General features: G+C 69.4%; 63 protein-coding genes (2 of these 63 only partly in view). 32 read left to right on the top strand and 31 right to left on the bottom strand.

Annotation, left to right across the window (positions count from 1 at the left end; translation table 11 throughout):
• A protein-coding gene (cysQ, locus tag ACSQ1L_RS06195) for a 3'(2'),5'-bisphosphate nucleotidase CysQ (RefSeq protein ID WP_435993018.1) crosses the window boundary here: on the top strand, positions 1 to 301 show its 3' portion. It extends 485 nt beyond the left edge of the window; only the last 301 of its 786 coding nucleotides appear in the window; its start codon lies beyond the left edge, outside the window; the stop codon is at positions 299 to 301.
• 5 nt (positions 302 to 306) lie between these two features.
• Here the strand turns inward: cysQ and ACSQ1L_RS06190 are convergent, their stop codons facing one another.
• The 6 genes from ACSQ1L_RS06190 to ACSQ1L_RS06165 all read right to left on the bottom strand — a co-directional run bounded on the left by ACSQ1L_RS06190 (position 307) and on the right by ACSQ1L_RS06165 (position 5,228).
• The gene (locus ACSQ1L_RS06190; RefSeq protein ID WP_435993016.1) at positions 307 to 1,299 is read right to left on the bottom strand and encodes a mitochondrial fission ELM1 family protein; all 993 of its coding nucleotides are present in this window, start codon (positions 1,297 to 1,299) and stop codon (positions 307 to 309) included.
• The gene (locus ACSQ1L_RS06185; RefSeq protein ID WP_435993014.1) at positions 1,296 to 1,715 is read right to left on the bottom strand and encodes a VOC family protein; all 420 of its coding nucleotides are present in this window, start codon (positions 1,713 to 1,715) and stop codon (positions 1,296 to 1,298) included. Before ACSQ1L_RS06185 ends, ACSQ1L_RS06190 begins: the two co-directional genes overlap by 4 nt.
• A 4-nt stretch (positions 1,716 to 1,719) precedes the next feature.
• Positions 1,720 to 2,193: a transcription elongation factor GreA gene (gene greA / locus ACSQ1L_RS06180; RefSeq protein ID WP_435993012.1), complete on the bottom strand. Its 474-nt coding sequence runs from the start codon at positions 2,191 to 2,193 to the stop codon at positions 1,720 to 1,722.
• Between the two features lie 136 nt (positions 2,194 to 2,329).
• The gene (locus ACSQ1L_RS06175) at positions 2,330 to 2,545 is read right to left on the bottom strand and encodes a hypothetical protein (protein WP_435993010.1); all 216 of its coding nucleotides are present in this window, start codon (positions 2,543 to 2,545) and stop codon (positions 2,330 to 2,332) included.
• Between the two features lie 91 nt (positions 2,546 to 2,636).
• Positions 2,637 to 3,302 carry a glutathione S-transferase family protein gene (locus ACSQ1L_RS06170; protein ID WP_435993008.1) on the bottom strand — a complete coding sequence of 222 codons (666 nt, stop codon included), beginning with the start codon at positions 3,300 to 3,302 and terminating at the stop codon, positions 2,637 to 2,639.
• A gap of 84 nt (positions 3,303 to 3,386) precedes the next feature.
• On the bottom strand, positions 3,387 to 5,228 hold the full coding sequence (locus ACSQ1L_RS06165; protein WP_435993006.1) for a family 43 glycosylhydrolase: 1,842 nt from the start codon (positions 5,226 to 5,228) through the stop codon (positions 3,387 to 3,389).
• Between the two features lie 64 nt (positions 5,229 to 5,292).
• Between ACSQ1L_RS06165 and selD the strand changes: the two genes are divergently transcribed.
• The 3 genes from selD (at position 5,293) to ACSQ1L_RS06150 (ending at position 8,748) form a co-directional block, all read left to right on the top strand.
• Positions 5,293 to 6,339, top strand: a complete 1,047-nt coding sequence (gene selD, locus ACSQ1L_RS06160) for a selenide, water dikinase SelD (RefSeq protein WP_435993004.1) — start codon at positions 5,293 to 5,295, stop codon at positions 6,337 to 6,339.
• A complete protein-coding gene (gene mnmH, locus ACSQ1L_RS06155) occupies positions 6,336 to 7,388 on the top strand; it encodes a tRNA 2-selenouridine(34) synthase MnmH (protein ID WP_435993002.1) in 1,053 nt (350 codons plus the stop codon). Before selD ends, mnmH begins: the two co-directional genes overlap by 4 nt.
• 64 nt (positions 7,389 to 7,452) lie before the next feature.
• Positions 7,453 to 8,748 (top strand): dicarboxylate/amino acid:cation symporter, encoded by a 1,296-nt coding sequence (locus ACSQ1L_RS06150; RefSeq protein WP_435993000.1) that lies wholly within the window; start codon positions 7,453 to 7,455, stop codon positions 8,746 to 8,748.
• A gap of 69 nt (positions 8,749 to 8,817) precedes the next feature.
• Here the strand turns inward: ACSQ1L_RS06150 and carB are convergent, their stop codons facing one another.
• The 3 genes from carB to ACSQ1L_RS06135 form a co-directional block, all read right to left on the bottom strand.
• Positions 8,818 to 12,117 (bottom strand): carbamoyl-phosphate synthase large subunit, encoded by a 3,300-nt coding sequence (carB, locus tag ACSQ1L_RS06145; protein ID WP_435992998.1) that lies wholly within the window; start codon positions 12,115 to 12,117, stop codon positions 8,818 to 8,820.
• A gap of 13 nt (positions 12,118 to 12,130) precedes the next feature.
• Positions 12,131 to 12,445, bottom strand: a complete 315-nt coding sequence (locus tag ACSQ1L_RS06140) for a hypothetical protein (protein WP_435992996.1) — start codon at positions 12,443 to 12,445, stop codon at positions 12,131 to 12,133.
• 115 nt (positions 12,446 to 12,560) lie between these two features.
• Complete coding sequence (locus ACSQ1L_RS06135) at positions 12,561 to 13,259, bottom strand: HAD family hydrolase (RefSeq protein ID WP_435992994.1); 699 nt, start codon at positions 13,257 to 13,259, stop codon at positions 12,561 to 12,563.
• A gap of 246 nt (positions 13,260 to 13,505) precedes the next feature.
• Between ACSQ1L_RS06135 and ACSQ1L_RS06130 the strand changes: the two genes are divergently transcribed.
• The 4 genes from ACSQ1L_RS06130 to carA are packed head-to-tail and all read left to right on the top strand — an operon-like array spanning position 13,506 to position 17,838.
• A complete protein-coding gene (locus ACSQ1L_RS06130) occupies positions 13,506 to 14,258 on the top strand; it encodes a hypothetical protein (protein WP_435992992.1) in 753 nt (250 codons plus the stop codon).
• A 40-nt stretch (positions 14,259 to 14,298) separates the two neighbouring features.
• On the top strand, positions 14,299 to 15,297 hold the full coding sequence (locus tag ACSQ1L_RS06125) for an aromatic ring-hydroxylating oxygenase subunit alpha (protein WP_435992990.1): 999 nt from the start codon (positions 14,299 to 14,301) through the stop codon (positions 15,295 to 15,297).
• A complete protein-coding gene (locus ACSQ1L_RS06120; RefSeq protein WP_435992988.1) occupies positions 15,294 to 16,631 on the top strand; it encodes an amino acid permease in 1,338 nt (445 codons plus the stop codon). Before ACSQ1L_RS06125 ends, ACSQ1L_RS06120 begins: the two co-directional genes overlap by 4 nt.
• A 46-nt stretch (positions 16,632 to 16,677) precedes the next feature.
• Positions 16,678 to 17,838, top strand: a complete 1,161-nt coding sequence (gene carA / locus ACSQ1L_RS06115; protein WP_435992986.1) for a glutamine-hydrolyzing carbamoyl-phosphate synthase small subunit — start codon at positions 16,678 to 16,680, stop codon at positions 17,836 to 17,838.
• A 62-nt stretch (positions 17,839 to 17,900) separates the two neighbouring features.
• Here carA and ACSQ1L_RS06110 read toward each other — a convergent pair whose 3' ends face one another.
• From ACSQ1L_RS06110 to ACSQ1L_RS06100, 3 genes are all read right to left on the bottom strand, one after another.
• On the bottom strand, positions 17,901 to 18,755 hold the full coding sequence (locus tag ACSQ1L_RS06110; protein ID WP_435992984.1) for an SIMPL domain-containing protein: 855 nt from the start codon (positions 18,753 to 18,755) through the stop codon (positions 17,901 to 17,903).
• A 55-nt stretch (positions 18,756 to 18,810) separates the two neighbouring features.
• Positions 18,811 to 19,278 (bottom strand): nuclear transport factor 2 family protein, encoded by a 468-nt coding sequence (locus ACSQ1L_RS06105; protein ID WP_435992982.1) that lies wholly within the window; start codon positions 19,276 to 19,278, stop codon positions 18,811 to 18,813.
• Between the two features lie 76 nt (positions 19,279 to 19,354).
• Positions 19,355 to 19,603, bottom strand: a complete 249-nt coding sequence (locus ACSQ1L_RS06100) for a hypothetical protein (RefSeq protein WP_435992980.1) — start codon at positions 19,601 to 19,603, stop codon at positions 19,355 to 19,357.
• A gap of 165 nt (positions 19,604 to 19,768) precedes the next feature.
• Between ACSQ1L_RS06100 and dnaG the strand changes: the two genes are divergently transcribed.
• The 5 genes from dnaG to ACSQ1L_RS06075 all read left to right on the top strand — a co-directional run bounded on the left by dnaG (position 19,769) and on the right by ACSQ1L_RS06075 (position 26,151).
• Positions 19,769 to 21,634 (top strand): DNA primase, encoded by a 1,866-nt coding sequence (dnaG, locus tag ACSQ1L_RS06095; protein ID WP_435992978.1) that lies wholly within the window; start codon positions 19,769 to 19,771, stop codon positions 21,632 to 21,634.
• A gap of 69 nt (positions 21,635 to 21,703) precedes the next feature.
• Entirely contained in the window at positions 21,704 to 23,647 is a 1,944-nt protein-coding gene (gene rpoD, locus ACSQ1L_RS06090) for an RNA polymerase sigma factor RpoD (RefSeq protein ID WP_435992976.1), read from the top strand.
• Positions 23,648 to 24,067: 420 nt separating this feature from the next.
• Entirely contained in the window at positions 24,068 to 24,490 is a 423-nt protein-coding gene (locus ACSQ1L_RS06085) for a GreA/GreB family elongation factor (protein ID WP_435992974.1), read from the top strand.
• A complete protein-coding gene (locus tag ACSQ1L_RS06080) occupies positions 24,465 to 25,070 on the top strand; it encodes a hypothetical protein (protein ID WP_435992972.1) in 606 nt (201 codons plus the stop codon). Before ACSQ1L_RS06085 ends, ACSQ1L_RS06080 begins: the two co-directional genes overlap by 26 nt.
• Positions 25,071 to 25,893: 823 nt before the next feature.
• Positions 25,894 to 26,151: a hypothetical protein gene (locus ACSQ1L_RS06075; RefSeq protein ID WP_435992970.1), complete on the top strand. Its 258-nt coding sequence runs from the start codon at positions 25,894 to 25,896 to the stop codon at positions 26,149 to 26,151.
• Positions 26,152 to 26,173: 22 nt separating this feature from the next.
• Here the strand turns inward: ACSQ1L_RS06075 and ACSQ1L_RS06070 are convergent, their stop codons facing one another.
• The 3 genes from ACSQ1L_RS06070 to ACSQ1L_RS06060 form a co-directional block, all read right to left on the bottom strand.
• On the bottom strand, positions 26,174 to 26,521 hold the full coding sequence (locus ACSQ1L_RS06070) for a DUF1428 domain-containing protein (RefSeq protein ID WP_435992968.1): 348 nt from the start codon (positions 26,519 to 26,521) through the stop codon (positions 26,174 to 26,176).
• 129 nt (positions 26,522 to 26,650) lie between these two features.
• Complete coding sequence (locus ACSQ1L_RS06065; RefSeq protein WP_435992966.1) at positions 26,651 to 27,001, bottom strand: DUF1428 domain-containing protein; 351 nt, start codon at positions 26,999 to 27,001, stop codon at positions 26,651 to 26,653.
• Positions 27,002 to 27,204: 203 nt separating this feature from the next.
• A complete protein-coding gene (locus ACSQ1L_RS06060; RefSeq protein WP_435992965.1) occupies positions 27,205 to 27,414 on the bottom strand; it encodes a flagellar hook protein FlgE in 210 nt (69 codons plus the stop codon).
• A gap of 160 nt (positions 27,415 to 27,574) precedes the next feature.
• Here ACSQ1L_RS06060 and ACSQ1L_RS06055 point away from each other — a divergent pair, with 160 nt between their 5' ends.
• Positions 27,575 to 28,105, top strand: coding sequence for a hypothetical protein (locus ACSQ1L_RS06055; protein ID WP_435992963.1), 531 nt, complete (start codon positions 27,575 to 27,577; stop codon positions 28,103 to 28,105).
• A 3-nt stretch (positions 28,106 to 28,108) separates the two neighbouring features.
• Here the strand turns inward: ACSQ1L_RS06055 and ACSQ1L_RS06050 are convergent, their stop codons facing one another.
• The gene (locus ACSQ1L_RS06050; protein WP_435992961.1) at positions 28,109 to 28,972 is read right to left on the bottom strand and encodes a glycoside hydrolase family 16 protein; all 864 of its coding nucleotides are present in this window, start codon (positions 28,970 to 28,972) and stop codon (positions 28,109 to 28,111) included.
• A gap of 18 nt (positions 28,973 to 28,990) precedes the next feature.
• Positions 28,991 to 29,707, bottom strand: coding sequence for a YbhB/YbcL family Raf kinase inhibitor-like protein (locus ACSQ1L_RS06045; RefSeq protein ID WP_435992959.1), 717 nt, complete (start codon positions 29,705 to 29,707; stop codon positions 28,991 to 28,993).
• A gap of 101 nt (positions 29,708 to 29,808) precedes the next feature.
• Between ACSQ1L_RS06045 and ACSQ1L_RS06040 the strand changes: the two genes are divergently transcribed.
• Positions 29,809 to 30,132, top strand: a complete 324-nt coding sequence (locus ACSQ1L_RS06040; RefSeq protein WP_435992957.1) for an Mpo1-like protein — start codon at positions 29,809 to 29,811, stop codon at positions 30,130 to 30,132.
• On the opposite strand, the gene ACSQ1L_RS06035 is transcribed toward ACSQ1L_RS06040, so the two are convergent.
• Positions 30,129 to 30,740 (bottom strand): 3D domain-containing protein, encoded by a 612-nt coding sequence (locus ACSQ1L_RS06035; protein ID WP_435992955.1) that lies wholly within the window; start codon positions 30,738 to 30,740, stop codon positions 30,129 to 30,131. The two genes, ACSQ1L_RS06040 and ACSQ1L_RS06035, sit on opposite strands and share 4 nt — an antisense overlap.
• A 218-nt stretch (positions 30,741 to 30,958) precedes the next feature.
• Between ACSQ1L_RS06035 and ACSQ1L_RS06030 the strand changes: the two genes are divergently transcribed.
• Positions 30,959 to 31,561: a glutathione S-transferase family protein gene (locus ACSQ1L_RS06030; RefSeq protein ID WP_435993661.1), complete on the top strand. Its 603-nt coding sequence runs from the start codon at positions 30,959 to 30,961 to the stop codon at positions 31,559 to 31,561.
• A 7-nt stretch (positions 31,562 to 31,568) separates the two neighbouring features.
• On the opposite strand, the gene ACSQ1L_RS06025 is transcribed toward ACSQ1L_RS06030, so the two are convergent.
• Positions 31,569 to 32,924 (bottom strand): M28 family metallopeptidase, encoded by a 1,356-nt coding sequence (locus ACSQ1L_RS06025; RefSeq protein WP_435992953.1) that lies wholly within the window; start codon positions 32,922 to 32,924, stop codon positions 31,569 to 31,571.
• Between the two features lie 135 nt (positions 32,925 to 33,059).
• On the opposite strand from ACSQ1L_RS06025, the gene ACSQ1L_RS06020 reads away from it, so the two are divergent.
• Genes ACSQ1L_RS06020 through ACSQ1L_RS06010 form a run of 3 tightly spaced genes read left to right on the top strand, consistent with a single transcriptional unit; the run spans position 33,060 to position 35,103 of the window.
• The gene (locus ACSQ1L_RS06020; protein WP_435992951.1) at positions 33,060 to 34,091 is read left to right on the top strand and encodes a S1/P1 Nuclease; all 1,032 of its coding nucleotides are present in this window, start codon (positions 33,060 to 33,062) and stop codon (positions 34,089 to 34,091) included.
• Positions 34,091 to 34,327, top strand: coding sequence for a hypothetical protein (locus tag ACSQ1L_RS06015; protein WP_435992949.1), 237 nt, complete (start codon positions 34,091 to 34,093; stop codon positions 34,325 to 34,327). Before ACSQ1L_RS06020 ends, ACSQ1L_RS06015 begins: the two co-directional genes overlap by 1 nt.
• Positions 34,327 to 35,103 carry an RNA methyltransferase gene (locus ACSQ1L_RS06010; protein WP_435992947.1) on the top strand — a complete coding sequence of 259 codons (777 nt, stop codon included), beginning with the start codon at positions 34,327 to 34,329 and terminating at the stop codon, positions 35,101 to 35,103. Before ACSQ1L_RS06015 ends, ACSQ1L_RS06010 begins: the two co-directional genes overlap by 1 nt.
• On the opposite strand, the gene ACSQ1L_RS06005 is transcribed toward ACSQ1L_RS06010, so the two are convergent.
• Complete coding sequence (locus ACSQ1L_RS06005) at positions 35,100 to 35,810, bottom strand: NAD-dependent deacylase (RefSeq protein ID WP_435992945.1); 711 nt, start codon at positions 35,808 to 35,810, stop codon at positions 35,100 to 35,102. The two genes, ACSQ1L_RS06010 and ACSQ1L_RS06005, sit on opposite strands and share 4 nt — an antisense overlap.
• Before the next feature lie 56 nt (positions 35,811 to 35,866).
• On the opposite strand from ACSQ1L_RS06005, the gene ACSQ1L_RS06000 reads away from it, so the two are divergent.
• From ACSQ1L_RS06000 to ACSQ1L_RS05950, 11 genes are all read left to right on the top strand, one after another.
• On the top strand, positions 35,867 to 36,109 hold the full coding sequence (locus tag ACSQ1L_RS06000; RefSeq protein WP_435992943.1) for a hypothetical protein: 243 nt from the start codon (positions 35,867 to 35,869) through the stop codon (positions 36,107 to 36,109).
• Positions 36,106 to 37,212 carry an S-(hydroxymethyl)glutathione dehydrogenase/class III alcohol dehydrogenase gene (locus ACSQ1L_RS05995; protein WP_435992941.1) on the top strand — a complete coding sequence of 369 codons (1,107 nt, stop codon included), beginning with the start codon at positions 36,106 to 36,108 and terminating at the stop codon, positions 37,210 to 37,212. The genes ACSQ1L_RS06000 and ACSQ1L_RS05995 overlap by 4 nt, the downstream gene beginning before the upstream one ends.
• 14 nt (positions 37,213 to 37,226) lie before the next feature.
• The gene (locus ACSQ1L_RS05990) at positions 37,227 to 37,760 is read left to right on the top strand and encodes a hypothetical protein (protein ID WP_435992939.1); all 534 of its coding nucleotides are present in this window, start codon (positions 37,227 to 37,229) and stop codon (positions 37,758 to 37,760) included.
• An 86-nt stretch (positions 37,761 to 37,846) separates the two neighbouring features.
• Positions 37,847 to 38,230, top strand: a complete 384-nt coding sequence (locus ACSQ1L_RS05985) for a VOC family protein (RefSeq protein ID WP_435992937.1) — start codon at positions 37,847 to 37,849, stop codon at positions 38,228 to 38,230.
• A gap of 32 nt (positions 38,231 to 38,262) precedes the next feature.
• Positions 38,263 to 39,096: an S-formylglutathione hydrolase gene (gene fghA / locus ACSQ1L_RS05980; RefSeq protein ID WP_435992935.1), complete on the top strand. Its 834-nt coding sequence runs from the start codon at positions 38,263 to 38,265 to the stop codon at positions 39,094 to 39,096.
• Between the two features lie 41 nt (positions 39,097 to 39,137).
• Complete coding sequence (locus ACSQ1L_RS05975) at positions 39,138 to 40,085, top strand: DUF4350 domain-containing protein (protein WP_435992933.1); 948 nt, start codon at positions 39,138 to 39,140, stop codon at positions 40,083 to 40,085.
• Between the two features lie 13 nt (positions 40,086 to 40,098).
• The gene (locus tag ACSQ1L_RS05970; RefSeq protein WP_435992931.1) at positions 40,099 to 40,329 is read left to right on the top strand and encodes a hypothetical protein; all 231 of its coding nucleotides are present in this window, start codon (positions 40,099 to 40,101) and stop codon (positions 40,327 to 40,329) included.
• Positions 40,330 to 40,418: 89 nt separating this feature from the next.
• Entirely contained in the window at positions 40,419 to 41,033 is a 615-nt protein-coding gene (locus ACSQ1L_RS05965) for a superoxide dismutase (protein WP_435992929.1), read from the top strand.
• A gap of 104 nt (positions 41,034 to 41,137) precedes the next feature.
• A complete protein-coding gene (locus ACSQ1L_RS05960; protein WP_435992927.1) occupies positions 41,138 to 42,088 on the top strand; it encodes an MBL fold metallo-hydrolase in 951 nt (316 codons plus the stop codon).
• 147 nt (positions 42,089 to 42,235) lie between these two features.
• Positions 42,236 to 42,853 carry a 30S ribosomal protein S4 gene (rpsD, locus tag ACSQ1L_RS05955; protein ID WP_435992925.1) on the top strand — a complete coding sequence of 206 codons (618 nt, stop codon included), beginning with the start codon at positions 42,236 to 42,238 and terminating at the stop codon, positions 42,851 to 42,853.
• Between the two features lie 153 nt (positions 42,854 to 43,006).
• A complete protein-coding gene (locus ACSQ1L_RS05950; RefSeq protein WP_435992923.1) occupies positions 43,007 to 43,405 on the top strand; it encodes a hypothetical protein in 399 nt (132 codons plus the stop codon).
• 4 nt (positions 43,406 to 43,409) lie between these two features.
• Here ACSQ1L_RS05950 and ACSQ1L_RS05945 read toward each other — a convergent pair whose 3' ends face one another.
• Both ACSQ1L_RS05945 and grxD read right to left on the bottom strand, forming a co-directional pair.
• Entirely contained in the window at positions 43,410 to 43,838 is a 429-nt protein-coding gene (locus tag ACSQ1L_RS05945; RefSeq protein ID WP_435992921.1) for an acyl-CoA thioesterase, read from the bottom strand.
• On the bottom strand, positions 43,838 to 44,191 hold the full coding sequence (grxD, locus tag ACSQ1L_RS05940; protein WP_435992919.1) for a Grx4 family monothiol glutaredoxin: 354 nt from the start codon (positions 44,189 to 44,191) through the stop codon (positions 43,838 to 43,840). Before grxD ends, ACSQ1L_RS05945 begins: the two co-directional genes overlap by 1 nt.
• A 137-nt stretch (positions 44,192 to 44,328) precedes the next feature.
• Between grxD and ACSQ1L_RS05935 the strand changes: the two genes are divergently transcribed.
• Positions 44,329 to 45,405: a flavodoxin family protein gene (locus tag ACSQ1L_RS05935; RefSeq protein ID WP_435992917.1), complete on the top strand. Its 1,077-nt coding sequence runs from the start codon at positions 44,329 to 44,331 to the stop codon at positions 45,403 to 45,405.
• A 5-nt stretch (positions 45,406 to 45,410) separates the two neighbouring features.
• Here ACSQ1L_RS05935 and ACSQ1L_RS05930 read toward each other — a convergent pair whose 3' ends face one another.
• From ACSQ1L_RS05930 to sfsA, 9 genes are all read right to left on the bottom strand, one after another.
• The gene (locus ACSQ1L_RS05930; protein ID WP_435992915.1) at positions 45,411 to 46,328 is read right to left on the bottom strand and encodes an aldo/keto reductase; all 918 of its coding nucleotides are present in this window, start codon (positions 46,326 to 46,328) and stop codon (positions 45,411 to 45,413) included.
• 2 nt (positions 46,329 to 46,330) lie between these two features.
• Positions 46,331 to 46,570 carry a BolA/IbaG family iron-sulfur metabolism protein gene (locus ACSQ1L_RS05925; protein WP_435992913.1) on the bottom strand — a complete coding sequence of 80 codons (240 nt, stop codon included), beginning with the start codon at positions 46,568 to 46,570 and terminating at the stop codon, positions 46,331 to 46,333.
• Between the two features lie 63 nt (positions 46,571 to 46,633).
• A complete protein-coding gene (locus ACSQ1L_RS05920) occupies positions 46,634 to 47,152 on the bottom strand; it encodes a GNAT family N-acetyltransferase (protein ID WP_435992910.1) in 519 nt (172 codons plus the stop codon).
• Positions 47,149 to 48,144 carry a N(4)-(beta-N-acetylglucosaminyl)-L-asparaginase gene (locus ACSQ1L_RS05915; RefSeq protein ID WP_435992908.1) on the bottom strand — a complete coding sequence of 332 codons (996 nt, stop codon included), beginning with the start codon at positions 48,142 to 48,144 and terminating at the stop codon, positions 47,149 to 47,151. The genes ACSQ1L_RS05920 and ACSQ1L_RS05915 overlap by 4 nt, the downstream gene beginning before the upstream one ends.
• A 40-nt stretch (positions 48,145 to 48,184) precedes the next feature.
• Positions 48,185 to 48,745: a hypothetical protein gene (locus ACSQ1L_RS05910; protein WP_435992906.1), complete on the bottom strand. Its 561-nt coding sequence runs from the start codon at positions 48,743 to 48,745 to the stop codon at positions 48,185 to 48,187.
• A 12-nt stretch (positions 48,746 to 48,757) separates the two neighbouring features.
• The gene (gene radC, locus ACSQ1L_RS05905; protein WP_435992904.1) at positions 48,758 to 49,480 is read right to left on the bottom strand and encodes a RadC family protein; all 723 of its coding nucleotides are present in this window, start codon (positions 49,478 to 49,480) and stop codon (positions 48,758 to 48,760) included.
• Entirely contained in the window at positions 49,477 to 49,887 is a 411-nt protein-coding gene (locus tag ACSQ1L_RS05900; RefSeq protein WP_435992902.1) for a hypothetical protein, read from the bottom strand. The genes radC and ACSQ1L_RS05900 overlap by 4 nt, the downstream gene beginning before the upstream one ends.
• 31 nt (positions 49,888 to 49,918) lie before the next feature.
• Complete coding sequence (map, locus tag ACSQ1L_RS05895) at positions 49,919 to 50,740, bottom strand: type I methionyl aminopeptidase (RefSeq protein ID WP_435992900.1); 822 nt, start codon at positions 50,738 to 50,740, stop codon at positions 49,919 to 49,921.
• 23 nt (positions 50,741 to 50,763) lie between these two features.
• Positions 50,764 to 51,486, bottom strand: coding sequence for a DNA/RNA nuclease SfsA (gene sfsA / locus ACSQ1L_RS05890; RefSeq protein ID WP_435992898.1), 723 nt, complete (start codon positions 51,484 to 51,486; stop codon positions 50,764 to 50,766).
• Between the two features lie 26 nt (positions 51,487 to 51,512).
• On the opposite strand from sfsA, the gene ACSQ1L_RS05885 reads away from it, so the two are divergent.
• A protein-coding gene (locus ACSQ1L_RS05885) for a competence/damage-inducible protein A (RefSeq protein WP_435992896.1) crosses the window boundary here: on the top strand, positions 51,513 to 51,864 show its beginning. Its footprint extends 401 nt past the window's final position; only the first 352 of its 753 coding nucleotides appear in the window; its start codon is at positions 51,513 to 51,515; its stop codon lies beyond the right edge, outside the window.

The following is a 51,864-nucleotide window of genomic DNA, read 5'->3' as shown; positions in this document are numbered from 1 at the left end:
CCCCGCCTCGCCCATGGCCGTGATGAGCCACTCGATGACCGACGTCGAGGCCGAACGCCTCGCCTCGCGCCACGGCTGCGTGCAATGGCAGGGCACCGATTCGTCGCTGAAATTCTGCCTGATCGCCGAGGGGCGGTTCGACGCCTATCCGCGCACCGGCCCGACGTCCGAGTGGGACACGGCGGCCGGGCAGGCGGTGCTCGAGGCCGCCGGCGGCCGGGTCATGGCCGAGGACGGCCAGCCGCTGCGCTACGGCAAGTCCTGTTTCGCCAACGGCGGCTTCGTGGCCCTCGGCGACTAGGCGCCTCAGTCGACTCCGGAACCGGCGAGCCTCTCCAGCACCGCCCGCGCCGCCCGCTCGCTCTCGTTCAGGGGCGCGTAGGTCCACGGCTCCAGCGTCCCGTCGAACGGCCGCGCCGCGCCCCGCTCGCGCAGGTCAGCGTGCAGGCGGGAGAACTTGCCGGCGGGCTTCAGCGCGATCATCGGCAGGACGTGCACCGGCTTGCCGGTCGAGGCCGCCTCGGCCGCCATGTTGGCGCTGTCCTCGGTGACCAGCACATGGTCGGCGAAATGCAGGAAGGCGAAATAGGGATTGGACCCGGTCCCGTCCCAGATCAGGCCGGGCAGGGCGGCCAGCCGCGCGGTCATCACCTGTTTCGCGGCCGCGGGCGTGCGGCGCGAGAAGGTCAGCATCAGCGATCCGCCGGCCTGAGCCACGGCGTCCGCGATCCGGTCGGCCAGCTCGGCGGCGTGGGCCTCGGTCAGGTCGAACGCCATCGAGCGCCCGCCGATCAGCACCGCCACGCGGGGCCGGGGCAGGGGCGACAGGACGGCCTCGAACGCCGCCGCCTCCTGGGCCAGCCGCGCCGCCGTCACCCGATGCGGCGAACCGGTGATCGACAGGACATTGGGTCCGGCCGCCTCGTCATGCGCCGGGGCCACGACCAGGTCGTAGGCGCCCGTCTTCCAGCGCGGGTCCTGGGTCTGGACCACGAAGGTCCGGCCGCCCGAGCGGCGCCGCACGGTCGCCGACAGCGGCAGGGTGGCGCGCCCGGTGGCGATCCACAGGTCCGGCCAGCCTTCGCCGGGCGCGGGCGCGGTCGCGTCGGACGACGGGTCCAGCATCCACGGCGCCTTGAGGGCGGACGGCAGCTTGTCGAAGGCCGTGCGCCAGCGGATGCGTTTGACGGTGATCGTGGCCGGCGTCAGCGGCTGGACGGCCTCGGCCAGGCCGAGGGCCTGGTTCTCGATGCCGGCCCGGCCGTCGGAGACGACCCAGATGGACAGGGGGCGGGTCACCCCGCGTCGGCGCGCGCGGTCCAGCACATCGCCTCGACCTTGTTGCCGTCCGGATCGCGCAGGAAGGCGGCATGATAGCCGGGCGCGTATTCGGGCCGTGGACCGGGCGCGCCGTCGTCCACGCCGCCCGCCGCCAGTCCGGCGGCGTGGAAGGCCGCGACGGCCGCCGCGTCGGGCGCGTTGAAACAGACATGGGCGCCATTGCCGGTGTCGGCCTGCCCGCCGTCGTGCGGGCGGGCGGCCCAGAACTCGGGGAAGGTCCGGCCATAGCCGATGCCCACCCCGTGCTCCATGATCCGGCGCGCGCCGAGCGTCGCCATCACGGCGTCGTAGAAGACGCCGGCCCGGTGCAGGTCCGTGACGCCGACCGAAACGTGCGAGACCAGAGGCGCGCGCGTTCCGGAAGGCTGGCTCACCGGCCTATTTCCACTCGACCTTGAGGATCTCGTAGGCCTTCACCCCGCCGGGGGTGTTGACCTCGACCACGTCGCCGACCTCCTTGGAGATCATGGCGCGCGCGATCGGCGAGGCGACGGAGATCTTGCCCGCCTTCACGTCGGCCTCGTGTTCGCCGACGATCTGGTAGCGGCCCTCTTCCTCGGTGTCCTCGTCCACCACGGTGACCGTGGCGCCGAACTTCACCTGGTCGCCGCTCAGCTTGGAGACGTCGATGACCTGGGCCCGGCTGATCCGGTCCTCGATCTCGGCGATCTGGCCCTCGATCCAGCCCTGCCGTTCCTTCGCCGCGTGATACTCGGCGTTTTCGGACAGGTCGCCGTGCTCGCGGGCCTCGGAAATGGCCGCGATGACGCTCGGCCTCTCGACCGACTTCAATTGCTTCAACTGATCGTCGAGGGCACGGTAGCCCTCGGCCGTCATCGGCACTTTTTCCATATGTCGTGAGTTTCTTGGCTAGCCCGACTGACAGACTTACTCGGCACGAAGGTCGCTGGGCGCACGCGACCGGCCCAAGAGGGTAGGGCGCCCTATCCCAAGGTTCAAGGGGGCACGGCGTCCGGCGGGGATGGCCCTATGCGGCGGGCTTTCGCCGACGCTCCCTGATCTGCTGGATATCGCCCCACAACTTCACCCGACGCACCAGGCTCCAGGCCAGCCAGGCCACGGCGGCGAGACCGATGGCCATGAACAGGCTGGAGACCAGCAACACGCCCGCCGCCATGAAGGCGAGGACGAAGGCGACGGCCGCGACCAGGGCGGCGATGACTTGGACGGTTTTCAGGCGCATGGCTCGTTAACGTTTCGCCTTGCCCGGGGTTGCCGTCCGGTTCCGGACACGGATCCGGTTTCGCCCGATTGCGTCCCGCGGGCCGACCGGGTCAGGCGTAGCTGTAGGGACCACCCCGTTCGAGCGCCCGCTGATAGGCGGGGCGGGCGTGGACGCGTTCCAGGAACGCCTTCAGGCGCGGCTTGTCGGCGCCGTAGCCGATTCGGCTGCCCGCGGCCTCGACCGGAAAGCTCATCATGATGTCGGCGGCCGAGAAGGCGTCCCCCGCGAACCATTCGGACCGGGCCAGTTCGGCCTCCCAGTACGCCGTATGCGCCGCCAGCTGAGGATCGATCATGCGTGCGTTCATGCCGCGGGTGATCACTTTGGCCACCGGTCGCACCAGCCAGGGGACCCGCTTCGGAATCTGGCTGAAGATCAGCTTGAGCAGCAGCGGCGTCATCGCCGAGCCTTCGGCGTAGTGCAGCCAGTAGGTGAAGCGCCGCCCCTCCGGCGTGCCCCGCGCCGGGCGCAGGGCCGAACCGCCGTGGCTCTCCAGCAGGTATTCGACCACGGCCCCCGTCTCCGCCACCCGTACGTCGCCGTCGTCGAGCACCGGCGACTTGCCCAGCGGATGGATCGCCTTCAGCTCGGCCGGCGCCAGCATGGTCTTCGCATCGCGCTGATAGCGTTTCACCTCGTACGGCAGCCCCAGTTCCTCGAGCAACCACAGCACCCGCTGCGAGCGGGAGTCGTTGAGGTGATGGACGGTGATCATGGCGACGGCTCCGCTTGAGGCGCGCAACTAGCCGGGTTTACGCGACGTCGGTCCAGAAGATTCAGGACCGGCGGCGGGCGTTCCTCAATCCCGAGCCGGAACCGCGACCACCCGGCTCAGCGGCGACACCCCGCCCGGCGAGAAGGCCTCGACCGCGAACCAGTAGTCGACGCCGGTGTTCAGGGCCCGCACCTCCAGCTGGTCGCCGAGGTCGCGCAGGTCGTCGGCGTAGATCTGGTAGGTCAGGAACAGCCGGTCCGGCGCCACGCCCCAGCGGACGTTGTAGCCCAGCGCCATCGACACCGGCGGGATATGGACCGTGGCGTTCCTCTGGTCCGCGCCGCGCTCGACCCGGACGCCGGCCGGCCGCTCCGGCGGCTGCCCGTCCGAGGTCCCGAACACCCGCAGGTCCGAGATGGCCAGATGGGCGGCGGCGACCTCGCCATGCTCGTAGCGGATGAAGCGGGCGTCGACCGGCCGCTCGCCCTCGACATAGGCGTTGGGCCGGTCGCGTTCGGAGTCGGACAGGTCGGCGAACACCCGCCAGTCAGCGCCGTCCCGCGACCAGAGGATGCGGAACCGCGTCCGGATGTCGGGGCGCTCCGCGTAGATGGCCGACTGGTAGTCGGCGTAGTTGACCTGCACCGCGTGCACCCGCTTGGTCGCGCCCAGGTCCAGGGTCAGCGTCTCGCCCGCGCGGTTCGACCCGGCGACCCAGAAGGTGCGCGGGTTCTCGTCGGTCGCGCGGTCGGCGGTGAACTCGCCCTCGGTCGACGAGGCCTCGGCGGGGGCCTTGTAGGACAGCGGGAACCAGCCGGTGAACAGGCTCTCCGGATCGTCCACCTTCCCCGTCGGCATGCGCTGCGGATAGTCGCCGAACCGGCTGGAGAAATGCATCTGCCCGTCGGGCGTGAAGCCGCCGGGGAACATCGCGATGCGCCGTTCGAAGGTCCAGTTGTGGCCGATCCACGGCGTGCCGGTGTTCCACCAGTTGCCGTGCCGGTCCTGGAAGGTCGAGCCGTGCCCGGTCCCCTCGACAAAGCCGCCCGGCTTGTAGCTGACAGGGTTGTAGTCAGCGTATTCGAACGGCCCCAGCGGATCGTCGCCCACATAAACCCCGTTGGCGTAGGCGTTGTACTCGGTGCCGGGCGCGCCGTACTGCAGGTAGTAGCGCCCGCCGTGCTTCGTCATCCACGCCCCCTCCATATAGGGGTTGATGGGCGTGCCGTCGGGCAGGCCGCCGGAATGATCCCGCCCGAACCGCTCCCAGCCGTGCTCGTCCGGATGCAGCACGTGGAGCGCCAGCGGCTCGCCGACGAACCGCACCGGCGGGGTCGGATCGATCTCCGATCCGTAGAGGGGATAGACGTTGGACGAGCCCCAGTAGAGGTACCATTTCCCGTCGTCGTCGATGAACAGCCCCGGGTCCCACGGTCCGGGCGGCAGCCTGCCCTCGGGGAGGCCGCCCTCGCCATACCGCCCTTCCTCGCCCCGGCTGACCGCGCCGGGGACCGGCGGCAGGATGCGGGTGTGCCAGTCCCACCGGCCCGTCTCCGGATGCTCGCTGACCAGCAGCGGCCGCGGCTCGAAGGCCGACTGCATCAGATAGAGCCGCTCGCCGTCCGAGACCGCCGCCGGCGCCACGTTCGACTCGAACGGCCATTTGTTCGGCTGCACATAGGTCCAGTCGAGCAGGTTCTCTGAGGTCCAGTAGCCGTCGGCCAGGGTCTGGAACAGGACATACCGGTCGCGGTGCAGCACGATGACCGGATCGGCCCCCGTCCGGTAGCTGATCCCCTGATGGGTCTGCTCGAAATTGTATTTGTAGTCCAGGTCGACCGGATTGGCCCAGGTCCGGGCCTCCTGCGCCGCGGCGGGCAGGGCGGTGAGCGCGGCGGCGAGGGCGATCAGCAGGGTCTGGCGCATGGCCGCAGGCTAGCACGCACGCCAGCCTGTTGAGTTCACGAGCGGTTTCGCCCAGACCTGCGCCATGACCCTCACCGAGCCCCGCCTGACCTCCCTCGCCCACGGCGGCGGCTGTGGCTGCAAGCTGGCCCCGGCGGTGCTGCAGGACATCCTCAGGGGCCTGCCCGCCGCGGCGCCGTTCGCGAACCTGATGGTCGGGACCGAGACCAGCGACGACGCCGCCGTCTGGCGCCTCAACGACCAGCAGGCGCTGGTGGCCACGACGGACTTCTTCATGCCGGTGGTCGACGATCCGTTCGACTTCGGCCGCATCGCCGCAACCAACGCCCTGTCGGACGTCTACGCCATGGGGGCGACGCCGATCTTCGCCCTGGCCATCGTCGGCATGCCGGTGAGCGCGCTGTCGACCGACACCATCGGCCGCATCCTGCAGGGCGGCGCCGCGGTCTGCGCCACCGCGGGCGCGCCCGTCGCCGGGGGCCACTCCATCGACAGTGTCGAGCCGATCTACGGCCTCGTCGCCCTCGGCCTCGTCCATCCCGACCACGTCCTGACCAACCGCGGCGCGCGGGCCGGCGACGTGCTGATCCTGACCAAGGGGCTCGGCGTCGGCGTGCTCAGCGCCGCCTTCAAGCAGGGCCGGCTCGACGAGGCGGGCTACGCCGCCCTGATCGGCTCGACGACGAAGCTCAACACCCTCGGCGCGAAGCTCGCCGGGCGCGAGAGCGTCCACGCGGTCACCGACGTCACCGGCTTCGGGTTGGTGGGCCACGCCCTCGAGATGGCGCGCGGCTCCGGCCTCACCGTCGAACTCACCGCGGCGCCACCCCTGCTGGACGGCGTCGAGGCGCTGGCCGCCGCCGGGGTGCGCACCGGCGCCTCGGGCCGCAACTGGGCCAGCTACGGCGGCGGCGTCGACCTGCCGGCGGATCTGCCCGCCGCCGTCCGGGACCTGCTCACCGACCCCCAGACCTCCGGCGGCCTGCTGATCGCCGTGGCCGAAAGCGAAGCGCCGGCCCTGCTCGACCTCGCCCGCGCCGACGGCTTCGACCGCGCCGCCGTCGTCGGCCGGGTCGTCGACGGCCCCGCCCGGGTCCGCGTCCTCGCATGATCCGGCGCACCGTCGACCTGTCGCCCGCGGCCCGCGACGGCTTCGACGCCCTGATCGACGTGCGCAGCCCGTCCGAGTTCGCCCTCGACCACGTCCCCGGCGCGATCAACCTGCCCGTCCTCGACGACGCCCAGCGCGCTGCGGTCGGGACCGAATACGTCCAGGGCTCCAAATTCCTCGCCCGCCGCACCGGTGCGGCGCTGGTCGCCCGCAACATCGCCGCCCATCTCGAGGGCGCGCTCGGCGACCGCGACGGCGCGTTCCGCCCGCTGGTCTACTGCTGGCGCGGCGGCCAACGGTCCGGGGCCATGGTCACGGTGATGGATCAGGTCGGCTGGCCGGTCACCGTGCTCGAGGGCGGCTACCAGACCTGGCGGCGGCAGGTGAAGGCCACGCTCTACGATGCGCCGTTGGAGCACCGGCTGATCCTGCTCGACGGCCCGACCGGCGCGGGCAAGACGGCCCTGCTCGGCGCCTTGGCGTCGCGCGGCGTCCAGACGCTGGACCTCGAGGCCCTCGCCGCCCACCGCGGCTCCCTGTTCGGGGCCCTGCCCGGCGGCCAGCCGTCGCAGAAGGCCTTCGAGACCCGCCTGCAGGACGCCCTGTCCCGCCTCGATCCGGCCCGCCCGGTCGTGGTCGAGGCCGAAAGCAGCAAGATCGGCGCCCGCGTCATCCCGCCCACGCTCTGGGCCGCCATGTCCGCCGCATCCGCGGTCCACCTCGAGTCCCCGGTCCCCGTCCGCGCCGCGCGCACCGTGCGCGACTACGCCCGGATCGCCGCCGACCCGGCGGCGATCGACACGGCCCTGACCCGCCTGCCGCGCCACATAAGCAAGGAAACGGTCGCCGCCTGGCGCGCCCTCGCCGCCGCCGGCGAGATGGAGGCCCTGGCGACCGAACTGATCGTCCATCACTACGACCCGGCCTACGGTCGGCAGGGGCAGGGGGGCGCCCGCCGGAAGCTGACCGTCGTCGGGATCGGCTCGCTCGCCGATACGGCGCTCGAACAGGCCGCCGATCAGGTCGCGGCCGCCGTGGACGCCTTCTGACGATCATTCACGACGCTGCACGCGACGGATGGTCAAACCGCCGCATCGTGCCTAGCTTCGCCGCATGACCCGCTCCCGCACCGCCGCGCTGATGTCGTCCCTGAGCCTGCGCGTGCTCGTCGCCCTGATCGCGGGCCTGCTCGCCGGCGCCGCCGCCCAGGCCTGGGGCATCCCCGGCGGCACGGGCACGGTGGCCCTCGTCGAGGGGCTCGGCCAGCTGTGGCTCAACGCCCTGCGCATGACCATCATCCCGCTGGTCTTCGCCCTGTTGGTCACCGGCATCGCCTCCATCGCCGACGCCGCCGCCACCGGACGGCTGGCCCTGAAGGCGGTGGTGGTCTTCGCCCTGCTGCTGGTCGGAGCCACCGTCTACGGCGTCCTCGCCTCCGAGGGGCTGCACGCCCTGTGGCCGATCGATCCCGAGGGCGGACGCCTGCTGCTCGCCGGGGCGGGCGACGACGCCGCGGTCCGCGCCAACGTCGACGGCGGCGGCCTGACCACCTTCCTGACCAGCCTGGCCCCGGCCAATCCGATCCGCGCCGCCGCCGACGACGCCATCCTGGGCATCGTGGTTTTCGCCATCGTCTTCGGCTTCGCGACCACCCGCCTGTCGACCCGCCTGCGCCAGCCGCTGACGGTCTTCTTCGAGGCGGTCGCCGAGACCATGATCGTCATCGTGCACTGGGTGCTGCTGGTCGCCCCGGTCGGCGTCTTCGCCCTGTCGCTCGGCGTCGGCCTGCGCGCCGGCCTCGGCGCCGCCGGGGTGCTGGGCCATTACATCGCCATCGTGGTGCTGGCCCTGATCGGCCTGATCCTGCTGACCTACGTCGTCGCCGTGGCGTGGGGCCGGGTGAGCCTCGCCCGCTTCGCCCGCGCCGTCGCCCCGGCCCAGGTGGTGGCCTTTTCGACCCAGTCCTCGCTCGCCTGCCTGCCGGTGATGGTCGAGCGGGCCCGCGACAGCCTCGGCGTTTCGGCCGCCACCGCGGGCCTGGTCCTGCCGCTGGCGGTGGCGGTGTTCCGCATCACCTCCACGGTCGCCAACCTCGCCGTCTGCATCTACGTCGCCCACCTGTACGGCATCCCGCTCAGCCCCGGCGTGCTGATCGCCGGCGGCGTCACCGCCTTGGCCATCAGCGTCGGCACCGTCGGCCTGCCGGGCCAGGTCAGCTTCTTCGCCTCCATCGCCCCCATCGCCATCGTCATGGGCCTGCCGCTTGAGGTCCTGCCCCTGCTGCTGGCGGTCGAGGTGGTCCCCGACATCTTCCGCACCGTCGGCAACGTCACCGCCGACCTCGCCGCGGCGCGGATCGTGGAAGGCCGGGATGCGGCGGCCGACCCGGAGGCGGCGTCGGGGATCTGAGGTCCGCCGGCTAGACCGGACTGCGCGCAATTCCGCGTTCACCGCACGGTCGGAATCGTCACCAGCGGGTCAGCCGTAGTCCTGGATCGGCCGCACATCCAGATCGCCCGCCTTGATCGCCCCGATCGCCTGCGACGCCGCCAGCGCCCCCGCCGTCGTGGTGTAGTAGGGGATCTTCATCATCAGCGCCGTGCGCCGCAGGCTGAAGCTGTCCTGCAGCGACTGCTTGCCCTCGGTGGTGTTGATGACCAGCTGGACCTCGCCGTTCTTCATCGCATCGACGATGTGCGGGCGGCCTTCCAGCACCTTCTTGACCAGGCCGACCTCGAGGCCCTGCTCCGTCAGATAGGCGTGGGTGCCTGAGGTGGCGATGACCGAGAAACCCTCGGCCAGCAGCGTCTTCACGGCGTCGACGATGAACGGCTTGTCGCCCTCCTTCACCGAGACGAAGGCGCAGCCGGCGACCGGCAGGATGGTTCCCCCGCCGATCTGGCTCTTGGCGAAGGCGCGGGCGAAGGCGGGGGCCATGTCGGCCTCGCCGTCGCGCTTCCAGTCCAGCCCCATGACCTCGCCGGTCGAGCGCATCTCGGGGCCCAGCACGGTGTCGACGCCGGCGAAGCGGGCGAACGGGAAGACCGCCTCCTTGACCGCGATATGGTCGTACGGCTTGTCGGCCAGGCCGAACGATTTCAGCGGCACGCCGGCCATGACCTTGGCGGCGATGGCGGCGATCGGCTGGCCGATGGTCTTGGCCACGAACGGCGCGGTGCGGCTGGCGCGCGGATTGACCTCCAGCACGAAGATGCGCGGCTCGGCCGAGTGCGGCTCCTCGATGGCGAACTGCACGTTCATCAGGCCGCGCACCTTGAGCGCCCGGGCCATGGCCTCGGTCTGGCGCTTCAGTTCGGCGATGGTCTCCGGACGCAGCGAGTGCGGCGGCATGGAGCAGGCGCTGTCGCCCGAGTGGACGCCGGCCTCCTCGATATGCTCCAGCACCCCGGCCACGAACACCGTCTCGTCGTCGCACAGGGCGTCGACGTCGATCTCGGTGGCGCGGTTGAGATAGTGGTCGATCAGCACCGGGTCGTCGCCCGAAACACGCATGGCCTCGCCGACGTAGCGGTCCAGCTGTTCGCGGTCGTGGACGATGACCATGCCGCGTCCGCCCAGCACATAGGACGGGCGCAGCACGACCGGATAGCCGACCTCGTCCGCCTTCTGCGCGGCTTCTTCGGCGCTGCGGGCCAGGCCGTTGGGCGGCTGCATCAGGCCGATGTCGTGCAGCATGACCTGGAACCGCTCGCGGTCCTCGGCCAGGTCGATGGAGTCCACGCTGGTGCCCAGGATCGGCACGCCGTCCTCCTGCAGGGCATGGGCCAGCTTCAGCGGCGTCTGGCCGCCGAACTGGACGACCACCCCGATCAGGTCGCCCTTCGAGCGTTCGATGTCGATCAGCTCCAGCACGTCCTCGGCCGTCAGCGGCTCGAAATACAGCCGGTCCGAGGTGTCGTAGTCGGTCGACACGGTCTCGGGGTTGCAGTTGACCATGATCGACTCGACGCCGATGTCGTCGAAGGCGAAGGCCGCGTGGCAGCAGCAGTAGTCGAACTCGATCCCTTGCCCGATCCGGTTCGGCCCGCCGCCCAGAATTATCGCCTTCTTTCTGTCGGTCGGGTCGGATTCGCAGGCCGGAATCTGGCCCAGCGCGCCGGTCTCGTAGGTCGAATACATGTAGGCCGTGGCGCTGGCGAACTCGGCCGCGCAGGTGTCGATCCGCTTGAACACGGGGCGGACCTCAAGGGCGCGGCGGGCCTTGCGCACGGCGGCCTCGGTGGTCCCGGTCAACTGGGCGAGGCGGGCGTCCGAGAAGCCCTTGGCCTTCAACTTGCGGAAGTCGGTCGCGGTCGTCGGCAGGCCCTGGACCACCACGTGGCCTTCGGTGCGCACGATGTCGGCGATCTGGCGCAGGAACCACGGCTCGTAGGCGCAGGCGGCGTTGACCTCCTCGACCGACAGGCCGTGGCGGAAGGCCTGGGCGATGACGCGGATGCGGTCCGGCGTGGGCTGGCCCAGCGCGCGCACCACGGCGGCGCGCACCGAGGCCTCGTCGTCGACCTCCAGCACGCCGTCGATCTCGATCTCGTTGAAGCCGGTCAGGCCGGTCTCCAGCCCGCGCAGGGCCTTCTGCATCGACTCCTGGAAGGTCCGGCCGATGGCCATCACCTCGCCGACCGACTTCATCGAGGTCGACAGCGTCGCTTCGGCTCCGGGGTATTTCTCGAAGGCGAAGCGCGGGATCTTGGTGACGACATAGTCGATCGAAGGCTCGAACGAGGCCGGTGTGACCTGGGTGATGTCGTTGGTCAGTTCGTCGAGGGTGTAGCCGACCGCCAGCCGGGCGGCGACCTTGGCGATCGGGAAGCCGGTGGCCTTGGACGCCAGCGCCGAGGACCGCGACACCCGCGGGTTCATCTCGATGACGACCATGCGGCCGTCCGCCGGGTTGATGGCCCACTGCACATTCGAGCCGCCGGTCTCGACGCCGATCTCGCGCAGGACGTCGATCGAGCCGGTCCGCATGCGCTGATATTCCTTGTCGGTCAGCGTCAGGGCCGGGGCGACGGTGATGGAGTCGCCGGTGTGCACCCCCATCGGGTCGATGTTCTCGATCGAGCAGATGATGATGCAGTTGTCCGCCTTGTCGCGGACGACCTCCATCTCGTACTCTTTCCAGCCGAGCACGCTCTCCTCGATCAGCACCTCGGTGGTCGGCGACAGGTCGAGGCCGCGTTCGACGATCTCTTTGAATTCCTCGACATTGTAGGCGATGCCGCCGCCGGTTCCGGCGAGGGTGAAGCTGGGCCGGATGATCGCCGGCAGGCCGACGAAGGCGAGGGCGTCGTCCGCCTCGTCGATGTGGTGCACGGCCTTGGAGCGCGGGCTTTCGAGGCCCAGCTTGTCCATGGCGTCGCGGAATTTCTGGCGGTCCTCGGCCTTGTCGATGACGTCGGCGCGGGCCCCGATCATCTCGACGCCCCACTTCTTCAGTGCGCCGCTCGCGTCCAGCGCCAGCGCCGTGTTCAGCGCCGTCTGTCCGCCCATGGTCGGCAGCAGGGCGTCGGGCCGTTCCCTGGCGATGATGCGCTCGACGAACTCCGGCGTGATCGGCTCGATATAGGTGGCGTCGGCCACCTCCGGGTCGGTCATGATCGTGGCCGGATTGGAATTGACCAGGATGACCCGGTAGCCCTCGGCTTTCAGTGCTTTGCACGCCTGCACGCCCGAGTAATCGAACTCACAGGCCTGCCCGATCACGATCGGCCCGGCGCCAATGATCAGAATCGACTGGATGTCGGTGCGCTTCGGCATCTCGTTCAGGCTTTCAATTCGTCACGACCGCGCACTCCCAGCCGTCATACTCCAGCTGGAAGGCCGCGGCCCAGGATTGGATCATGGCGGAGACCGGGGCGAACGAGCCCTCGTCGACCGCCATCGTGGTTTCGAGAACGGTGCAGTCGTCCTGACCCCGGGTCAGGAAGCCGGCGCGGCGCGCGACTTCGTTCAGGTCGTCGTGGTCGCCCTCGCCGTAGAAGTAGAACAGGGTGTGCCGTGGCGTGACCCCGCTGTCGCCATGCGCCGCCAGCGAGGCCCGGATCATCGCGTCGCGCTCTTCGTGAGGGACGTCGGAATCGGTCACGGCTGGCTGGTCTCCTCGCGCGCGCGGACCCGGCGCGGGCGAAGCGCCTGCGCGGGCCGGTCGGGTTGTCGGTCAAGCGGCCCGTCTAAAGACGGGGCGGCGGAGGAGCAAGCGCTTATCCGTCCGACCGCCGATCGATCCAGTCCGGCAGCGCCGCGATTCTGTCGAGCGCGCCATAGCGCGGGTGGCCCTCGGGCGCGTCCGCCAGCTCGTGGGCCCAGGTGACGGCGTAGGGGATGTGGACCGCGAAGGCGCCCGCCTCCAGCGCCGGCAGCACATCGGACTTCATCGAGTTGCCGGCCATCACGGCCTCGGCCGCGCCGGTTCCGTGACGTGCGAAGACGCGTTCGTAGGTGGACCGGTCCTTTTCGGAGACGATCTCGACGGCGGCGAACAGTTCGCCCAGCCCGGACGCCGCCAACTTGCGTTCCTGATCCAGCAGGTCGCCCTTGGTGATGAGGATGAGCCGATACCGCTCCGACAGCCCGGCCAGCGCCTCGTCGACGCCGGGCAGGGTCTCGACCGGATGGGCCAGCATCTCGCGGCCCGCTGCCAGGATTTCCCGGATCGCCCCGGCCGGCGGATCACCGCCGCACATCTCCATCGCGGTTTCGATCATCGACAGGGTGAAGCCCTTCACCCCATAGCCGTAGAGCCGCAGATTGCGCCGTTCGACCTCGGCCAGCCGCGCCTCGATGGCCGCGTTGTCGTGATCCGTCAGCAGGTCGAGAAAGCGCGCCTGCGTCAGACGGAAGACCGTCTCGTTGTGCCAAAGGGTGTCGTCGGCATCGAGGCCGACCGTGGTGATGGTCATGGGCGGATCCGGTGGCGGCGATTTCCTCCTGACCCGCGTCAGGGATTACGTCAACGCGGCGCTCCCGGACGGGAATCGGCGCGGCGCCGTTAACCATGTTCGTCAGCGATGTATTTCCAACTCGCGGCGCCTTCTTCATGCGGGGGCCTTGTCAGACCGGCCGGAGCAGAACGGTTCATGAGGAACGACCCCGGGCGCCTGACGCCCCCTCGCCGCGCGCCGGACCTGAATCCGGCAGATGACGGATTGTCCGAGGCGACCGCCCGCATCGGCGAGCGTCGATCCTATGCGGCGCCCTATGAAAGCCTGACCTTCACCGTGGTGACGCGGGGCCGGCGCGAACTGGTCGTCACCCTGGCGGCGCAGCCGGTGTTCGACCTCGCGCGCTCCATCCCGGTCGCGCGGCGCATCCGCCGGAGCGTGCGCCATCGGGGCGGGGAGAGCGCGTTGACCGGTCTGGTTCGACGCACGCTCGAGCCCGCCGATCTGCAACGCATCGACCTCGATACGCTCAGAAACGGGCTCGATCTGTTGCGCCTCGGAACGAACGACGGCGGCGTGCTCCCCGCGTTCTGGCGCACGATCACGTCGAGCGGACGATTCGAGATACTCTGCGCGGAGATGCAGGACAGGCCGACGCCCGGGACCCTTCTGATCGAGGTCATGGGCGGCATCGAGCAGGCGCCGCTCGACGCGATCCGGGACGTCATCGAGCATTTCGGGACCGGGTCGCTGGGACTGATCCTGCATATCGCGCCAGACCCGGGCGCGGCCCGGCGGCTGTCGCAGGTCCCGGCCCAGTGCCTGGTGCTCGACTTCGCCGGCGTGGAGCACGAGAGCGCCCGCGACTGGCAGGGCGCCGCGCAACTGATCGGAACGGCGCGTCAGGCGTGTCCGCAGGTCATGTTGCTGAACCTTCGCCCGGACAGGGGTCTGGCGGCGGAGGCCGCGGGAGCCACCCACGCCGTATTCGCCGGCATGACGACCGTCATCGTCTGAGACGGTTGACGTCGGGGCCTGCCGCGGGCCTTGTTCGGCCATGCAGGCCACGCTTCCCGCCCGGCTCTATGGTTGCCCAGACGCCTGGGCGCGGGAGCGGACGGCGACGTTCGGCCGGGCGTGGCTGTTCCTGGGGCATGAGGCCGAGGCCGCGTCGCCGGGGGATTGGATCGCGACCGACGTGGCCGGACACCGGCTGCTGGCGGTGCGGGGCAAGGACGGGGCGCTGCGAGCCTTCCATAACGTCTGCCGCCACCGGGCCGGACCCCTGGTGCAGGGTCCGGCCGGCCGGTGCGAGGGGGAACTCGTCTGCGCCTACCACGGCTGGCGCTATGCGCTGGACGGGCGGCTGCGCGCCGCCACCGGCTTCGGGACGGTCGAGGGGTTCGATCCCCGCGCGTTCGGCCTGTTGGGATTGAAGCTGGAAATCTGGCGGGGCCTTGTCTTCGTGAACCTCGACCCCGAGGCGGCTCCGCTCGCCGGGCACGTCGCGCCGTTGGAGACCCTGCTGGCGGAACGGGGGCTTGAGATCGCGGGCCCGGCGCTGCGCCGCAGCCATGACCTGGCCTGCGACTGGAAGGTCTATGCCGAGAACTATCTCGAGGGCTATCACATCGGTTCGGTCCATCCGGTGCTCGCCGGGGAGCTGGGCTCGGCCGAGTATCGCGTCCACGTCGAGGGCGATCTGGTCGTGCAGGAGGCGGTGGGCGTCAACGACGGGCCGCAGGCGGGCGTGTGGGGCTGGCTGTGGCCGAACCTCGGGATCAACGTCTATCGCGACGGGGCGATGATCGAGCGGATGACGCCAGTCGGCCCGGGAAGGACGCGGCTGGACTACCTGTTCCTGAATGACGGCGGGCCCGCGGTTTTGGGGGACGCGCTCGAGGCGTCCGACCGGCTGACGGCCGAGGACGCCCGCATCTGCGAGGCGGTTCAGGCCAACCTGTCGGCGGGCGCCTATGATAAGGGCGTGCTCAGCGCCCGGCACGAGACCGCCGTGGCCTGGTTCCAGTCCCGTCTCGCCGAGGTCCACGCATGAGCGACGCGCCGCATCATATCCCGCTGGCCGAAGAGCCGCTGTCCGACAAGCACAAGCTGGGCTGGGGGCTGGCGGCTCTCGTCGTCGCGGGCAACATGATCGGATCGGGCCTCTATCTGCTGCCCGTGAGCCTGGCGCCCACGGGCGGATCGTCGCTGATCGGGTGGCTGGTTGCGGCGGTGGGCGCCGCGACGCTCGCCCTTGTGTTCGGGGCGCTCGGACGGCTGCAGCCGGACGCCGATGGACTGGCGGGTTTCGCCGAGCGGGGGCTGGGCCGCTTCGCCGGGTTCAACGTCTCGCTGGCCTTCTGGGCCGCCTGCCTCGTCGGGAACGTGGCGGTGGCTGTCGCGGCGACCGGCTATCTCGGCTTCTTCTGGCCGGTGCTGAGGGACCCTGTCGCGGCGACCTTCTGCAATCTGGGGATCATCTGGATCGCGACCATCGCCTACATCATCGGGGCCCGAACGGCGTCCTGGCTGGCGGCGGTCGCCCTGATCGTCGGGCTGACGCCGATCGTCATCGCCGTCGTGGCCGGCGCTCGCGCGTTCGACCCCGCGCTGTTCGCCGCCTCATGGAGTCCCTCGGGCGCCCCGTTGTTCGAGACGGTTCCGGCCTCGCTGGCCATCATCTTCTGGGCCTATCTGGGGGTGGAGAGCGCGGCGGCCCTGTCGCGCCGGGTCCGTAATCCGGCGCGGGACGTCGGCCTCGCGTCTATCGCGGGGGTCGGGCTGGCGACCCTCGTCTACGTCGCGGCGACCGTTTCGGTTTTCGGCGTCATACCGCTGGCCGCCATCGCCGCCTCGTCCAGCCCTTATGCCGATCTGGCGCAGAGGGTGTTTGGCGGCTCCATCGCCGGCCTCGTCGCGGTCTGCGCCATCATCAAGACGATCGGCACCGTCGGCGGCTGGGTGATGATGGGCGGCGAGACGGCCCGGGCCGCGGCCCGGCAAGGCTATCTGCCCAAGGGCTTCGGGGCGGGGGACCACACGCCGGTGGCCAATCCATTGCTGGGCGCGGCGATCATGAGCGTGGTCACGGTACTGTCCGGCCAGCCGACGCTGGGCGGACAGTTCGGCCTGCTGGTGGGCGTGACCTCCGTGCTGACGCTGACGGTCTATGCCGTCTGCTCCGCGTCGCTGTTCAGACTGGCGCGGCGATCGCGGGCGCGGATCACAGCTATCGGCGGCATGGCCTTCGCGGCGGCGGCCGTGGCGTTCGCCGCTCCGGGCTACATCGTTCCGTCGGTAGGGTTCTTCGCGCTGATGACGGTGGTCTGGTTCGCCGTGATGCGGCGTTCCGCAGCGCCGGTTGACCCGGTGGCGGACGACGCCTAACCACGCCGCCGTTTGCTCGCCGGGATTCGGTGCTACGGAGGCCGCCATGAACACCAAGCTCCTTCCCGGCGTCACCGGCGTGCTCGCGCTGGCGGACGGAACCATCCTGCAAGGCCTCGGCTGCGGCGCGACCGGCTCGGCCCTCGGCGAGGTGGTCTTCAACACCGCCATGACGGGGTACCAGGAGATCCTGACGGACCCGTCCTACATGAGCCAGATCCTGGCCTTCACCTTCCCGCACGTCGGCAACACCGGGGTGAATGTCGAGGACGTGGAGCAGATCGGCGGCGGCTCGGACACCTCGGCGCGGGGCGCGATCTTCCGCGACATGCCGACGGACCCGGCCAACTGGCGCAGTGAGAGCGATTTCGACGGCTGGATGAAGCGGCGAGGGGTGGTCGGGTTGGCCGGGGTCGACACCCGGGCCCTGACGGCGCACATCCGCGACGCCGGCGCGCCGCACGCAGTGATCGCCCATGATCCCGAGGGTCGCTTCGATCTCGAGGCGCTGGTGGCGCAGGCGAAGGCGTGGACCGGACTGGTCGGGCTGGACCTGGCCAAGGACGCCTCGACCCTGCAGTCGTTCGACTGGGACGAGGGCCTGTGGGACTGGCCGGAAGGCCATCCGCGGGTCGACGCCGCGAACCGGTCGGTGGTCGTCGTCGACTATGGCGTGAAGCGCAACATCCTGCGGGCGCTGGCGTCCACGGGCGCGAAGATCACCGTGGTGCCGGCCGACACCACGGCCGAGGAGATTCTGGCGCGCAATCCGGATGGGGTGGTGCTGTCGAACGGGCCGGGCGACCCGGCCGCGACGGGCGCCTACGCCGTGCCGGAAATCCGCAAGCTGGTCGACAGCGGCAAGCCGCTGTTCGGCATCTGCCTGGGCCACCAGATGCTGGCGCTTGCGCTCGGCGCGAAGACCGTCAAGATGGACCAGGGCCACCACGGGGCCAACCACCCGGTCAAGGACCTGACCACCGGCAAGGTCGAGATCGTGTCGATGAATCACGGCTTCACGGTCGACCGCGACAGCCTGCCCGACGCGGTGGTCGAGACCCACGTCAGCCTGTTCGACGGCACCAACTGCGGCATCGCCCTGAAGGACCGTCCGGTGTTCAGCGTGCAGCATCACCCGGAGGCGTCGCCGGGGCCGACCGACAGCCTCTACCTGTTCCAGCGCTTCGCGGATTCGATGAAGGGCTGAGGCCCGCGGCCGTCCCGGAAGGGTGCGGGATGGCAGGAAAAAGGGAGAGGGCGCGTCCGCCGCTACTCTTCGAACCCGAATCGCACCGCCACGCTGACGAGGGCGTTCTCGCCGTCGTGGGAGCGCATCAGGACACTGACGTAGCGGACGGGGCCGAGCTGTCGGCCCGAGGCCTGGGCGATGGCGTCGGCCTGGGCGCGGGCCTTGCGCACGCCGTCGGCGGTCGCCTCGTTCCAGACGGCCTCGCCCGGATCTGCCGCCCCATCCAGGCCGAGCAGGGACAGGAAGGGTGTCATGGCGCCGAGGCTGAGGCCATTCAGGCTGTCGTCGAGATTGGAGACGCCGGCCTCGACGAGGGCGTCGATGAACTCGGGCAGACGCGACTCATTTGGGCGGTCGAGTTTGACCTGGACGGACGCGGTGACCGTGGGGGTGTCGGCCGGAGGCGGCGCGTCGTCGTTGAGAGGCTCGATCAGTTCGACGTCGACCTGGTCGTCCTGGCCTTCGGTCCATTCGGGAGACGCGCCGGGGAAGGCCGTGGCCCAAGCGGCGGAAGCCGGCGTCCAGGCATCCGCCGCGGCGATCGCATAGGTGGTAGGGCCGACGTCCATGGCGACGTCGAAACGGTTGGCGACAGAGCGGACGCGCTCCAGCTGGGCGTTGCGGTCGGCGACCGCCTCTACGGCGGTCTTGCCGGTCCCCTTGAGGGAGACGGTCATCGGCGTCGAGGCGGCGGCGGGCATCGGCGCCTCGCCCTGGGCGGTGACGAACAGGCCGGGGCCGCCGGTCATCGATTCCGCCAGGCTCTGGCCGAACTGGTCGACGGCGGCGGCGACCGGGCCGGCGATATCCTGCGCCGCGACGGGCGTGGTGGCGGCGAGCGTGGCGGCGGCCACGGCGGCGGCGAGACGGTTCATGGCGCTTTCCCCCCAGAGATGCAGGCGGGAGACAACCACGGAAGCTTGACCGTGGCTAGGTGGCCGGAGCCTTCGGATCGGCCTGGAACATCTTGTTGACGATCACCCAGCGGCCGTCGATCCGGGACAGGGCCATATAGTCGGTGAAGCGCACGGTCGGGTAGTCCAGCACGATCTTGGCGACGGCGGTGTCGCCGGTGACGTCGATGCTCTCGATCCAGCGCCGGCGCTGCGCCTCGTCGGCGGCCGGAGCGCCGGAGGCGCGGCCGATATACTGTTCTGCGGTCATGCGGATCAGGGCCCCGTTGCGCATGCCCCACAGCTCGGCGTCCGGGTGGAAGGCGGGACGGAATTCGTCGGCCAGACCGGTGGCGTGGCCGCGCAGATAGGCCTCCAGCGGCGCGCGAACGTCTGCGTCGACGGCCTGCACGGTGGGGGAGTGCGGCGTCCAGTGGTGCTGGGCGAGCGCAGGGGCCGCGGCCATGGCGACGGCCAGCGCGGCGGCGATGATCAGCGGTTTCATGTCTGTCTCCCGGCCCCCGGTCCCCGAGCGATCGAAGCACGTTCGCCGGCGCGGGTGAAGCGGCATGCGTCGCCGATCAGGGCAGCGGCGTGAAGCTCTTTTCCTCGCGCAGGGCGCTGGCCTTGCGGACGGCGACCGGCGCGGCGTTGAGCCAGTAGGCGGCGTCCTCGAGTCGCTGGCTGCGCCGGCGCTCAAGGCCGCGCATCCGCCTCAGCGCCGCGTTCTCGAGCAGGCGCGCGTGCAGGGCGCGGAGCGGCGCTCCGGCGGCGTCGCCAGAGGCGCGGGGCTCCTCTTCCGGAGCGCTGATGACGGTCGATGGCGTCACGGGCGGGCTTTTCGGCGGATCGATACAAATCCACGGGCGTGCGGATTGTTCCGCTATGAGAGCAAAATACGGGGACAATCAGGCGGTTGACGCCGCAATCCGGACTTGGGGATTAACGAAACGGTAAATCCACCATCGGGGTGAGTCGCGCGCTATAAGACCGCGGTGCGCTTCGACGATCGTTTCCTGGAAGAACTGAAGGCCCGCCTTCGCCCGTCCGACGTGATCGGCCGGACGGTGAAGCTCAAGCGTCAGGGACGGGAATATGTCGGCCTGTCGCCCTTCACCAAGGAGAAGTCGCCGTCCTTCTTCGTGAACGACGACAAGGGCTTCTTCCACGATTTCTCATCGGGCAAGCACGGCGACATCATCAGCTTCCTGCAGGAGACGGAACGGCTGTCGTTCGTCGAGGCGGTGCAGCGGCTGGCCGGGGAGGCGGGCATGGCCCTGCCGGCCGAGGACCCTCAGGCGGCCGAGCGCGAGGCGAAGAAGCAGGGCCTGACCGACTGGATGGACCTGGCCCAGAAATGGTTCGCGGCCAATCTGCGCCGCTCGCCGGGCAAGGCGGCCCGCGAGTACCTCGAAAAACGCGGCCTGCCTGAAGACCAGTGGGAGCGGTTCGGCCTCGGCTATGCGCCGAACGACCGCGAGGGGCTGAAGGCCGCCCTGGTGCAGCGTGGGGCGCGGCCGGGCGACCTGGTCGAGGCCGGCATGCTGATCGCGCCGGAGGGCGGCGGCACGCCCTACGACCGGTTCCGCGACCGGCTGATGTTCCCCATCCTCGACGCGCGAGGACGGATCGTCAGCTTCGGCGGCCGGGCGATGAACCCGGACGACCGGGCCAAATATCTGAACGGCCCCGAGAGCCCGCTCTTCCACAAGGGCGCCACCCTGTACGGCCTGCCCGAGGCGCGCCGCATCCTCGGGGCCGAGAGCCGGGACAGCCAGGCCATCGTGGTGGTCGAGGGCTATATGGACGTCATCGCCTGCCAGCGGGCCGGCATCCCCGCCGTGGCCCCGATGGGCACCGCCCTGACCGAGGAGCAGATGGAGCGGTTGTGGCGGGTGTCGTCAGAGCCGGTGCTGTGCTTCGACGGCGACGCGGCGGGACGGCGAGCGGCATATCGGGCCATCGATCGGGCCCTGCCGCAGCTCAAGTCCGGGCGGTCGTTCCGCTTCGCCCTGCTGGAGGCCGGGCAGGACCCCGACGACATCCTGCGCGACAAGGGGGCGCCGGCGCTGCGCCAGGCGCTGGCCGCCACCCGGATGTTCGCCGAGGTGCTGTTCCAGAAGGAGGCCGAGGCGGAGCCGCTGGACACGCCCGAACGCCGGGCGGGTCTGAAGGGGCGGCTGCGGCAGGCCGCGTCGGCGGTGCAGGACAAGGATCTGGCGGAACAGTACCGGCGCGAGTTGTTCGACCGGTTCGACGCCCTGTTCCCGGCCCGGCGGGCGCCGACGGGCTCGCCCGCAACGGGCCCGGGAGGGCGCTGGCGTCCGGGGCCGCCGCCCAAGCTGGGCCAGACCGCCGAGGGCGCACAGGCCATGCAGTCGCTGTCGCGCTCGATCGAGCCGGTCGCCGCCGCGCTGGTCCACGGCGCTGTCGACGATCCGGAGCGGATGGACGATCACCTCGAAGCGATCGCGGCCCATGGCTTCGGCGACCCGGCCCTGGACGGGCTGGCGCAGGAGATGGTCCGCTTGCGCTTCTCGGGGCAAGACCTTGACTCCGCGGCGCTGCGTCGCCATCTGGCGCAATCGGGTCATGGCGTCTTGATGCACGAGGTCGAGAAGGCGGCGGCAAAGTCCGGCGCGCCCTTCCTGGCCACAGACAAGCCCCTCGGCGAGTCGCGGATCCGATGGTCGCAGGCGTTCGACGCGCTCACCCGCGTGGCGGCGCTGGAAGACGCCCTGACCTCGGCGCGTGGCGTGCCGGGTCAGGACGAGGCGTTTCGCCGGCTGAAGGCCGAGCGCGATGTCCTGCGTCGCGCGATCAAAACCGGCGAGATTTGGGAAGACAGCGCGGGTTCGTAACAAACGACCCCGCCACACGTTGTATTGATGGACGGCCTGATCAGCCCCTCCATCCGGAGCGAGAACTGAATGAGTGCGCAGACCGAGACGCAGGAAGCCGAAGTGCAGAGCGACGGCCCGCTGCTCGACCTTACCGACGCGGGCGTCAAGAAATTCATCAAGCAAGCCAAGGCGCGCGGCTATGTGACGATGGAGGATCTGAACAAGGTCCTGCCGTCCGAGGAGGTGACTCCGGACGCCATCGAGGACACGCTGGCGATGCTGTCCGAGATGGGCGTCAACGTCGTCGAGGCCGAGGAAGACGCCGCCGAGGGCCAGAGCACCGAGGTCGCCGCCACCGCCGAGACCGCCGTCGCCGAGACGCCGGCCAAGGCCGCCTATGATCGCACCGACGATCCGGTGCGGATGTATCTGCGCGAGATGGGTTCGGTCGAGCTGCTGAGCCGCGAGGGCGAGATCGCCATCGCCAAGCGCATCGAGGCCGGTCGCGACGCGATGATCTCGGGCCTGTGCGAGAGCGCCCTGACGTTCGAGGCCATCATGGTCTGGCGCGACGAACTGGCCAACAACCGCATCCTGCTGCGCGAGGTCATCGACCTGGACGCCACCTATGGCGTGCTGAACCCGTCGTCCCTGCCGCACAACCAGCCGCCGCAGCCCCTGCCGGGCGAGCTGCCTCCCAAGGTCGAGGGCGCGGAGGAGAAGTCTGAGGAGGACGAGGAGGACGAGGACTTCGACGACGGCGGCGGGATGTCGATCTCGGCGCTGGAGGCGGAGCTGCGCGACGGCGTCATGGAGGTGCTGGACGCCATCGCGGCCGACTTCGGCGGCTTCCGTAAGCTGCAGGACAAGCTGGTCGAGGCGCGGCTGAAGGGCGAGACCCTGAACGCCAAGGACCAGAAGGCCTATGACACGCTGACGGCGACCATCTCGGGCCGCCTGAAGACGATGAAGCTGAACAACAACCGCATCGAGGCGCTGGTCGAGCAGCTCTATGCGATCAACAAGCGGCTGATGGGGCTGGAAGGCCGCCTGCTGCGCCTGGCCGACAGCTACGGCATCTCGCGCCCCGAGTTCCTCAAGGCCTATTTCGGCAAGGAACTGGACCCGAACTGGGCCGAGGAGGTCAAGGCGATGGGCGTGCGCTGGACCAAGTTCAGCGACAACGAACAGGCCCAGATCGCCCAGATCCGCGGCGACGTGGCCGCCGTGGCCACCGAGGCCGGCCTGCCCATCGACGACTACCGCCGCATCGTCCAGACGGTGCAGAAGGGCGAACGCGAGGCCCGCCAGGCCAAGAAGGAAATGGTCGAGGCCAACCTGCGCCTGGTCATCTCCATCGCCAAGAAATACACCAACCGTGGCCTGCAGTTCCTGGACCTGATCCAGGAGGGCAACATCGGTCTCATGAAGGCGGTCGACAAGTTCGAGTACCGCCGGGGCTACAAGTTCTCGACCTATGCGACGTGGTGGATCCGCCAGGCCATCACCCGCTCGATCGCCGATCAGGCGCGGACCATCCGCATCCCGGTGCACATGATCGAGACGATCAACAAGATCGTCCGCACCAGCCGCCAGATGCTGCACGAGATCGGCCGCGAGCCGACCCCGGAAGAGCTGGCCGAGAAGCTGGCCATGCCGCTGGAGAAGGTCCGCAAGGTCCTCAAGATCGCCAAGGAGCCGATCAGCCTCGAGACGCCGATCGGCGACGAGGAGGACTCGCACCTCGGCGACTTCATCGAGGACAAGAACGCCATCCTGCCGATCGACGCGGCCATCCAGTCGAACCTGCGCGAGACCACGACCCGCGTGCTCGCGTCGCTGACGCCGCGCGAGGAGCGTGTGCTGCGCATGCGCTTCGGCATCGGCATGAACACTGACCACACCCTCGAAGAGGTCGGCCAGCAGTTCTCGGTGACCCGCGAGCGCATCCGCCAGATCGAGGCCAAGGCGCTGCGGAAGCTGAAGCACCCCAGCCGAAGCCGGAAGCTGCGGAGCTTCCTGGACAGTTGAGATTGACGGGGGCCCGGTGGAAACGCCGGGCCCTTTTCGCATCCGCGATGACCCGGTTTGTCCCGGTCGGTCAGGGCGGGGGTCTATCGCCGCAGCCCGTTGACACTGGCCACGGCGGGCCCCATCTTCCGGCTGTAATGTGGAAACACGCCGTACATTTGCGGAATACGCTTCATGCGGGACGCCTCGTCGCAGGCGCCTAGCCCCGAACTCGCCTAAAGCGGAAGCTTAGAGTTTGGGGTTTTACGTCCATACCACATAACTGTTCCGACATCGCCCGCGCTGGATCTGTTCAGCTGCTGTCCGGCTGGTCGGAATACTCTGAATCCATATCATTGTTCGCTCGTTGCCTCGAAACGGGGAGGCGACTTCTTACGCGCCGCGCCCGTCGGGGCCGCGCGAGACACACCGGAAACAATCATGGCCAAGGCCAAGCAAAAGGCGCCGCGGAAGCCGCGCATCCTCATCACCAGCCAGGACCTGGAGACCCTTCAGACGCTGCTCGACCATTCGCCTGCGCGGACCGCGGGCGTGGACCTGCTGGAGGTCGAACTCGGCAGGGCGGTGATCGTCGGGGACTCCTACAGCGCCAGGGCGTTCTGCCGGGTGGGCGACTGGGCCACCTACGAGGACGCCAACAGCGGCCAGTCGAGCCGGGTCCAGCTGGTTCTGCCGAGCGAGGCGGATATCGACCAGCAGCGGGTCTCGGTGCTGACGCCGGTGGGCGCCTCGCTGCTCGGGATGACCCCGGACTCCGAGATCGAATGGACCGACGACCGGGGGCGCCCTCACCGACTGAGGCTGGTGGAGGTGGCGAATGCCGATGCCCCCCGCGTCGTATAGCCGTCCGGATGAAGTCCTCGCGGCGGCCTGCGCGGAAGCCCTGGCCGCCGCCCGCTGGGACGAGGCCGATCTCGCCACCCGATGGCCGGGAGACGAGGCCGGCGCGCTGTTGCTGGCGAAGGCCGCCGAATGCGCCCTGTCGGCCGCGGCCCGGGACCAGTTACTGAGCGTCGCCATCGAGCGGGTCATTGGCCGCGCCGATCGGGACGGGCCGCTGCTCGAAGGGACGCCCGATCCCGACGAAAGGGCGGCGATCGCCAGGCAGTCGTTTGGGCTGGGCCCCCACAAGGCGTCCGAGACCGACGCCTTGGTGGCGCTGGTGGAAAGCCGCCATGCGTCGGCCCTGCGCGGCCGAACCGCGAGTGACCGTCTCGCCGCCTGCCTGCGTGAGGAGGCGGTCCTGCACGAGTTGCTCTGGGACCATCCGGGCATTCCGGCCGATCCCCACACCCGGCTGGCCATGCTCTGCGCGATCCCCCGGCTGAGGGACCGCGCCGATGAATTGACGACAATGAAATCCAGCTGGTTCGGAGGCCTGAAGCGCCTGCTGCGACCGGCGAGTCCCGGGAGACCCCAATGAGGGAACGTCACAACATCGTTGGAAGCGAGGTGGGACGCGCCCGGCCCCCGATCTACTTCAGGGCCGCCGTCCGCCGCCGTCCCCGGGCCGGTCGCGGGCGGTTCCTCGTCGCGCTGATGCTGCTTCTGGCGGCGGTCTTGGCGGGTGGTCTGCTGGCGGGTCTTTGACAGCCCTCTTCAGCCAGGGCCGTGCGCGGAAGTAGATTTTTGGAGACGGTGGAATGAAAGCAAGATTTGCTCGGACCGGGATGTCGAGCGAAACCTTGCAGATGTTTGCACGGCGCAGACCTTGGTTTTCGAGATAAAGTCCAGACTATTTGACTTTATTTAAATTCGCGCCATGATCGGCTCCATGGATCAGCATCTGACAAGTCGGGCTCGACGCCCCGTCTGCCTCATCCCAGGCCGCTAACCCTGTTCCGACGATGGTTCGGAACAGGGTGTCGTGTTTCGAGCCATCGCAAGGCGCCTGCGCCGCTGGCGATTTCATCCAGCCGGCATCGATCCAATGCGAGGACGTCCGAGCCTCGCGCGCCGTCGCGCATCGATGCCGCCGTCAAGGAACTACTCAAATGGGCAAGAAGAGCCGCTCAAGCCGGGAACCCCGGAAGCCGAAACAGGTCAAGTCGCCGGAGACCAGGGCGGGCAGCCTGTCCGACCTGGTGAAATCTCGCGCCGTCCCTCCCCTGGTGGGCGCGAAGTAGGCCCCCCAATGGGCCGAAGTCGGCCCCCGGAGCGATCCGGGGGCCGCATTTACATTGCGTCGCCGTGACCGCCCCGCTCGATGGCGACGCCGTCACAACCCTGTCCGGAACCTGTCTGTCATGTTGGAAATCGCCCTGCTTCTTCTGGCCTGCGCCGTATTCGCAGCGCTCACCTTCGTCGCCGTCACCGCAGCCCTCAGGGCGGCGCGTGTCGAGGATGTGATCGGCGAAGTGTTCTCGCCGTGGCTCCATGATCCGTTCGGGTCGCCGGGGACCGGCGAACCCGAGTCCCGGACCGACGACGGCCCGCCGCCGCAATATCCGCGCGGCGCTGAAGCGGCTGCGGAGGAGCGGCGGGCGATCGCCGCGCGGGCCTGAGGGCGGCGGTCGTCCGGTCCGCCTATGCCTCGGCGATGACGTCGAAGCCGGCGAAGATCATGCGCTTGCCGTCGAAGGGCATGTCCATCTTCATCATGCGCTCGTCCTGCATCAGCGCTTCCCATGCCTTGTCGCGGGTGGCGCGGTCGGGCCAGGTGATCCAGCCGACGGCGACAGTTTCGCCGTCCTGGAGCTGGACCGCGCGCTTGAAGTCCGTGACCTTGCCGTCCGGAACGTCCTCGGCCCAGGTCTCGGTGACCGCGGTGGCGCCGGCCTTCTTGAAGAAGGGCGTGGTTTGGCGGGAGTGCTCCAGATAGGCCGCCTTGTTGGCCGTGGGCACCGGGATGACGGTGATGTCGAGGAAGGGCATGGGGAGTCCTTTGTGAGAGGGCTATCGCTCGCGACGCGGTCGCTCGCTGCTTGAGCCCAAGGGAGTAGGGCGCAGGAAGGGGAGACAGGCAACAGGCGGGGCTGTCGCGCCCTCGCCCCTCCCTCGCCGTCAGGCTTCGACGATCGGTGCGAAGCCGCCGTAGATCATGCGCTGGCCGTCAAAGGGCATGTCCTTCATGTCGTTCATGCGCGGATCCTCCATGACCTTCTTCATGCCCGTGTCGCGCGTGGCCTTGTCCGGCCATTCGATCCACGAGAAGACGGTGTTCTCGCCGTCGACGGCGTTCACGGCGCGCTTGAAGTCGGTGACCTTGCCGTCCGGGATGTCGTCGCCCCAGGTCTCGACCACGCGGGTCGCGCCATACTCCTTGAAGATCGGGGCGGCCTTGGCGGCCATGGACCGGTAGGCCTCCTTCTTCCCGGTCGGCACCGGGATCAGGAATCCGTCGATGTAGCTCATGGGGATCTCTCCACCTTGCTGGCTATCGTTCGCGACGCGGCTGCCTGCGGCTTGAACCGTCGATGCTTGGGACGCGGTCGCTCACTGGGCCCGGATGGCCGCCCGGGCCGGATGCGGTCCCCTCGACGGGCGGCATTGTAGCAGCCCGCGCCCGCGATGCGACCCCTGTGTGTCCGGAGCCGGAGGGCGGCCGCCCGGGCGCGTCAGGCGAGGATATCGAGCAGGGTTCCGGTCATCTCGTCGGCGGTCTTCAGGACCGAGACGTTGGCCTCGAGGGCGATTTCGGCGCCGATGCGCTCGACGGTTTCGCCGGCCAGGTCGGCGAGCGGGTCGGCCGCGGTGCGGCGGGCGCTGGCCTCGAAACGGGCGGAGGCGGCGGCGATGCCGGCGGCGGCGATGGCTATGGCCTGCATGGACGTCTCCCCGGGTGGTCGCGGTCAGGATGGCGCGGGAGGCTGAAGGGGGCGCCAACGAAACTGGTGAACGGCGGCGCGGATCGCCGTTCGGTGAATCGACAGGGTGAGCCCGACATGATCTGCTGGCGGCGTTCGACTCAGCGACAGGACGGTCGTCATGGTCAGCCTCGCCCATCTGAAGCGTCGCCTGGGGCAGTACGCCGCCGTCTGGGTGGGGGCGTTCCTGCTGTCGGGGGCGGCGATTCTGGTGGGGCTGGCGTTCACCGACCTGATGGCGGCGGCGGACCTGGCGCTGCCGGTCGGGCTGGCGCTGACCGCCCTGGCGCTGGGGGCCGGGCTGGTCGCCAGCCTCGTGTCGCGCGAGACGGTGGGGACCAAGCTGGTGGTCCTCATTCTGGCGGGCCTGTTGGTCCTGCCCCTGCTGTGGGCGCCGGTGTCGGCGGCGGTGGCCATCGCCTTTTTCGCCGATCGCTCGATCGAGTATTCGCAGGCCTACGCTGCCTTCCAGATCGGCGTGTCGCAGGTGCTGTTCCCGATCAGCCAGGCGCTGGGCGACGGCGACCTGTTCGGCTGGGTGTGGAGCGCCTTCCAGTGGGTGTCGACGGTGGTTGGCTTCCTGGCCGCGCTGGTGAAGCTGTGGCCTGTGCTGAGGCGAGTGCTGGGGCCGGAGCCGGTCGAAGAGACCTGAAGGCTATTCCGGTCGCCAGACCCGGACCCAATCGATCTCGAGCCACTGCGGGAGGGCGCTGTCGTCGATGCCTTCCGCCCCGCCCCAGTCGCCGCCGACGGCGACGTTGAGGATCAGCTGGAAAGGGCGGTCGAAGGGCCAGGCGGCGCGGTCGGTCCGCTCGTTGGGGAAGCTGTAGTACGGCCGCCCGTCGAGGACGAAGTCGATCGCCTCGGGGGTCCAGCGGACCTGGTAGACGTGGAAGGCGTCGCAGGCGTCGGGCACGGCGATCTCGGCCCCGCGCTGGGTCTTGGCGACATGGTTGTAGCGGCCGGTGTGGACGGTGCCGTGGACCACGCCGGGGCGGTGGCCGACGTGCTCCATGATGTCGATCTCACCGTCGCCGGGCCAGGCCTCGAGATCGACGGGCAGCATCCAGATGGCGGGCCAGGTTCCGCGGCCGCAGGGCAGTTTCGCCCGGGCCTCGAACACCCCGTAGGTCCAGCCCTCGCGGCTGAGCATGCGGGCCGAGGTGTAGTCCTGGCCGCCCCAGTCCGCGGCGTTGTCAAGCCGCTCGCGGCGGGCCTCGATGATCAGGCGGCCGTCCTCGACGCGGGCGTTCTCGGGGCGGTCGGCGGCGTAGTACTGCAGCTCGTTGTTGTACCAGCCGGTGGGGTTGGCCTCGGTGTCGTAGGTCCACCGGGCCGGGTCGGGCAGGCCGTCGCGCTCGAACTCGTCGGCCCAGACCAGGCGGTGGCCGGGCAGGCCCTCGGGCGGCGCCGGGGTCTGGGCGGCCGCGGGCGCGGCGAGCAGGAGAGGGACGAACAGGGCGGTCAGGAAGCTGCGCATCCCGCGACGATAGCCGAGGCGGAAGGCGGCGGGGATCACGGATGGTGACGGCCCGGGTCAGCCGGGGCGGACGACGCCGTCGGGATCGTGCGGGGCGTGGCGGTCCGGGTCGTCGCGGTCGAGGCCGCCGCGGCCGGCGTTGCGTTCCGCCTCGGTCGGCGAGCGCGGCGCGCCCTCCTCACGGCCGTAGGCCCCGGTGCGGGCCCGGGACGGGGCGTCGAGGGTCGGGTGCGGCGTCTCGAACCGGCCGACGAGCTCGCCCTTGGCGATGGTCGCGCCCTTCAGGACATTGACGAACTCGACCAGCGGGATGTCCTCCGCGAGGTCGAGGCGGCGGTCCAGGCCGAAGAGCTGGAAATAATAGCGGTGCGGGCCGTGGCCCTCGGGCGGGGCCATGCCGAGCCAGCCGGGGCGGCCCCCGGTGTTGAGGCCCTGGACGAGGTCGTGGCCGTCCCTGGGGTGGGCGGACTTGTCCAGGCCGGCGGGGAGGCTGGTCCAGGCGCCGGGGATGTTCCAGACCAGCCAGTGCACCACGGGCTCGTCGCGGGGCGCGTCCGGGTCCTCGACCACAAGGGCCCAGGTGACGACCTCGAGATTACCGCTCCACGACAGGGGCGGGGAGGTTTCGTCGCCGGCCTGGGCGTGGTCGATCGACAGCCAGCCGTCCACATCGATGGCGGGCGAGGTCATGGCGATGGCGGCGGGGCGGCTGGCCTGAACCTTCAGCGAGGTGATGGCCGCGCCGGAATGGGCGGGTTGCTTGTGCTGGGCCATGGGGGGTCTCCTGTGCGTGACCGGAGAACCGCGCTGGGGCGGGAAGGTTCGGCGCCGGAAGCGCTCTTGCGGGGGACCGACGGCGGAGTCATCGTCGGCGCATGAGCACGCAGGCGCCGGCGGGCGAACGCTTCCAGAGCTTTTCAGCCTTCTATCCGCACTACATCCACGAGCATTCCAACCGGACATGCCGGCGCATCCACGTGGTCGGCTCGGCGCTGGTGCTGGTCGTGCTGGGCGTCGCCGTCGTGACGCGGAACCCGTGGTGGCTGCTGGCCATGCCGCTGGTCGGCTACGGCTTCGCCTGGGTCGGGCACTTCTTCTTCGAGAAGAAGCGGCCGGCGACGTTCAAATACCCGCTGTGGAGCCTGATGGGCGACTGGCGGATGTTCTGGGAAGTGGTGAGCGGGAAGCGTCGCTTCTAGCGGGAGCCGACGGTGGTCGACGCCGAGGCCATCAGGGTCTGGCTCGGCTGGGCGTCCCACGACGGCGGGCAGCCCTCGAAGCGGCCGGCGTCGACGAGGGTCAGGCGGCGTTGGTTGAAGCGCATGGCCGGGCGCATCGAGCCGCGGCCGTGGCCGGTGTAGAGGTCGATCTTCTGGCCTTTGATCGCGCCGCCGGTGTCGGAGGCGTACCAGTAGCCGTCGTGCAGCGTGCCGTCGGGCATCCGCATGCCGACCGTCTCGGGGATGAACAGGCGGGTGCGGCGCGGGATGTAGCGGGGATCGACCGCCATGGTGCGCATGGGGATCGGCCGGCAGCCCAGGCTGTCGTTGCCCGTCGCTCCGCCGCCGCCCGCATGGTAGAGGTTGACCCGCGCGGTCCAGTCGGCGTCTTCGTCCATCAGGGCCTGTTGTTCGGCCGTCAGACCGGCCATGCCGCTGTCGGAACCTTCGTCCGGGGCTTCCGTTGATTCCACGCCGAGGCCCGATGCGACCGCGGTCTCGTAGGATACGGGATCACCCTGCACCGCCGCCTGGACGGGGAAGGCCAGCGCCCAGATAAGGGCGAACGCAGCGGCTGTGCCGAGCATGAATTGACTCATGTAAGCACCGGCCCCTGACGCGTCCGGCGCGCTGCTTGTCGTCAAAAAATGCGGCAAAAACCAGACTTCCCACTTTGCGTGCGACCGCCTGTCCGGTCATCCGGTGGATAAGTGGGCCTTGTGGTGGTTATGCCGAATCTCGTTTGGCCAACGCGCCCGAATATGTAAGCTGTATTCGCAGATCAGAAACACTTTGCTGGGCGACGATGCTTACTGTTTACGGAGATATTCGGTCCGGCAACTGTTTGAAGGTCAAGTGGTTGCTCGATCGCCTCGGCCATGATTATCGCTGGGTCGAAACCGACGTCATGTCGGGCGTGACGCGATCCACAGATTTCCTGCGGCTGAATCCCTGCGGGCAGGTTCCGGCGGTGGTGTTCGACGATGGCCGGACGCTGGCGCAGTCGAACGCGATCCTCGGGTTTTTCGGCGAGGGCACGCCATTCGTTCCCGCCGATCCGTGGGAGCGGGCCAAGATGTACGAGTGGCTGTTCTGGGAGCAGTACAGCCATGAACCGTATGTCGCGGTGGTGCGCTTCCAGCGCGCTTTCGTCGGCAAGTCGGCCGGGGAGATCGAGCCGCGCCTTATGCAGCGGGGACATGCGGCGCTGGACCGGATGGAACAGGCCCTGGCCGATCGCGACTGGCTGGCGGGCGACGCGGCCAGCCTGGCCGACATCTCCCTGGTCGCCTACACCCGTATGGCCGGGGACGGCGGGTTCGAGCTGACGGGCCGTCCCCGGGTGCGAGCGTGGATCGCGCGCGCGGAGGCGTGTCTGGGTCTGCCGCCGTACAGCGGTTTCGCCTGACGCCGGATCAGCGGGCGGCCGGTCGTCCGCCCTCGGCCCATTCCGGGGTGAAATCGCCCTCGGCCACCGCCGACAGCGGCGCGACCAGCGACTGGATCGCCTGGGTCATGAAGTCGAAATTGATGTTGGCGATGGTGTCTTCGGGGGTGTGGTAGGTCGGGATGGTGGCCCAGCCGGACACGGTGTGGGCGACGATGCCGCGCTGGGCGAGGGCGAAATTGTCCGACCGCTCGAAGAAATTCTGCTCCGGATAGGGATCGGGGCCGACGAGCGCCCCGCGCGCCTTGAGCTCGGGGCCGAAATTCGACCGCTCGAAGCCCGTCATCATCATGACGCCGGCGGGCAGTTGCGGATCCTGGTCCGCGATCATCTCGATCTCAAGGTTGGCGCGGATGCGGTCCAGCGGCACAGGCGGATTGTTGACGAAATAGCGCGAGCCGAGCAGTCCCGCCTCCTCCGAACCGTAGGCGACGAACATCACATTCATCCGGTGCGGTCCGCTTCCGGCAAGCGCCCGCGCCAGCTCGATCACCGCCACCGTGCCCGAGGCGTCGTCATTGGCCCCGTACATGACGACGCCGTCCGAGCGCAGGCCGATGTGGTCCAGGTGGGCCGAGACCATCAGCACGGGTCCGTCCGGCTCCGAACCCGGCAGCCAGCCGATGGCGTTGGAGGTGAAGCCCGCCTCGACCACGGTGTCGCCGGGATCATAGCTCGCCGTTCCGCCGGTCGCCTTCAGCCGGTCGAAGACGTCGGGCGCGAGGACCAGGACGACGGGGCCGGCTGGCGGCGTGGCGTCCGCGAGGCGGATGATCGGGTCGCGCGTGCCGCTGTCCCCGGTCGCCTGGGCGAGAACATCCGTGCGCCGCAGCAGGATGAGCCGGGCCCCGCTGCGCATCAGCGATCCGAACATCGCGCGAACCGCCGGCCCCTCGGGCGGCGCAACCATCAGGGCTTCGGCGCCGGACGGGATGGAGGCTGGGTCGGCGACGACCGAGATCGCGCCCGAGGCGGCGTTCAGCCCGCCCGCCATGACGGCGAAATCCGCGCCCTGGGTGATGGACATGCCGCCGATGGCCAGCCGCGCCTCACCCGAGGGCGTCACCTTCGTCACCGGGGCCTTCTGCACATAGCCGTCCATGCCCGGCGCGGGCGTCAGGCCGGCCAGCCGGAACTGGGCGGCGACATAGGCGGCGGCGATCGCTTCGTCGCGAGTGGCGCTGCCGCGGCCCTGCAGCTCTTCGCCGGCGAGGAAATTCATATGCGCCTCAACCGCGTTTCGCTCGACCGCGCGGGTCGCCTGGGCCATGGCCGGGCTGGCGATCAGGGCGATGAGGGATGCGGCGAGGAAGAGACGCTTCATGACGGACTCCGCGAACGAGGAAGCCAAGCCGTAGGATGCGGCTCAACTCCGGGTCAAATGAAAGCTTCTTAAGGTCTGGACGACCGGCCTCGCCCGGCCTAACCGGCCCTGCACCTTTCGTTTGCGGAGCCCGCCATGAAGCGCCTCGCCGTCGTCCTGTCCGCTCTGACGCTCGGCGTCGCCGTGCTGTCTGCGCCCGCCGTGGTCACGGCCTGGGGCAACACCGGCCACCGGTTGATCGGCGTCGCCGCCGTGCGGGGGCTCCCGGAAGAGTTGCCGGCCTTCCTGCGCACGCCCGGGGCCGCGGCCGAGGTCGGGGAGCTGTCGCGCGAGCCGGACCGCACCAAGGGTGGCGGTCAGCCGCACGACCGCGAGCGCGACACAGCCCACTTCATCGATCTGGATGACGCCGCCCATGTGATCAGCGCCGCCGGGCCGTCGATCGACGGCCTGCCGCGCCTGAAGTCCGAGTACGACGCGGCGCTGGTCGCGGCGGGGCTGGACGTCGATGACGCCGGCTACCTGCCCTACGCCATCTGGGACGGCTATCAGCAGTTGGTGCGCGACTTCGCCACCTGGCGGGTGCTGAACGCCGCCGAGGCGCGCGAGACCGATCCCGGCAAGCGGGCCTGGTACCGCGAGGACCGGCTGCGGCGCGAGGCGCTGATCCTGCGCGACATGGGCTATCTGGGGCACTACGTCGGCGACGGCAGCCAGCCCCACCATACGACGATCCACTACAACGGCTGGTCGCGGGATGTGCCGAACCCGGAGGCCTACACCACCTCGCGCCAGACGCACGGCCTGTTCGAGGGCGCGTTCACCGCGCGGGTGGCGCGGCTGGATGCGGTCGAGGCGGCGATGACGGCGCCGCAGCTGGACGGGTTCGCACTGCGCGAGCGGGTTCCGGCCTATCTGAAGACGACGCTGGCGCAGGTGCTGCCGTTCTACCAGCTGGAGAAGGCCGGCGGGTTCGCCGAGGGTGATGCGCGGGGCGCCGATTTCACCATCGCGCGGCTGGCGGCGGGCGCATCGGAACTGCGCGACCTGTTCATCCTGGCGTGGCGGGATTCGGCGGACGACGAGATCGGCTGGCCCAAGGTGAAGGTGGCCGAGGTCGAGGCCGGGACGGCCGATCCGTGGCTGGCCATGTATGGCGACGACTGATGGCGGCCTCCGACACGTTGGGCGTCCAAGAGCTTTCCATCCGTGAGGCCTACGACTGCATGTTTCACTTCCTGAACAGCTATTGGGAGCGGGGCGGAAGGTCGGACGATCAGATCGCCATCCTTCTTGGCGGCATGGCACTGCTGGCCGATCGCGCGTCGGCTGATCCGGCGATGATGTCTGACTGGCTCGACTCGGTCAGAGCCGTAACCGGTAAGGGACCCGCTCCCCTCTGATGCCCGATCCTGCCCCGCCCGTCGTCATCCTCGACAAGTCCCAGCTGGCCGACAACATCGGCGCTGTGGCGCGGGTGATGGCCAATTTCGGTCTGTCCGAACTACGGCTGGTCAGTCCGCGCGACGGCTGGCCGCAGGATCGCGCCTGGGCCACGGCCTCGGGCGCCGACTGGGTGCTGGACGGAGTGAAGGTGTTCGACAGCGTGGCCGAGGCCATCGGCGATCTGAACACCGTCTTCTCGACCACGGCGCGGCCGCGCGAGACGCGGCTGCCGGTGCGGACGCCGCGCGAGTCGGCGCGGCTGCTGTACGACGACCGCGCCTCGGGGCTGTCGATCGGCCTGCTGTTCGGGGGCGAGCGGGCGGGGCTGGAGACCACCGACATCGCCCTGACCCAAGGCATCGTCACCATCCCGATCGATCCGAAGCACCATTCGCTGAACCTGGCCCAGGCGGTGGCGATCAACGCCTATGAGTGGCGGACGCTGATCCTCGACGCGCCGCCGCCGCGCTTCCGCGAGGGCGATCCGCCGGCGTCGAACGAGCTGCTGGTCGGCATGTACGAGCACCTGGAGAAGGAGCTCGACGAGGGCGGCTTCTTCCACCCGCCCGAGAAGAAGCGGTCGATGAGCCAGAACCTGCGGGTGATGCTGGGCCGGGCCGGGTTCTCGGAGCAGGAGGTGGCGACCTTCCGGGGCGTGATCCACGCGCTGGCCAAGGGGCGGGGCCGGGTGCTGGCCAAGCTGGCGGCGAAGCGGGCGGCGGGCGAGGGCTAAAGGCCCGCGCAGAAGGCCGGGACCACCTCCGTCGCCGGGCCGTAGCGGCCTTCATCGAACAGGCGGCGGCCGAGGGAGGGTTCGAGGTTGAGCTCGACCGTGCGGGCCCCGGCGAGGTTGGCCAGCTGGATGAAGCCGGCGGCGGGGTAGACCGCGCCGGACGTGCCGATGGAGACGAACAGGTCGCAGCGCCGGAGAGCGGCTTCGATCCGGTCCATGTGCAGCGGAAACTCGCCGAACCAGACGATGTGCGGGCGCAGGCGGCCGCGCGGGTGGAAGGGCGACGGCTCGACGGGCACGAGGTCGCCGGGACGGTCGCAGACCTGTCCGGTCATGGTGCATTCGGCCTTCAACAGCTCGCCGTGCATGTGGATCAGTTCGAAGCCGGGCGCCGGCGGCCTGTCGGCGTGGGCGCGGTCGTGCAGGTCGTCGACGTTCTGGGTGACCAGCAGGACGTGGCCGTCCCAGCGGGCGGCGAGGTCGGCGAGGGCGTGGTGGGCGGCGTTGGGCTGGACCGCGGCCAGCTGACGACGGCGGCGGTTGTAGAAGTCCTGCACCAGGGCGGGGTCGCGGGCGAAGGCTTCGGGGGTGGCGACGTCCCCGACGCGATGGCCCATCCACAGGCCGTCGGCGGCGCGGAAGGTCGGGACGCCGGACTCGGCCGAGATGCCGGAGCCGGTGAGGGTGACGAGGTTTCTGGACGCCATGTGGTTCCATAGCATCACCGGACCGGCCTAGAAGGTCGAGAGTGGAGGAGGACGGCTTGGTCGACGATCGCACCTACCAGAGGCTGTTCGGAGAGCTCTGTGTCCAGCTTGGATTCTGTTCGCTAGGAGTCGATGGCGAGGACAAGGTGAAAGCCCTTGGTCCGGCCGGCGCCGACACTCTGGCTCGCGCCGTTTTCGAGGCCGAAGGGCTGGACTACGACACCTACACGCCGAAAAAGGTGAAGGCCTCAGTCCGCGCCTGTATCGCCCGTCACCTCAATCAGGAAACCCGCCCATGAAAACCCGCGCCGCCGTCGCCTTCGAGGCCAAACGTCCGCTGGAGATCGTCGAGGTCGATCTGGAGGGGCCGCGGGCCGGCGAGGTGCTGGTCGAGATCAAGGCGACGGGCATCTGCCACACCGACGCCTATACGCTCGACGGGCTGGACTCGGAGGGCATCTTCCCGTCGATCCTCGGACACGAGGGCGCGGGGGTGGTGGTCGAGGTGGGTGCCGGCGTGACCTCGGTGGCGGTCGGGGACCACGTGATCCCGCTGTACACGCCGGAATGCCGGCAATGTAAAAGCTGCCTGAGCCGCAAGACGAACCTGTGCACCGCCATCCGGGGGACGCAGGGCAAGGGCGTCATGCCCGACGGCACCAGCCGGTTCAGCTACAAGGCCCAGGCGATCCACCACTACATGGGCTGTTCGACCTTCTCGAACTACACGGTGTTGCCCGAGATCGCGGTGGCGAAGATCCGCAAGGACGCGCCGTTCGACAAGGCCTGCTACGTCGGCTGCGGCGTGACCACGGGGGTGGGCGCAGTCGTCAATACGGCCAAGGTGGAGCCGGGGGCCAACTGCGTGGTGTTCGGACTTGGCGGCATCGGGCTGAACGTCATCCAGGGGCTGAAGATGGTCGGGGCCGACATGATCGTCGGCGTCGACGTCAATCCCTCGAAGGAGGAATGGGGCCGCCGCTTCGGCATGACCCATTTCGTCAATCCGAAGACGGTCGATGACGTGGTGGCGCATCTGGTCGAGCTGACCGGCGGCGGGGCGGACTACACCTTCGACTGCACCGGCAACACCACGGTGATGCGCCAGGCGCTCGAGGCCTGCCACCGCGGCTGGGGCGAGAGCGTCATCATCGGCGTGGCCGAGGCGGGCAAGGAGATCGCCACGCGGCCGTTCCAGCTGGTCACCGGCCGGGTGTGGCGCGGCTCGGCCTTCGGCGGCGCGCGCGGGCGGACGGATACGCCGAAGGTGGTCGACTGGTACATGGACGGGAAGATCGAGATCGACCCGATGATCACGCATACGCTGCCGCTGGAGCGGATCAACGAGGCGTTCGACCTGATGCACGCGGGCGAGAGCATCCGCAGCGTGGTGGTGTTCTGATGCGGGCGATGGCCTTGGCCATAGCCGGACTTCTGGCGGCTTGCGGCGCAGAGCCGGAACCATCTGAAAAGCCGGTGCTGGTCCAGTCCATCGCCACTCCCGGGTGGGTTCTGCGGGACACCACCCTTTACCTGCCAGTCAACCTGATCGACGAGCGCATCGAGGGCAGCCGCCTGGCCGACTACATGAAGAATATCAGGGACGAAGCGATCGCCTTCTTCGCTGAGCAGCCGCAAGGCGACGGGGCCAGTGGATCGGTGGTCTTCATCATTCAACCGGGCGGACAGGCGCGCATCGGCATTGTCACCGGCGAGCCACAGCTGCCGGAGGCGATGCGAACCGCGCTTGGCCAGCGTCTCATGAAACTCACGCCCCCGAACGTCACCGGTGGTCCGATCATGGCCAGTCTGAATTTCGATGTCTGGGGCGGGGGAGGATGGCCGGCCAATCATCCGACGCCGTTGCCTGAAGAATGGCGGCGCCTGATCCCCGAAGGGGGCGGCTTCATCAACGACGCCTTCATCCAAAGGGTCTGGGAACAGGGCTGAGGGCAGACCTTCCGAGGGGGAGCTTGCCTTGCTCAGTAAGTTCGCTAAAGAAACGGACTGAGGTATTACAGGCCGGGAGGGAAGCCATGTTCACCCACATCACCGTCGGCGCCAACGATCCGGAAGCATCGCGGAAATTCTATGACGCGGCCCTCGGCGCGCTGGGCATCGAGCCGGCGCAGGGGCCGGACCCGAAGGGGCGCTACTGGTGGCGCACGGACCGGGGCGCCTTCGCCGTCGGCAAGCCCATCGACGGCGAGGCGGCCTGCCACGCCAACGGCGGAACCATCGGCTTCGCGGCGAAGACGCCGGAGATGGTCCACGCCTTCCACGACGCCGGGGCGGCGGCGGGCGGGCGGTCGATCGAGGATCCGCCGGGCGAGCGGCAGGGGCCCTTCGGTCGGCTGTACCTGGCCTATCTGCGCGATCCGGACGGCAACAAGGTCTGCGCCCTGCACCGCATGGCGTAGGCCCGCGCGCCGGGCGGTGCTAAGCGGGCGGCATGGAGATCCTGAAGACCCATGCCGTCCACGGCGGAACCCTTCGCTATCTGAAGCACGGCAGCGCCATGACCGGCACGCCGATGACCTTGTCGGTATTCGTTCCGCCGGGGGCGGGGCCGTTTCCGGTGCTGATCTGGCTGTCGGGCCTGACCTGCACCGAGGACAATTTCACCACCAAGGCCGGGGCTTACGGCGCGGCGGCGGACCACGGGGTGATCATCGTGGCCCCCGACACCTCGCCGCGCGGCGAGGGCGTGGCCGACGACCCGGCCTATGATCTGGGGCAGGGGGCGGGCTTCTATGTCGATGCGACCCAAGCGCCGTGGGCGCCGCATTTCCGCATGGAGAGCTATGTCGTCGAGGAGTTGATCGGGCTGGTCGACGCGGAATTCCCGACCACGAAGGCGCGGGCGATCTCGGGCCATTCGATGGGCGGGCACGGGGCGCTGACGCTGGCCTTGAGACACCCGCACCTGTTCCGGTCGGTGTCGGCCTTCGCGCCGATCGCCTCGCCGACGCGGTGTCCGTGGGGCGAGAAGGCGTTTTCGGCCTATCTGGGTGATGACCGGGACGTGTGGGCGGAGCATGACGCGGCGCGGCTGATCGAAAACGGGCTCGGCGGCGGTTGCTACGATGACATCCTGATCGACCAGGGCGACGCCGACCCCTTCCTGAAGGAACAGCTGAAGCCGGAACTGCTGGCCGCGGCGGCGGAGGCGGCCGGGCAGCGCGTCACCCTGCGGATGCAGCCCGGCTACGACCACTCGTATTTCTTCATGGCCAGCTTCATCGCCGACCATGTGGCCTTCCATGCGGCGCGGCTGAACGGGTGAGGCGTCTGTGCTAGCGTCGCGGTGATCCACGGGAGACCGCGATGCCCCGCTTCCCTTTCGTACCCGGCCTTGCCGCCCTGCTGTTGACCGCCGCACCGGCCGCCGCGCAGCAGGTCGTCGATCCGGATTTCCGCCCTGTGGTCGAGCGCCCGGCCTACGCCGTCGACGGGCCGGTGGTCGTGATCGACGGGGCGCACCACAACTTCCATACCGTCGACGGCCAGTACGCGCCGTTCGCGGCCCTGTTGCGCGCCGACGGCTATCAGGTGCGGAGCGGGACGGCGCCGTTTACGGTGGAGGGGCTGGCGGGCGTGGACGTGCTGGTGATCGCCAACGCCGGCATGGTCCGGCCGGACCATGTCGCGCCGATCTTCACCGAGGCGGAAACGGCTGCGGTGGAGGCTTGGGTGCGCGGCGGCGGGCGGTTGCTGCTGATCGCCGACCATGCGCCGTTCGGGGCGGCGGCCGAGGCCCTGGCGGCGCGGTTCGGCGTGCGGATGGGCAAGGGCTACGCCTTCGCGGAGACGCCGAACGGAGTCAGCACCAATCTGGTCTACCCGTCCGGGGCCTTCGACGACCATCCGATCATCACCGGGCGCGAGGCCGGCGAACGGGTGGAGAGCGTCACCGCCTTCACCGGCCAGTCGCTGGCGGGGCCGCCCGGCGCGACCGTGTTGCTGCCGATGGCCGTCGGCGCGCGCGAGGCGCCGGATCTGCCGACGCTGCAGCGGATCAACGACCGGATCGAGGCCGGCGAGCCCGCCGGGGCGGTGATCGCGGAGCTGTCGGCTCCAGCCTTGCCGGCCCAGGCGCTGGCCTTTGACCACGGGCAGGGACGGGTGGTGGTGCTGGGCGAGGCGGGGATGCTGTCGGCGCAGCGGGCCCGGTTCCCGGACGGGCGGGAAGTGCGGTTCGGTATGAACGTGGCGCCGGGCAACGCCCGCTTCGGCCTGAACGTCCTGCACTGGCTCACCGGGCTGTTGCTGTAGTAGAGCCTGAGCCATGACCGACACCGCCCCCGACTACGACGAGATGTTCGCCGCCCTGTGCCGGGAGGTCGGCTTCTGCCTGCACCCCAAGGGTGAGAAGCGGGTGCTGGCGGCCCTGCCGAACGGGCTGGACGCCGCGACCCGGGCGGTGTTCGAGGCGGAAGGCGTGGACTTCGTCTCGGCCTCCGGCGACCTGCGGCGGGCCGTGCGCGACTGTCTGAAGGCCAACCTTCCGGACATGTGAGCGTAGCGGAATTCGGACCGCCGGGCTTGGGTTTGGCGCTCGGGCGCCTAGATGTGCGCTATCCGAAACCCTGTCGAAGGAGCCTCCCCATGGCCTTTACGCTTCCGCCCCTCCCGTATGCCTATGACGCGCTGGAGCCGGCCATCGACAAGGAGACGATGACCTTCCACCACGACAAGCACCACCGGGCCTATGTCGACAACCTGAACAAGGCGATCGACGCGGATGGCAGCCTGCAGGGCAAGTCGCTGGAAGAGCTGTTCGCCTCGATCTCCAAGGCCCCCAAGGCCGTTCGCAACAACGGCGGCGGGCACTGGAACCACAGCCTGTTCTGGGAACTGCTGGCCCCCGCCGACAAGGCCGGACAGCCGTCGGCCGAACTGGCCGCCGCCATCGACCGCGATCTCGGTGGAATGGACAAGTTCAAGGAGGCCTTCAACGCCGCCGGCGCCGGCCAGTTCGGCTCGGGCTGGGCCTGGCTGATCGTGCAGGATGGAAAACTCAAGGTGAGTTCGACGCCGAACCAGGACAATCCGCTGATGGACGTGGCCGACGAGAAGGGCGCCGTGGTGCTGGCCGCCGACGTCTGGGAGCACGCCTATTACCTGAAGTACCAGAACCGCCGGGGCGACTATCTGAAGGCGTTCTGGACGGTGGTGAACTGGAACAAGGCCAACGAACTGTTCGCGGCCGCCACGGCCTGATTTGTCGCAGTCCGTCGTCGTGGATTCTTCACGGCGACGGACTGGCGGCGACCCGAAATTGCCCTATTTACGTCATCGACTGTTGACTTCGGGAGGGCAAGCCGATGACGCCATCGTTCAAAATCGCCGCTGCGGGCCTGATGCTGGCCACCCTGATGGGCGCCGGAGCCTGTTCACCCGAGGCCCAGACGCCGCCGGGCGACCGCGCCGCGCCGGCCGCGCCCGTCAGCCCGGACGTCAGCGCCGTCCGCATCGGCACGCTGGAGGCGACCGCGCTGAGGGACGGGACCCTCAAGGTTCCGGCCGGGAATGCGGAGATGAGCCCGTGGACCAACACCGCGGAGGTGTCGGCCCTGCTGACCGCGGCGGGCGTCACCGATGGAACCGTCCACCTGTCGATCCAGCCGCTGCTGGTGCGCGACGGCGAGCGGGTGGTGCTGATCGACGCCGGCGCCGGCGGGCAGATGGGGACCGAAGGCAAGCTGGTCGCCTCGCTGAGAGCCGCCGGCGTGGAGCCGTCGCAGGTCACGGACGTGCTGATCTCCCACGCCCATGGCGACCACGTGGGCGGGCTGGCGGGGGCCGACGGCCGGTTGACCTTCCCCAATGCCGTTATCCGGATGAGCGCGCCGGAGTGGACCTTCGCCCAGGCGGGCGCGGCCGAGGCCGGGGCGGGCGCGCTGCTGGCCGCCATCACGCCCAAGGTCGAACCCTTCGCGCCGGGCGCGCAGGTCACGCCGTCGATCCGCGCGGTCCCGCTGGCCGGTCATACGCCGGGGCACAGCGGCTATGAGATCGAGTCGGGCGACGACCGGCTGCTCTACATCGGCGACGCGATGCACAGTTCGATCATCTCGGTTCAGCGGCCCGAGTGGCGCAACGCCTGGGACAGCGACAGCGCGGCGGCGGTGACGACGCGGCAGGGTCTGCTGGAACGCGGCGCGTCCGGGACCCAGCGGATCTACGGCGTGCATTTCCCCTTCCCCGGGGTCGGCCGGTTCCAGCGCCGGGACGACGGCTTCGTCTGGGTGCCCGAGGCCCCCCACCAGCCTTGACTCCGGGGATAGGGGCCGTCATAAGCCCCGCCTTCACGCCACCGGCTCGCCGCGTTGCGTGATCCACTACGGACGATGCGTGGACCGCCGTTGAGATCGTCCCTCCAGTTGGGGAGGGACCGGGCCGCATCATATTGAGAGTGACTTATGTCCAAGCGCCATAGCGCCAAGTACAAACTCGACCGGGTCATGGGTGAAAACCTGTGGGGCCGCTCGAAATCCCCGGTCAACAAGCGTTCCTACGGCCCCGGCCAGCACGGCCAGCGCCGCAAGTCGAAAGTCTCGGACTTCGGCCTGCAGCTGAAGGCCAAGCAGAAGCTGAAGGGCTACTACGGCAACATCACCGAGAAGCAGTTCTCGGCGACGTATGAAGAAGCCTCGCGCCGCAAGGGCAACAGCTCCGAGAACCTGATCGGCCTGCTGGAGTCGCGCCTGGACGCCATCGTCTACCGCGCCAAATTCGTCCCGACCGTCTGGGCCGCCCGCCAGTTCGTCAGCCACGGCCACGTGACCGTCGACGGCAAGAAGGTCGACATCGCCTCGTACCGGGTCAAGCCGGGCCAGGTCATCGAGGTCAAGGAAAAGTCCCGCTCGATGGCGCTGGTGATCGAAGCCCAGCAGTCGTCGGAGCGCGATGTGCCCGACTATCTGGAACTGGGCGATCGCGGCTTCTCGGTTCGCTACGTCCGCGTGCCGGAACTGGCCGACGTGCCGTTCCCGGTGAAGATGGAGCCGAACCTGGTCGTCGAATACTACTCGTCCTAAGTTCGACGATCGCGCGCTCGGCTGTTTGAGCCGCACACGGTTTGAAGGGCCCCGGAGCAATCCGGGGCTCTTCTGCTTTCAGGCCGGGGTTTTCTTGGCCGGCGAACAGGCGCACATTGGGCGCGTTCAGGATTTCGGCGCGGGAGGCCGGGAATGAAACGGATCGTCACGCTCTCCGGCGCGCTGTTGCTGGCCGCGACCCTGCCGGGGTGCGCGCTGGTAGACCGGTTCACCGACCGGTTTTCGACGACCGAAGTCGCCCAAGCCGTCGACTCGCCGGGGCAGATCGAGCCGGTCCACGCCGCCGCCATCGTGCAGGATCAGGCCGTGTTCTGGGTCAGTTCGAACGGCTGCACCCAGAAGGCGGACCTGACGCCGGTGGTGCGCCGGGCCGGAGACGGCTCGGTGATCACCCTGCGCCGCCTCAAGGAAGATCGCTGCCTCCAGCCCCGGGCCGAGGGCGTGGAGGTGAGCTGGAGCTTCCAGGAGATGGGGCTGGCGCCAGGTAGCCGGGTCTCGGTCGAGAACCCCTACCAGTTGCCGCGCGGCTGATCCCTCAGCGCGCCTCGAACGGCGGCAGCAGGGCCGCCGGGATGCGGTGGGGCCGCATGGTGGCGGCGTCGACCAGCACCCATTCCGAGACGCCCTGGGCGCACAGCCGGCCCTCGCCGTCCTCGATCCGGACATAGCGATTGAAGCGCGGGCCGTGCGGGTCGCCGACCCAGGTGCGGGCCTTCACGCCGACGGCGTCAGGGGGCAGCGGGCGGAGATAGTCGATCTCGTGCCGGACCGCGACCCACGACCAGCGGGCGCGGGCCTCGGGATCGAAGCGGGCGTTCCAGTGAGCCGTGCCGGCGTCCTGCAGCCAACCGACATAGACGACGTTGTTGACGTGGCCGTTGTCGTCGATGTGCTCGGGCCGGACCTCCAGCGGGACGACGAAAATCTCGCGGTCGGCCCGGGGTTCCAGCTGGGCCCTGGCCATCAGGCGTCGCCGAGCGGGACGCCCTTGTCGGCCAGCAGGGTCTGCAACTCGCCGGCGTTGAACATCTCGCGCACGATGTCAGAGCCGCCGACGAACTCGCCCTTCACATAGAGCTGGGGAATGGTCGGCCAGTCGCTGAAGGTCTTGACGCCCTCGCGCAGGCCCTCGTCCTGCAGCACGTCGACGCCGACGAAGGGCGCGCCCACGTGGTCGAGGATCTGCACCGCCAAGGAGGAGAAGCCGCAGCGCGGCGCGTCGGGCGTGCCCTTCATGAACAGGACGACGTCATGCTGCTTCACCGTGTCGGCGATGAAGGCGTGGACGGGATTGGCGGCGACGGCTTGATCGGTCACGGGAACGGGCCTTTCGGTGAAGGCCGTCAGCTAGGGACCGCGAGGCGGAGGGTCAAGGGCGCCAAGGGTCGCGCCGGAACGCGGCGGGCGGGCCCCACGTTCCTCACCTGCCCCGCAGGGCTGGAGGAAGGACCCGCATGGAGACGCCGGAGCCCCGCAAGGGCATGCCCTCGCCCGAGCTGAGCCGGGAAGAGTTCATCGTCCGCTACCTCAGCCGGTTCAACGACCCGGCCTTCGCCTCGGCGCGGGAGGCGCTCGACACGATCGCCGCCATCGCCTGGGACGGCTATATCGAGGGGCGGAAGTCGCCGGTTACGCGCAGGGCCGGGCCGGGCTTCGCCGACCCCGATTTCGATCTGCCGGTCGACTGGATCGCGGCTCGTGAGGCGGTGGAGGCGGCGCAGGCGCGTCAGCAAGACCCCTCAGGCCCCCTGCGCGCCCTCGTCATCAACGGCTCGTCCCGGTCCGAGCACACCTGCCCCGGCGAGATGTCCAAGAGCTGGCGCCTCGCCATGCTGGCGGAGGAGACGCTGGGGGCGGCGGGCGTCGAGACCACGGTGCTGGACCTGTCCCGGCTGGCGTCGGAGTTCGGCCGCGAAATCCATCCGTGCAAGGCCTGTTTCTCGACGGCGGCGCCGCTCTGTCACTGGCCGTGCAGCTGCTATCCCAACTATTCGCTGGGTCAGGTCCACGACTGGATGAACGACATCTTCCCCATGTGGGTCGAGGCCCACGGAATCTTCCTGGTCACACCGGTCAACTGGTACCAGGTGTCGTCGCCAATGAAGCTGATGATGGATCGGATGGTCTGCGCCGACGGCGGCAATCCGGACCCCACCCTGACCCATGGCAAGGACGCCAGGGCGGCCAAGGCGGAGGAGCTGAAGGGTTGGTCCTATCCACGCCACCTCGAGGGCCGGATCTTCTCCGTCGTGGTCCATGGCGACGTCGAGGGGGCGGAGAACGTGCGCCGCTCGGTTTCCGACTGGCTGAGATTCATGAAGCTGACCCCGGCCGGACCGGACGCCGAGATCGACCGCTACATCGGCTATTGGGAGCCCTACGCCACCAGCCACGACGCCCTCGACCGGGACAAGGACATCCAGGCCGAGGTGAGGATCGCCGCGGAGGAACTGGCGCGCGCGATCAAGGCGAGGCGGGCGGGCCAGCTGGTCACCACCTACGAGGGGCTGACGGGCCCGCGTCAGAAATAGGCGGCTCAGGCGGCCTTGGCGCCGGCCACACGGGCCATCTCGATCTGGGCGGCGAGGCCCGGCGGCATGTCGCGGTCAGGCACCATGGCCAGCATGTTCAGCCGCTCCATGTCGCTGGCCCGAATCAGCACGCTGGACACCGACGGATCGGTCAGGGCGTAGGCCAGGCAGATGGCCTCGGCCGGCCAGTTGTTGGTGCGGTGCAGGAAGGCGAAGGTGCCGGCGTGGGCCAGCGGATTGTCCTTCGTCTTCGGGCCGCCGAAGCCGAACAGCCCCTTCTTGGGCTGGTGCACGGCGGCGGCCTTCTTCGCCGTGTCGAGACTCTCGGGGAAATAGCCATAGACGAAAATGGCCATGTCCGCTTCCTGGGCGGCGCGCAGGCGCGAGCGGATCTGCCACGGCGAATTGACGTGGAAGGGCGTGGCCAGCACATCGAAGGCGCCGGTCGAGACGTAGGTGTCCATCACCGCATCCTCGCCGGAAATGCCCAGCAGACGGATCCGTTCGCTGGCGCGCAGGGCCTTGAGGGCGCTGAGGGTCGGTTGCGGCAACTCATGGTCGGCCGGTTCGTCGAGGATGGCCAGGTCGAACCAGCCCAGGCCCGATATGTTCAGCGCCCGGTCGATGGCGGAGGTGATGCCCTCGGCCGAAAAGTCGCGGTCCGAGCCGCGGCGGCCGTCGCCGGCGCCGAGGGTGAGGGAGACCTGGACCAGCTTGCGGTCGACGTGTTTCAGCGCCTGGCCGAGAATTTCCGCCAGCACCGGGTCGGCGGTTTCGAGACGGTAGCTGTTGATGCCGGCTTCCAGCGCCGAATAGATCAGCTCACGCCCCGCCTCGGGACCGTGGGCGATGTCGCGGGGGCCGAGGCTCAGCGTCAGCGCCGAGACCGCCTGACCCGCCGGTCCGAAGGGACGGTAGCGCATGTTCAGTCTCCTGCCGGGGCCGAGGTTTCGAGCGCCAGTGCGTGCAGTTCGCCGCCCATCTTGCCCTTCAGCGCCGCATAGACGAGCTGGTGCTGACGCACCCGGGGCAGGCCCGCGAATGCCGTCGAGACGATGCGGGCGCGATAGTGGTCGCCGTCGCCCGCCAGATCGTCGATGACGATCTCGGCGTCGGGAAAGGCTTCGGTCAAATGGCCGCGAAGCTCTTCGACAGGCATGGGCATGGGGCGGGCGGTCTCCGGATTCGCCGGGCAGAATGGCGCGGAAACCTTAATGTCCGGCTACGCTCAGGCGGCCAGTCGCTCGAACAGGACCACCGGCTCGCCCTTGTAGGTCGTCTCGATGTAGGGCGCGTAGCCGGCGCGCGTCGCAAGGGTGATCGAGGGGGCGTTGTCGGGCGAGATCATGCACACTGTGCGCGGCGCGTTCAGGGCGTCGTCGCACCAGGCCAGCGCGGCCGACAGGGCCTCGAAGGCCATGCCCTGGCCCTGGAAGCGCGGGTTGAGGCCCCAGCCGAGTTCGGGGGCGTCGAAGGGCGGGTCGAGCACCCGATGGAAGTCCAGCACGCCGACGCTGCCGACGTATTCGCCCGTATCCTTGAGCCGGACGGTCCAGTTGCCGTGGCCGAGCGCCTCCCAGTGGCCGATGTCGCGCAGCAACCTGAACCAGACGTCCTCGCTGGTCAGCGGTTCGGGAAAGATGTGCCGGACGAAGGCCGGATCCGCCCACAGACCCTTGAGGTCGTCGTAGTCGGCGACGTCCACCGGGGTCAGGGTCAGGCGTTCGGTGATCAGGGTGCTGGTCATGGCGTCTCGAACAGGGCTCCGGCGCGCTCGATGCGGGTGCGGCCGGCGGCGTCGGTGACAGCGTAGGTGAAGCCGGGCTGAAGCGCGAACCCTCCGACGCCACCCTGTTTGTCCATGGCCAGCAGAGCCACCTGCGAACCCGCGACCCTGGCGCCGCGCAGCCGGGCCAGCCGTTCGATGACGCGGCGGCAGGCGGCGGCGGGGGCAAGGCCCGCGCGCATGCCTTCCACCACTGCGTGCGAGCCCGCCACGCGGACGACGTCCTCGCCGACGCCGGTGGCGGTGGCGCCGCCGACCTCGTCGTCGACATAGAGGCCGGCCCCGATCAGGGGGCTGTCGCCGACCCGGCCGCGCATCTTGAAGGCCATGCCGGAGGTGGTGCACGCCCCGGCCATGCGATGGGCGGCGTCAATGGCCAGCAGGCCGATGGTGTCGTGGTTGCCCGGGCCGCCGGGCCGGCCGCCCCAGTCGGCGTTCTCACTGTTGATGCGCGGGGCGTAGTCGGCGGTCTTCAGCCATTCCCGCCAGGCCGCCTCGGCGCGCGGGGTGAGCAGGTCGCGGGTCTCGAACCCCTGTTCGACGGCGAAGGTCCGGGCGCCCTCGCCCGCCAGCATGGTGTGCGGCGTGCGCTCCATCACCCGGCGGGCCACCGAGACGGCGTGGACCACGTCCTCAAGCGCGCAGACGGCGCCGATGTCGCCGGCCCAGGTCATGACGCAGGCGTCCAGCGTCACCCGACCGTCGCGGTCGGGCAGACCGCCGAGACCGACCGAACTGTTGCTCTCGTCCGCCTCGGCCACGCGCCCGCCCGCCTCGACCATGTCGAGCGCCGAGCCGCCGTTCGCGTGCGCCGCCAGACCGGCCGCGTTGGCGGCCGCGCCGAAATCCCAGGTGGAGACCATGACCGCCGGAGCGGCGGCCTGGGCGGCGACTCCCCCCGCCAGGGCGGAAAGAGGCGCGCAGGCCAGGACGGAGCGGCGGGTCGGTGTCATCGGCGACTCTTAGCGCGGCTTCCGGCCGCACTGGAACCAGCTAGTGAACACCGCCCGAGTTTGCGGTGCGCCGGGTGTCAGTCGCGACCCAATTATCAATCCAGCTCCGGCCGCCATCGGCTGACCAGGATTGCACGAAGCGAGCCGAATCGGCGGTGACATCGGAGATGACGAACCGCACCATCACGACGCGCCCGTCGATCGTGTCCTGCCCGTAGAACTCACCGCGCCCGTCTGTGAAGCCGCCATAGATCGGCGCCGTAAGCATCCCGTCGTTCATGCTGGCGAAGTTGATGCTCCATTGGCTGGAACGCGGATTGAAGAGTCTCAGCGCGACGCCTTCGACCCGGGCGCCAGCGGCGCTTGCGAGCGACAGATCAACCGTGTTGGCGCGGCCCTGTGAAAGCGGCCGTACATCGGAGGTCCCATCGAACACCGCCCAGGGCGCATCGGCGTCGAGGGGGGCGCGGACTTCGACATGGGTGTCCCACAGGCCGACTTCCCAATCGAAATCATCCGCACCGGGGTTCGGGGCCGTCTGGGCCAGAACGGTCGCGGGGGTCAGCGCCAACAGGCAGGCAAGGGCCAGGGCTCGTAACATGTCGCCTCCTCTTCACATCAGGCCGAGTTGCTTGAAGCTGGCCACGCCGTCGCGGCCGACGATCAGGTGGTCATGCACCGACACCTCGAGGGCGCGGGCGGCCTCGATGATCTGGCGGGTCATCTCAATGTCGGGACGGGACGGGGTCGGGTCGCCCGAGGGATGGTTGTGGACGATGATCATCGACTTGGCCGACAACTCCAGCGCCCGCCGCACCACCTCGCGCGGATAGACCGGGGCATGGTCGACGGTGCCGCGATTCTGGATCTCGTCGAGGATCAGTTGGTTGCGGTTGTCGAGGTAGAGGACCCGAAACTGCTCGCGCGGCTCGTGCTGGAGAGACAGGCGGACATAGGAGAGCAGGGCGGTCCAGGACGAGATCACCGTGCGCTTGCTGGTTTCTTCCCTGGCGACGCGACGGGACACCTCGTGCAGGGCGGTCAGGTCCAACGCGGTTTCAGCGCCGATGCCCTTGATCCGACCGCGCGCATCCTCGGCCCTGACGGTCATCAGGTCCTCGACCGAGGCCGCCAGCACCGCCGCCAGCGAGCCGAACCGGGCCAGCAGGGCCTTGGCGATCGGCTTGACGTCGCCTTGGGGCTGGCTGCGGAACAGGAAGAGTTCGAGCAGTTCGTAGTCGGGGAGGTGGTGCAGGCCGGCGCCGCGGGCGCGCTCACGAAGACGCTCGCGGTGCCCGGCGTGGTGGGGAGTCGTGGAGGCCGACGCCTGGGTCATGCCGTCGATCTCGAAATCTCGAGGGCGATGCCGGCGGCGAGAAGGGCTGGATACGCGAAAGGAAGGGCGACCGAGAGCCAGAAGCCGAGCCCGAACATCCGGCGGCGATAGCCGTTGACGTCGGCTGGATGAAGGACCGCCTCAGAAAGCGGGCCAAGCAGATAGCAGAGGTTCGCCGCCGCCATCACCAGCAGATAGGCTATGCCCTGGATCAATACGGTGAAGAGGGTGACCTCCGGATTGTCGGTCCGAAAGGGAAGCAGGGCGCCAAGTGTCCAAATGATCGCCGCCGCCATGGCCCATGCCGACCAGCCGGCTGCGGCCAGCGCGATATTGTACCGGAGGCGGCGGGCTTCCCACCACTTCCACGCGTCCGCTGTTTGGGTAGATGCCAGAGTTTCAGTCATGCGCCTCCCCTTCAGGAGAGGCAGCCTAGGCTCAGAATTTCGGCCGGAACAGCCCCGCCGGGCTGGCGCTGAAGATCTCGATGCCGTCTTCGGTGACGCCAATGGAGTGCTCGCACTGGGCCGACAGAGACTTGTCGCGGGTGACGGCGGTCCAGCCGTCGGACAGAACCTTCACGTGCGGCTTGCCCAGGTTCACCATCGGCTCGACGGTGAAGAACATGCCGGCCTTGAGCGTCGCGCCCTCGCCGCGGCGGCCGTAGTGCAGGACGTTGGGGCTGTCATGGAACAGCCGGCCGATGCCGTGGCCGCAGAAGTCGCGGACGACGGACATGCGGTTGGCCTCGACGACCTGCTGGATGGCGTAGCCGATGTCGCCGAAGGTGGCGCCGGGCTTGATCACGGCGAGACCCGCCTCGAGCGAGTCATAGGTGACGTCGATCAGCTTGCGGGCGCGGGCGTTGATCTGGCCGACCGGATACATGCGGCTGGAGTCGCCGTGCCAGCCATCGACGATGACCGTGTGGTCGATGTTGACGATGTCGCCGTCCTTGAGAACCTTGTCGCCCGGGATGCCGTGGCAGACCACGTGGTTGATCGAGGTGCAGACGGTCTTCTCGTAGCCCTTGTAGCCGAGGCAGGCGGGCAGGGCGCCGTGGTCGAGGGTGAACTCGCGGATGCGGTCGTCGATCTCGCCGGTGGTGACGCCCGGGACCACGTACGGCGTGATCATGTCGAGCGCCTCGGCGACCAGGCGGCCGGCCTTGCGCATGCCCTCGAAGGCCTCGGCGTCGTGAACGCGAATCTCGTGGGTGCGGACGAAGGCGTCGTCGTCCAGTTCGGGGGTCTCGTACATCGGTCTCTTTCGGCGGGGCCCGGTCACGGGTGGGGCCGCCATGGCAGGGCGCGATCGAGGCGGATCGCTTCGGGGCTCAGGTGGCAACTATAGCATAGAACCTCAACCCCACGCGACGCGGCGTCGCGCAGGGCGGGGCCGTAGGCGCGATCGATGTCGTCGGCTGTGGTGAAGGAGTCGCAGTCCATGCGCTGGACGATGAACAGCATGACGGCGCGGCCGCCGGCCTCCACCACCCGCTCCAGCGCCTTCAGGTGTTTGACGCCGCGGACGGTGTTGCAGTCGGGGAACTCGGCCAGCGGCGGGGTGCGGCTGAAGTGGCAGTTCTTGATCTCGACCCAGCATGAGGGTCGCTGCAGGGCGTCCGGATCGCTCTGCAGCAGGATGTCGATACGGCTGTTCTCGTCGTAGCGCACCTCGCGGCGGAGGACCGGATAGCCGGTCAGTTCCGGAATCTGGCCGCGCGGAATGGCCGCCTCGGCGATGCGGTTGGGATTGAGGGTGTTGACGCCGACGGGCCCGGCGCCGGGCAGGACAACGGCCTCCATCGTCAGCGGCAGTTTGCGCCTGGGGTCGAGAGAGCGGGACAGCCAGACCGGCAGGCCGGGCGCGGTCAGGCCCAGCATGGCGCCGGGGTTGGGGACGTGGACGGTGGTCTCGCGGCCGTCCTCGAACGCCACGTCGGCGAGGAAGCGCTTGTAGCGGCGGATCAGGGTTCCGTGTTCGAGAGGCGACTTGAAGCGCATGGGCGAGGGTCTACTAGCTGGTCGCCATGACCAACGCATCCCCCACTGCCGCCGTCCTGATCATCGGCGACGAAGTGCTGTCCGGACGGACGCAGGACACCAATCTGAACACCATCGCCCGGTTCCTGGCGGCGCTGGGGATCGACCTTCTGGAGGCCAGGACAGTCGGGGATCGCAAGCCGCAGATCGTCGAGGCGCTGAACGCGCTGCGGGCAGGGCACGACTATGTCTTCACCACGGGCGGCATCGGGCCGACGCATGACGACATCACCGCCGACGCCGTGGCGACGGCGTTCGGCGCAGCCCTGCCGGAGCACCCGGAGGCGTTGGCCATACTGGAGCGGCGGTATGGCGCCGAACTCAATGCGCCACGGCGGC

The organism is Brevundimonas sp. LjRoot202, assembly GCF_964253355.1.
Taxonomy (GTDB): Bacteria; Pseudomonadota; Alphaproteobacteria; order Caulobacterales; family Caulobacteraceae; genus Brevundimonas.
Note: the sequence above shows the minus strand (reverse complement) of the source record. Positions and strands in the feature narration are given on the sequence as shown.

What these genes read in the sequence shown, in the direction of transcription:
- ACSQ1L_RS06010 (WP_435992947.1), top strand. Translation starts at nt 34,327, where the DNA reads ATGCCCGATCCTGCCCCGCCCGTCGTCATCCTCGACAAGTCCCAGCTG.
- ACSQ1L_RS05910 (WP_435992906.1), bottom strand. Translation starts at nt 48,745, where the DNA reads ATGTTACGAGCCCTGGCCCTTGCCTGCCTGTTGGCGCTGACCCCCGCG.
- ACSQ1L_RS06135 (WP_435992994.1), bottom strand. Translation starts at nt 13,259, where the DNA reads ATGACCATCACCACGGTCGGCCTCGATGCCGACGACACCCTTTGGCAC.
- ACSQ1L_RS05975 (WP_435992933.1), top strand. Translation starts at nt 39,138, where the DNA reads ATGCCCCGCTTCCCTTTCGTACCCGGCCTTGCCGCCCTGCTGTTGACC.
- ACSQ1L_RS06030 (WP_435993661.1), top strand. Translation starts at nt 30,959, where the DNA reads ATGCTTACTGTTTACGGAGATATTCGGTCCGGCAACTGTTTGAAGGTC.
- carB (WP_435992998.1), bottom strand. Translation starts at nt 12,117, where the DNA reads ATGCCGAAGCGCACCGACATCCAGTCGATTCTGATCATTGGCGCCGGG.
- ACSQ1L_RS06025 (WP_435992953.1), bottom strand. Translation starts at nt 32,924, where the DNA reads ATGAAGCGTCTCTTCCTCGCCGCATCCCTCATCGCCCTGATCGCCAGC.
- ACSQ1L_RS06045 (WP_435992959.1), bottom strand. Translation starts at nt 29,707, where the DNA reads ATGGCCCAGCACAAGCAACCCGCCCATTCCGGCGCGGCCATCACCTCG.
- ACSQ1L_RS05900 (WP_435992902.1), bottom strand. Translation starts at nt 49,887, where the DNA reads ATGACTGAAACTCTGGCATCTACCCAAACAGCGGACGCGTGGAAGTGG.
- ACSQ1L_RS05960 (WP_435992927.1), top strand. Translation starts at nt 41,138, where the DNA reads ATGACGCCATCGTTCAAAATCGCCGCTGCGGGCCTGATGCTGGCCACC.
- ACSQ1L_RS06070 (WP_435992968.1), bottom strand. Translation starts at nt 26,521, where the DNA reads ATGCCCTTCCTCGACATCACCGTCATCCCGGTGCCCACGGCCAACAAG.
- mnmH (WP_435993002.1), top strand. Translation starts at nt 6,336, where the DNA reads ATGATCCGGCGCACCGTCGACCTGTCGCCCGCGGCCCGCGACGGCTTC.
- radC (WP_435992904.1), bottom strand. Translation starts at nt 49,480, where the DNA reads ATGACCCAGGCGTCGGCCTCCACGACTCCCCACCACGCCGGGCACCGC.
- ACSQ1L_RS06075 (WP_435992970.1), top strand. Translation starts at nt 25,894, where the DNA reads ATGTTGGAAATCGCCCTGCTTCTTCTGGCCTGCGCCGTATTCGCAGCG.
- ACSQ1L_RS06080 (WP_435992972.1), top strand. Translation starts at nt 24,465, where the DNA reads ATGCCGATGCCCCCCGCGTCGTATAGCCGTCCGGATGAAGTCCTCGCG.
- ACSQ1L_RS06065 (WP_435992966.1), bottom strand. Translation starts at nt 27,001, where the DNA reads ATGAGCTACATCGACGGATTCCTGATCCCGGTGCCGACCGGGAAGAAG.
- map (WP_435992900.1), bottom strand. Translation starts at nt 50,740, where the DNA reads ATGTACGAGACCCCCGAACTGGACGACGACGCCTTCGTCCGCACCCAC.
- ACSQ1L_RS05925 (WP_435992913.1), bottom strand. Translation starts at nt 46,570, where the DNA reads ATGCCCATGCCTGTCGAAGAGCTTCGCGGCCATTTGACCGAAGCCTTT.
- greA (WP_435993012.1), bottom strand. Translation starts at nt 2,193, where the DNA reads ATGGAAAAAGTGCCGATGACGGCCGAGGGCTACCGTGCCCTCGACGAT.
- ACSQ1L_RS05965 (WP_435992929.1), top strand. Translation starts at nt 40,419, where the DNA reads ATGGCCTTTACGCTTCCGCCCCTCCCGTATGCCTATGACGCGCTGGAG.
- ACSQ1L_RS06150 (WP_435993000.1), top strand. Translation starts at nt 7,453, where the DNA reads ATGACCCGCTCCCGCACCGCCGCGCTGATGTCGTCCCTGAGCCTGCGC.
- ACSQ1L_RS06035 (WP_435992955.1), bottom strand. Translation starts at nt 30,740, where the DNA reads ATGCTCGGCACAGCCGCTGCGTTCGCCCTTATCTGGGCGCTGGCCTTC.
- ACSQ1L_RS05945 (WP_435992921.1), bottom strand. Translation starts at nt 43,838, where the DNA reads ATGGCCAGGGCCCAGCTGGAACCCCGGGCCGACCGCGAGATTTTCGTC.
- ACSQ1L_RS06005 (WP_435992945.1), bottom strand. Translation starts at nt 35,810, where the DNA reads ATGGCGTCCAGAAACCTCGTCACCCTCACCGGCTCCGGCATCTCGGCC.
- ACSQ1L_RS05920 (WP_435992910.1), bottom strand. Translation starts at nt 47,152, where the DNA reads ATGACCAGCACCCTGATCACCGAACGCCTGACCCTGACCCCGGTGGAC.
- selD (WP_435993004.1), top strand. Translation starts at nt 5,293, where the DNA reads ATGACCCTCACCGAGCCCCGCCTGACCTCCCTCGCCCACGGCGGCGGC.
- sfsA (WP_435992898.1), bottom strand. Translation starts at nt 51,486, where the DNA reads ATGCGCTTCAAGTCGCCTCTCGAACACGGAACCCTGATCCGCCGCTAC.
- ACSQ1L_RS06060 (WP_435992965.1), bottom strand. Translation starts at nt 27,414, where the DNA reads ATGCAGGCCATAGCCATCGCCGCCGCCGGCATCGCCGCCGCCTCCGCC.
- carA (WP_435992986.1), top strand. Translation starts at nt 16,678, where the DNA reads ATGAACACCAAGCTCCTTCCCGGCGTCACCGGCGTGCTCGCGCTGGCG.
- ACSQ1L_RS05915 (WP_435992908.1), bottom strand. Translation starts at nt 48,144, where the DNA reads ATGACACCGACCCGCCGCTCCGTCCTGGCCTGCGCGCCTCTTTCCGCC.
- ACSQ1L_RS05935 (WP_435992917.1), top strand. Translation starts at nt 44,329, where the DNA reads ATGGAGACGCCGGAGCCCCGCAAGGGCATGCCCTCGCCCGAGCTGAGC.
- ACSQ1L_RS05950 (WP_435992923.1), top strand. Translation starts at nt 43,007, where the DNA reads ATGAAACGGATCGTCACGCTCTCCGGCGCGCTGTTGCTGGCCGCGACC.
- ACSQ1L_RS06020 (WP_435992951.1), top strand. Translation starts at nt 33,060, where the DNA reads ATGAAGCGCCTCGCCGTCGTCCTGTCCGCTCTGACGCTCGGCGTCGCC.
- ACSQ1L_RS06105 (WP_435992982.1), bottom strand. Translation starts at nt 19,278, where the DNA reads ATGAAACCGCTGATCATCGCCGCCGCGCTGGCCGTCGCCATGGCCGCG.
- ACSQ1L_RS05985 (WP_435992937.1), top strand. Translation starts at nt 37,847, where the DNA reads ATGTTCACCCACATCACCGTCGGCGCCAACGATCCGGAAGCATCGCGG.
- ACSQ1L_RS06125 (WP_435992990.1), top strand. Translation starts at nt 14,299, where the DNA reads ATGCAGGCCACGCTTCCCGCCCGGCTCTATGGTTGCCCAGACGCCTGG.
- ACSQ1L_RS05970 (WP_435992931.1), top strand. Translation starts at nt 40,099, where the DNA reads ATGACCGACACCGCCCCCGACTACGACGAGATGTTCGCCGCCCTGTGC.
- rpoD (WP_435992976.1), top strand. Translation starts at nt 21,704, where the DNA reads ATGAGTGCGCAGACCGAGACGCAGGAAGCCGAAGTGCAGAGCGACGGC.
- rpsD (WP_435992925.1), top strand. Translation starts at nt 42,236, where the DNA reads ATGTCCAAGCGCCATAGCGCCAAGTACAAACTCGACCGGGTCATGGGT.
- ACSQ1L_RS06170 (WP_435993008.1), bottom strand. Translation starts at nt 3,302, where the DNA reads ATGATCACCGTCCATCACCTCAACGACTCCCGCTCGCAGCGGGTGCTG.
- ACSQ1L_RS06120 (WP_435992988.1), top strand. Translation starts at nt 15,294, where the DNA reads ATGAGCGACGCGCCGCATCATATCCCGCTGGCCGAAGAGCCGCTGTCC.
- ACSQ1L_RS06040 (WP_435992957.1), top strand. Translation starts at nt 29,809, where the DNA reads ATGAGCACGCAGGCGCCGGCGGGCGAACGCTTCCAGAGCTTTTCAGCC.
- ACSQ1L_RS06165 (WP_435993006.1), bottom strand. Translation starts at nt 5,228, where the DNA reads ATGCGCCAGACCCTGCTGATCGCCCTCGCCGCCGCGCTCACCGCCCTG.
- ACSQ1L_RS05930 (WP_435992915.1), bottom strand. Translation starts at nt 46,328, where the DNA reads ATGCGCTACCGTCCCTTCGGACCGGCGGGTCAGGCGGTCTCGGCGCTG.
- ACSQ1L_RS06015 (WP_435992949.1), top strand. Translation starts at nt 34,091, where the DNA reads ATGGCGGCCTCCGACACGTTGGGCGTCCAAGAGCTTTCCATCCGTGAG.
- ACSQ1L_RS06085 (WP_435992974.1), top strand. Translation starts at nt 24,068, where the DNA reads ATGGCCAAGGCCAAGCAAAAGGCGCCGCGGAAGCCGCGCATCCTCATC.
- ACSQ1L_RS06175 (WP_435993010.1), bottom strand. Translation starts at nt 2,545, where the DNA reads ATGCGCCTGAAAACCGTCCAAGTCATCGCCGCCCTGGTCGCGGCCGTC.
- ACSQ1L_RS05995 (WP_435992941.1), top strand. Translation starts at nt 36,106, where the DNA reads ATGAAAACCCGCGCCGCCGTCGCCTTCGAGGCCAAACGTCCGCTGGAG.
- fghA (WP_435992935.1), top strand. Translation starts at nt 38,263, where the DNA reads ATGGAGATCCTGAAGACCCATGCCGTCCACGGCGGAACCCTTCGCTAT.
- ACSQ1L_RS06110 (WP_435992984.1), bottom strand. Translation starts at nt 18,755, where the DNA reads ATGAACCGTCTCGCCGCCGCCGTGGCCGCCGCCACGCTCGCCGCCACC.
- ACSQ1L_RS06055 (WP_435992963.1), top strand. Translation starts at nt 27,575, where the DNA reads ATGGTCAGCCTCGCCCATCTGAAGCGTCGCCTGGGGCAGTACGCCGCC.